Raw genomic sequence first — 57,379 nt, 5'->3', positions numbered from 1 at the left:
GAAGCGCTTGATCTCGCCGACGATGTAAGGGATGGCGAAGGAGGTGAACTCGACTTCGCGGGTGAGGTCGAACCGGTCGATGGCTTTGATGAGCCCGATGGTGCCGACCTGGACGACGTCCTCCAGCTCGTCCCGGCCGCGGCTGCGGAATCGAGCGGCGGCGAAGCGGACGAGGCTGGTGTTCATCTCGATGAGGGTGTTGCGTGCGTACTGGTACTCGGGTGTGCCCTCTTCGAGGACGGCGAGCTGGTCGAAGAACAGCTTGGACAGCTGCCGGGCGTCTTTGGGGGTGACCCGCGACGGGTCGGTGATCTCCGGCAGCGCCACGGCCGCTGTCTGTGTCTTCGTCGCCTCGGTCACCGTCATGTCAGGCCCCTTCGCAGTTCCAGCTCCGTGCCGCCGGCTGCTGGAGGCCGACAGGACCCGCATGCCCCCGACGGGGACGGTCATACCCGGCGATTCGAACGAACCTCCAAAAAAAGCACGCTTCTGAGCGTTCGCTGTCTGTGGGCCCCTCAGCACGACGTGTGCGGCGGCCCCTTGCCGGTCGGGTGCCCCCGGCGGAATGACGGCCAAGTCAGTACCCCTCCTTTCGCCGGCTAAGCCGGGGTTGTCGGGAGCCGGATATCACGGTCCTGGACCGGCCGGCAGATCACTCTGATGGCCTAGTGTTCCGGGCAGGCCGCCCGGCCTCCTGAAGAAGGATGTGCCCTATGGCTGGTGACGGTGTTTCAGATCGCCTGGTTGGTCTGCTGTCGGTTCGAGGCGAAGATCTCGGCGGCGACTGGGCGGACAGGGTGACCAGTTCCCTGGGCGGCCGGATCAGTCGCGCCGAGGTCCAGCGAGAGCTTCAGGAGATCTATACGGCGCTGGTGGCCGCGCTCGAAAGCGGCAGTCTGGACGGGCGCGGGGAGGCGTTCGGCGAGGTCCGTGCCCTGCTGACCGAACTGTCACGCAGCCGCGCCCACCAGGGCTTCGCTCCCACCGAGACCGCGGTGAGCGTGTTCGCGCTCAAGGAGGTCCTGGAGCCGGTCCTGTGCGGTGAGGACAGTGACCTGCAGGCGTACCTGAAGTTCGCCGCGCTGCTGGACACGCTGGGCCTGTTCACGATCGAGGTCTACACGCGGACCCGTGAGGAGCTGATATCGGCGCAGGCCGAGCAGTTGCTGGAGCTGTCCACGCCGGTCGTGAAGCTGTGGGACGGGGTGATCGGTGTTCCGCTGGTCGGCACCCTGGACTCGGCACGCACGATGGTGGTGATGGAGAAGATGCTCCAGGCGCTCATCGATACGGGTTCCGAGCAGGCCATCATCGACATCACCGGTGTGCCGGCGGTGGACACCGAGGTCGCCCAGCACCTGCTGAAGACCGTGGTGGCGGCCCGCCTCATGGGCGCTGAATGCACCATCTCCGGCATCCGCCCGCAGATCGCGCAGACCATCGTCGCGCTGGGCATCAACTTCGGTGACATCGTCACCAAGGCCACCCTGGCCGACGCGCTGCGGCACGCTTTGCGCCGCTCCGGTGTCTCGTTCTCCCGTACGGCGCCGCAGGTCGGTGCCCGGTGACCGAGCGGGTTCCGGTCCTGCGGATCGGGCAGGTGCTGCTGGTGTCGATCCAGACGGATCTGGACGACCAGTCGGTGATGCTGCTTCAGGACGACCTGGCGGCCAAGGTCGTCGAGACGGGTGCCCACGGGGTCGTCATCGACATCACCGCGGTGGACATCGTGGACTCCTTCGTGGGCCGGATGCTGTCGACCATCGCCTCCATCTCGCGTCTGCTGGACGCGCAGACCGTCGTGGTGGGCATGCGTCCGGCCGTCGCCATCACCCTGGTCGAACTGGGGCTCTCGCTGGGCGGCGTGCGGACCGCGCTGTCCCTGGACAAGGGCCTGCGTGTGCTGGAACAGGCCCGCGCCACGGCCCACGGGGAGTCCGAGCCCGACGATCCGGCCGGCTCCGGTGCCGGTGGCGTCGTGCCGGATGCTGCGGCAGGCCTGTGAACGGCACCTCCAGCGGAGCACAGACGCTGGAGATCACCGCCAACGCGGGGGTGGTACAGGCACGCCAACTGGTACGCACTCTGGCGCAGGAGTGCCGCTTCTCCCTGGTCGAGCAGACGAAACTGATCACCGCCGCGAGTGAGCTGGCCCGCAACACCCTCATCCACGGAGGGGGCGGCACCATGACGGCCGGCGTGGTGGAGGAACGCGGCCGACGCGGCGTGCGCCTGGCCTTCACCGACCGGGGGCCCGGCATCGCGGACGTGGACCTGGCGCTGACCGACGGCTGGACCTCCGGCGGCGGCATGGGCCTGGGACTGTCCGGCTCCAAACGGCTCGTCGACGACTTCGCCCTCAAGACCGCCCCAGGACAGGGAACCACCGTGACCATCACCAAGTGGAAGCGATGATGGCCACCGGCGCTCCCTCGTTGTGGGACTGCGAGGAGGTGGCCTGGTTCCGTGACCAGCCGGAAGCCGCCCGCGGCGCCGCCGCCGCTCTCGGGCGGCGTATCGGTCTGGGTGAGCAGCGCAGTTCCCAGCTCGTGCTCGCGGTGGCCGAACTGGCGGGCAACATGGCCAAGCACGCGGTCGACGGCTCCCTGCTCCTGCGTGTCCTGCGCAACCAGGAAACGGCCGGTGTGGAGGTAGTGGCCGTGGACAACGGGCCGGGGATGGTGGATGTGCAGGCGGCGCTGCGGGACGGCATGTCGACGACCGGCACCCTGGGCATCGGCCTGGGCGCGGTCCAGCGCCTGGCCGACTCCTTCCATATCCACTCCCAGCCCGGTGTCGGCACCGTGCAGGTCGCCCGGTTCTGGCCGCGCCCCGCACACCCCTCGGTGGCGGGGGAGCCGGTCGTGGGAGGTATCACCCGGCCGATCGGCGGTGAGCTGGTCTGCGGCGACGCCTGGGCCGCCCGCACGGACACCGGCGAGCAGCCACGTGCGGCGCACACCGAGAAGGCCACAAGCCCTTCTCCGTCCGGCGCCGTCAACTGGTCCGTACTGACCGGCACCAGCCGGCCCGCACCTCAGACCCCCATGGCTGCGCCACCGCAATCCTTCGCGCACCCCGGACGCATCGGCCGTCCGGCGGCGGTGCGCGCAGCCGTCGCCGGGCCGGGCACCGGCGTGCTGATCATGTCCTGTGACGGGCTGGGCCACGGCCCGATGGCCGCCAGGGCCGCGCAGGCGGCCGTCCACGCCTTCAGGACAGGCACGGCCCGCACCCCGGAGCAGGCGATGGAACAGGTGCACCGTGCCTTGCGCGGAACACGCGGCGCGGCGGTGGCCATCGCCCGCCTGGAGCCGGACGGCAGGCTGCTGTTCTGCGGCGTCGGGAACATCACCGCCGCTCTGGTCACCAGCACCGGCCGCAGCATGCTGCTGTCCCACCCGGGCATCACAGGCCATCAGATGCATCAACTGCGCACCTACGAACACCACTTGCCCGCCCACGCGATCCTGGTGATGCACTCCGACGGCCTCAGCGAGCGCTGGACCCACAACGACCTGACGGGCTTTCTCCACCATCCGCCCGCTCTGATCGCCGCCGCGCTGCTGCGACAGGCAGGAACCCGCCGCGATGACGCCAGCGCGGTGATCGCCAAGGCCGCCCGGTGAACGTACCCGCCCCCCGCACCCACCACCACACCGCCGGCGTCAGCGCCCTGCTGGTGGTGTCCCTCAGCACCGAGCACGACATCTTCGCCCTGCGCCGCCGCGCCAAGACCATCGCCTCGGCCGTGTGCCTGGACGACCGGGAGCAGGTACGCCTGGCGACCGCGGTGAGCGAACTGGGACGCGATCTGCTGCGCCCTTCCGCGATGACCGCCGTGTTCAGCCTGCAGCAGGAGCCGGCCGCGCTCCGCACGCTCCTGCAGTGGCGCGACGACCGAGCCCCCAGCGGCGAGTCGCTGACCGCGGTCACCCGTCTGCTGCCACAGACCCGCTACGAGGGGAGCCCGGACCGGACGGGCGGCCAGATAGAGATCGTCTGTCTCATTCCGGAGGTCGCGGCCCGGGATGTGAAGGTGGACCAGGTCCTGCCCCTCCTGGAATCGGACGGTCCCGCGAGTGCGATCGACGACCTGCAGGCGCAGTCCCGGGACTTGATCAACGCCCTCCAGGAAGCCCACGCCCAGCGTGATGAACTGGAACGGCTGAACGAGGAGCTGACCGAGACCAACGCCGGTGTGATGGCCCTCTACGCGGAGCTCACCGTCGAGCACAAGGACGTCGTGGAGCGCTTCGGGCAGGAACACGAACTCGCCCTGGCCCTGCAGCGGACCTTCCTGCCCAAGAGCCTGCCCAGGACTCCCGGGGCCGAGCTTGCCGTGCGCTACCTTCCCGCCGCGACCACGACCGAGATCGGCGGAGACTTCTACGAAGCCGTGCTCACGCAACGGGGCCTGCTTCTCGCCGTCGGCGACGTCGTCGGCCACTCACTTCAGGCGGCCATGGTCATGGGCGAACTCCGCCACGCCCTACGCGCCTACGCGGCCCAGAACCACCCCCCGCACATCCTGCTCCAGCACCTGGACCACCTGCTGGGCCTGCATCAGCCCGGATGGTCCGCCACTGTCTGCATCGTGCTGGTCGACCCCGGCAACACCCGCCTGCAGGTCGCCAACGCCGGCCACCTGCCGCCCCTGCTGCTGACGCCCGGCAGCGCGCCCCGCTACCTGAGGGAGCACGGCCCGCTCCTGGGCCTGGGCCTGCCGCAGCCCGAGGCCGTCAGCCATCCCGTCGAACCGGGCAGCCGGCTCATCATGATCACCGATGGGCTCATCGAGACCCGCGACAGTGACCTGCATGACCGCATGGAGTTGATGAGCACCACGGTGGCGGACGGCTCCGCGGATCCGGAGGCGTTGTGCACCAAGCTGGTAGAGACGTTCGGAACGGAAGCCGAAGACGACATCATCGTCTTCGCGGCCCGCTTCCATCCGCCCGAACCCCAGGAGAAGACGGGACCTGCCGGTCAAGGGGCGTCCTGAGGGCGCCGGTCCGGCCTGGCCGGTGCTGCACGAGAAACGGGCGGGTGAACGGAATCCTCCGTCCACCCGCCCGCCTGCCGTGCCGGCGCCGTGAGGTCAGATCGTGCGCAGGCCGGTGTAGTAGCCGCCGACCCGCTCGTGATAGTCGGCGTCGCCGGCGTGCTTGTCCTTCTCGAACTCGGGGGAGTCCTTGATCTGGTCCTTGGTGAGCGCGACGTAGACCTTCCGCTCGGCCTGGTCGACCGACTGCACGGTGCCGGCCGGGAGCAGAACGTGCTTGCCGAAGATCCATACGCCGGTGTCGACGACGAGGTACGAGGAGTCGACCTCGTCCGAGTGCTTGTCGACCTTCCCGATACTCCCGTCGGCGGCCTCGACCTTGTAGCCGATCAGGTCCGCGCCCGCGGTGTAGCCCGTGGTCGGCTGGTAGCCCCAGATGCTGTCGCTCATAAAAAACGCTCCCTCATCGAATTCACTGCATTGCCGCAGTAGAACGGTGAAACCGTTGAGGCGTCACCGAATTTGATGGTGCCTCGAAAGTCGAGTGCCCAGGAATTCTTCCCTCACGCTGAAAGTTTCGCCCGGCATTGACAGAGAGACCGAAAACGGGTGGGTCCCGGCGCCGCGGCGCCGGGACCCACCCGTCGAAATACGCTGCTCAGACCGCCTGCCAGCGGTACCAGCGGCCTCGGCTGCCACCACGTGCGCCGGGACGGATGACGAATCCGAGAGCCCAGACGATCAGCACGACGATGGCGGCCCGCCACAGGGCCTTCAGCGCGAAACCCGGAATCTGAGGCGGCACGAGAGCCACGCTATTTCGGCATCGAACCGTCCGCCGTAACTCACCGGTTGTCCCAGTCGAGGCGCAGTACGGCGAGGTCGTCGGTGTGACGGCCGGCATTCAATGCCTGGGTCTCCTTGATGAGGCCGTCGACGTGGGTGGCCGGGTCTGTCGGCGGCAGGTCGCGGATCAGTTCGAGGAGTCCTTCGACGCCGAGCCGCTCGGAGCTGGAGCCGTTGTGTCCTTCGGTGAGGCCGTCGGTGTAGAGGGTCAGGGCGCCGGCGGCCGGTAGCGGGACCACCGTGGCAGGCCAGGTACCGAGCTTCGGGGCGATTCCCAGGGCCATTCCGTGAGCGGCGATCAGTTCCCGGGTGCCTTCGGTGGTGGTGAGGAGGGGCTCGTGGTGGCCGGCCAGGTGGAGGGTGGCGGTGGCGGCCCTCCGGTCGAGGGTGAGCAGGGTGCAGGTGGCGAACAGGGGCTGGGGGCCGCGTTCGGCGATCAGGATGCGTTCCATGAGGTGCAGGAGGTCGGGGCCGTGATGTCCGCCGAGGACGAGGGAGCGCCAGGCGATGCGGAGGCAGACGCCGACCGCGGCGGCGTCCGAGCCGTGTCCGCTGACGTCGCCGACCACGGCGTGCAGGAGGCCGTCGTCGTTTTCGACGACATCGAGGAAGTCTCCCCCGAGCAGTGCTCTTTCGGCGCCGGGCAGGTAGCGGGTCGTCACCGTGACCGTGGAGGTGCCCAGGATGGGCTGGGGCAGCAGGCCCCGTTCCAGGCGGGCGTTCTCCTCGGCGTGCAGGCGGGCCTTCTGGGCCTCGGCGGTCGCGTGCTCGGTCTGGCTGCGGTAGACGGCGTAGCGGACGGTCCGGCGCAGCAGGTCGGCTTCGACCTTGCCTTTGACGAGGTAGTCCTGGGCACCGGCGGCCATCGCCTCGGCCCCGGCCTGCGTCTCGGACAGGCCGGTGAAGACGATCACGGCGGTGTGCGGGGCGAGTTCCCGGACGGCGGCGATGGTCTCGGTGCCGGACCCGTCGGGCAGGTGAAGGTCCAGGAGGACGCAGTCGATCGCACGGACGGCGAGCTCGGTGCGGGCTTCGGCGAGGGTGGTCCTCGTGGTGAGCTCGAAGCGCAGGCCCGTGTCCTGGAGGAGTTCCTCGACGAGCAGGGCATCCGCCTGGTCGTCCTCGATCAGGAGGATGCGGTAACCCGGTTCTGGCGTGGGTCTGCCAGGGGTGTCGGTGGCGGGCGCGGTCACGGTGCTGGTTCCGTATCGGCGCGGGTCACTTCCGGCATCGTGGAGGGGCCTATCGCTTTGGGGGGTTCGCCGGCGAGGGTGAAGGTGATGCGGGCGCCGTCTCGGTAGTCGGGGTCGACGGAGATGGCGCCACCGTGGAATTCGACGATCTTCTTGCACATGGCCAGGCCGATGCCGCTGCCCTTGTAGGCGTCCTTGGTGTGGAGCCGCTGGAAGATCACGAAGACTTTCTCGGCGTATTCGGGGGCGATGCCGATGCCGTTGTCGGTGATCGTGAACCGCCACAGCGGGTCTTCCCGCGCGGCGGTGATGTGGATCTCGGGGGAGTGGTCGGGCCGGTGGAATTTGATGGCGTTGCCGATCAGGTTCTGCCAGAGCATGCCCATCTGGGTGGGATCGGCGACCAGTGGCGGCAGCGGGTCGTGCGTGATCGAGGCGCCGGTCTCCTCGATGCTCACGCTGAGGGAGGACAGGGTTCGCTCCAGCACCGAGCCGAGGTCGACACTCTGGAGTTCGTGGTGGACGCGGCCCACGCGGGAGAAGTCGAGGAGGTCGTTGATGAGGGTCTGCATCCGGTTCGCGCCGTCGACCGCGTAGTCGATGTACTGGTCGGCCCGGGCGTCGAGCTGTCCGCCGTATCGCCGCTGCAGGAGCTGGGTGAAGCTGGAGACCTTGCGCAGCGGCTCCTGGAGGTCATGGGAGGCCACGTACGCGAACTGCTCCAGCTCGGCGTTCGAGCGCTGCAGGTTGGCGGCTTGCGCGTCGAGACGAAGGCGTGCCTCTTCGGTGAACGCCAGCTCGCGTACGAGGCGCCGGCGCATGAAGTCGATCTCGCCGCTGAGCAGACGCAGGTCCGCGGGCCCGGTGAGGGTGATCGGGCGGTCGAAGTCGCCGTCGGCGACGGCGCGGGCGTCCGCGCCGAGCTGGTCCAGGGGGACGGTGATGCCGCGGCGCAGCCCCTCGAAGACCGCCACCGTGAGGGCGGCGATGACGACCGCGATCGCGGTGAACAGCCAATTCCGCAGCACCATCGTGGCATCGAGGTCTTCCACCGCCTGCGCCCGCTCCGTCCGCAGCCGCTCCTGCTGACCGCTCAGGGCGACGCGGAGTGCGTCGAAGGCCTTCTTGCCCGCCGCGGCCCGTTCGGCAGCCACCGGAGAGGGTGTTCCGGCGGGGGAGGCGGCGATGGGTCGGGCGATCCTCGTCTGCCAGGTGTCCGCCGCGTCCTGCACGTTTCTCAGGTCCTTCAGGGCGGCCGCGTCACCGTGGAGGAGTTCCTTCAGGCGTGCCGTGTAGGTTGCCTGGTCGGTGAGCCCCTGCTGGTAGGGGGCGAGGAAGCCGGGGGCGCCGGTGACGCCGTAGCCGCGAATACCGGTCTCCTGGTTCAGCAGCGCCGACTCCAGGCGAAACGATGTACTCAGAGCGGGAGACTTCACGTTCACGAGGTTCTCGCTGATCGATTCCGTCCGCGCCAGCACCCACGCTCCCGTCCCCGCGAGGAGGGTGAGAACCGTCAGCGCGACGGCCGCCCCGACGCGCAGCCACCGGCGGGTCGTCCAGGTGGAAGACTCCCGCGTACGCGCTCTCGTATTCCCGCTCATGCCGTGTACCCCTCCACTGTGATGGCCGCCTGCAACATACGGGGCAGCGGCCACTGTAGAGGGCCTTCGACAACGACGGTTGTCGCGGGGGTCGGCTCGAGACTAAGGTGCCGCATATGCCTGGCAAGAATTTCGTTTTGCGAACCACCCCCGAGGAGACGGCGGTTGTCGCGGACGCCGCGGTGGGCCGGCTCGTGAGGCGCCTTGCTCTGCATCTACTGGAAGAAGACCCGTCCACGACGGAGGGGGATTCGGCGCGAGCCCTGGCCCTGCTCTACATGCTGGACCAGCTCCAGCAGGCGGCCGAGCGCCTCCAGCGGGAGGCGGCTGAGTCCGCCGCCCGCGCGGGAGCCGGATACCCGCAGATCGGTGCCGCCTGCGGCATGACCCGCCAGGGCGCCCGGCGTCGCTGGCCCGGGCTCTTCCACCACTCCCACGAAGCACCTATGGAGCATCCGATGATGACCACCCCCGCTCGGCCCTTCGACGTTCTTCTCGTCGAAGACGACATGGCCGATGCCCTGCTCATCGAGGAAGCCCTCTCCGAGCGCGGCGCCCGCAACCTGGTCCAGGTCACCGACGGAGTCGCCGCCCTGGAGCACCTGCGCGCGCCCGCCAGTGTGCGCCCGGACCTGATCGTCCTGGATCTGAACATGCCCCGGATGAACGGACGCGACCTCCTTCGCATCCTCAAGACGGATGAGGACCTCCAGACCATCCCCGTGGTCGTGCTCACCACGTCCACCGCTCCCGACGACGTCGCCGGCGCGTACAGCAGCCACGCGAACGCCTACGTGACCAAGCCGGTCAACCTGGCGGAGTTCGAGCAGGCCGTCCAGAGCATCGACGCCTTCTACCTCGACACCGCCACCCGTCCGCCCCGCACCTGACCGCCGCTGTCCACGCCCCACTCACCTCCGCACGGCTCGTACGAAGCGTTCGTGGTCCGCTCCCGCCGGCGCCCTTGGTGGCACCGGCGGGAGAGGGCTGTGCGGACGTCAGTGACAGGACGCGGAACACTCGGGAAGTCTCGCCTCGCCGCGTCGTTCATGGCGAGGGTGCCGTGTACGCCTGCGCGGCGGCGGTGGCGCCTGGCATGGGTTCCGGGCTGGCGCGCGGGTGTTCAGTCGGTGGTGAGCATGCCTTGGCGGAGTTTGGCGAGGGTGCGGTTGAGGAGCCGGGAGACGTGCATCTGGGAGACGCCGAGGTGTTCGCCGATCTGGGCCTGGGTGAGTTCGTCGACGAACCGCATGTGGATGATGCGCCGTTCGCGGTCGTCGAGCTCGGCGATGAGGGGGGCGAGGGCGTTGAAGTCCTCGACGAGTTCGAGAGCCAGGTCGTCGGTGCCGATGAAGTCGGCCAGTGCGGCTTCGCCGTCACTGTTCGAGCTGATGGTGGCGTCGAGGGAGGAGGAGGTGTAGCCGTTGGAGGCGAGGCGTGCTTCGTTGACCTCGTCCTCGGTGAGGACCATCAGCTGGGCGAGTTCCTTGACGGTGGGGGTGCGGCCGAGCCGGCCGCGGAGCTCCTCGGTGGCCTTGGCGAGCGCCACGCGTGCTTCCTGCAGACGGCGCGGAACGTGCACGGCCCACGTGGTGTCGCGGAAGAAGCGCTTGATCTCGCCGACGATGTAGGGGACGGCGAAGGAGGTGAACTCGACTTCGCGGGTGAGCTCGAAGCGGTCGATGGCCTTGATGAGGCCGATGGTGCCGACCTGGACGATGTCCTCCATCTCGTCCTGGCCGCGGCTGCGGAATCGCGCGGCGGCGAATCGGACCAGGGTGAGATTCATTTCGATGAGGGTGTTGCGCGCGTACTGGTACTCCGGCGTGCCCTCTTCGAGGACGGCGAGCCGGTCGAAGAACAGCTTCGACAGCATGCGGGCGTCCTTGGGAGCCACCCGCGAGGGGTCTGCGATCTCGGGCAGCAGCACCGTCTGCTCGGTGGTCACCTCGGTCACGGTCATGTCGGGCCCCTCCCCATGGTCCAGCCCCCGTGCAGTCGGCCGCTGGAACCGACAACACAGCGCCTACCCGCGGTCAGGGGATGCACACCGGGCTACGTCGGGCGAATTGGTCTGCGCTGTTCACGGCCTCTCGTGAAATACCGGCGAGATGGTCTGACTTGCGACGCTGCTGAGCTTCGCAGGGGAAGATCGGGGATTCCTGGAGAGAGATCGACACGGTCGCGCGCGCGGACCGGCTCGGGGAGCCCGCCCTGCTGGACCGCCACCCGGCGCCCGCGTCAGCCCGGGAAGAGGCGCCGCTCAGCTCAGTTCGCCGGGTGGCCCGGGGTGATGTCATGGGTGTCGTTCAGCGTCAGCAGGGGGGTGCGGCTGTCCGCGAGATTTTCCGCCGCCTCCGGAGCGAGCAGGAAACCGACGTGGTCGCCGCCGTCGATCCGGTTCTCCACGCGGCCGACGAACCAGGCGGGGGACTCGTCCAGGATCAGTGATCCGCCGGGTCCCGGGTGCCAGGGGACGTCGGTGAACTTGTCCGTACGGTCGCCGGTCTCGCCGCCGAAGAGCCGGGCCAGCCGGTGCTGGTCGCGGCGGAGCAGATGGACCGCGAGCCGTTCGGCGTGCTCGGCCACCCGGTACGTCCGGTTGGCTTTGGACAGCCAGACCATGAACCGGGCGGGCTGAATCGAGCACTGCGAGGCGAATCCGACCAGGCAGGCGGCTCTTTCCCCGTCGGCCTCCGCGGTCACGACGTACATCGGGTAGTCGAGCAGGTCGGTGAAGGGATCGAGTTCGGTCACGGTGGTGGGCTCCCGCCTCAAGAGATCGGATGCCGGCCAAGCGTTCACCATTTCGGTGGCCTGGTCAGCTCACGACGCGCGGGCGGGGCACGGACGCGGTACGAGCGGAGTCCCTGGGTAACCGGATCTGTGCCGCACGCGTATGGGACGTACTGCTCGTGGGCGGTGGCACAGGGCGAGAGGTACTCAGGAGCGTCCTGAGTGACACGCCCCGCGCCCCGTTCGAGGCAGTCGAGGAGAGGCGTCGATGTCTGCGCAGTCCGGGTCCGAGTCCGTTCGACAGGAGCACGGTGCGGTGGAAGGAACGGGCGTACACGGCTCCGGTCCCGACCCGGCGGACGCTGTGGAGACGTCTCGGGAGGCTCCCCAGGAGCCACCGCGTCGAGATCCGCGCCGCGGGCGCGGACGGTCGTGGGTGACGGTGGGGTTCGGTCTGGGCCTGGGCGCGAGTCTGGCGTGGCTCGCTGTTCAGACCGTTCTGCGGGTCAGCTCGATGCTGACCTTGCTGCTGCTGGCCGTGTTCATCGCCATCAGTCTGGAACCGCTCGTCGTGTGGTTCACGCGCAGAGGTCTGCGGCGCGGCTGGGCCGTCGCGATCGTGCTGACGGGGTTCATCGTGGTAATCGGCGGGTTCCTGGCTCTGGTCATTCCGCCGGTGGCCAAGGAGATGTCCTCAGTGGTCGACGCGGTGCCCGGCTGGTTGCAGCAGGTTCACGACCACCAGTCGGCGATCGGCCGTCTGGAGGACCGCTACCACCTGGTCGAGAAGGCCAAGCAGCAGATCGGCTCGGGAGACGGGGCGACCGGCCTGGCGGGAGGTGTCCTGGGCGCGGGCCAGATGGTCCTGAGTACCCTCACGTCCACGGCGATCGTGATCACGGTGACCCTGTACTGCATGGCGGCCCTGCCGGCCATCAAACAGTTCTGCTACCGCTTCGTGGCCGCGAGCCGGCGCGAACGCGTCGAGGGCGTGGCCGAAGAGATCATGAGCCGGATAGGGAAGTTCATGCTCGGCAACCTCGTCACCTCGGGGATCGCCGGCCTGGCGACCTTCGCCTGGTGCGCCGGCACCGGCGTCCCCTACGCCGCCGCCCTGGGCATCTTCACCGCCCTGATGGACCTGATCCCGATCGTCGGCTCCACTCTGGCCGGTATCGTCGTCAGCCTTGTCGCGCTGTCCGTGTCCCTGCCCATCGCGATCGCGACCGCGGTCTTCTACATCGTTTTCCGGGTCGCCGAGGACTACCTCATCGTGCCGAGGGCCATGAAGTTCGCGGTCGACGTCCACCCGCTGGTCACCGTCCTCGCGGTGCTGGTCGGTGGCGCGCTCCTCGGCATCATCGGCGCCCTCGTCGCCATCCCGGCGGCCGTCGCCGTCGGTCTGGTCCTCGACGAGTACGTGTTTCCCGCGAAGGAGCGGAAGTGAAGGCGCGCCCGCGTCTTCGCCGGCCTTGGGGGCACCCGTCGGCCCCGGGGCCCGGCCGATCAGCCCGGCCAGGACGGGCACGACGCGACGAGGAGTTCGGCGTCCTCGTAGCCGTATGTGCGGTGGCCAGAGCCAGGTACACCAACCGCTTGTGCCCCGACAGGGGACCGGAAGAGCCTCGCCTTGACCGTGGTGTGCTCGCAGTCGAGCCGCTTGCGAACCGGTGATACTGACACCGACGGGCCATAGTGGATGGGTGGGCCGTTTCCGCGAGGTTCTCCGATGGGGCTCGACGGACGATCGAGGCGCTCCACCGCTCCTCCTCGTCGCGTCCCGTCGTGCGGTGTGGACGAGGGGCACTGCCCGGCTGAGGCCCCGCCGTCTCGGTGTGTCCGGCCGATCGCACCGGCGGGATGCGACCGGCCGCGGCACCGTCGTGACACGGGGAGACCAGGTGTTGTCCGGAGGAAGGCGCTGATGAGCACACGTGCCGACGCCGCGGGCCGTCAGGGTGAGCCAGGTGCGGCTCATGGCGCCCGACTGGTGGTGGACGCCCACGGGGTCGTGGTCGAGTGGAGCCCACAGGCGCAGGCACTCCTTGGCTACACGGCCGAGGAGATGGTGGGACGCCAGGTGACACGCGTGGTGACCGGCGAACACGCCGACCCGGATGCTGCCGAGGGAACGAAGCCTGCCCGTGAACGCGCCGTTCGCCACCGGTCCGGGGACCGGCTCGACGTCCGCATCCAGGTGCAGCCCATGGCGGATGAAGACGGTGCCATGCGCTGGTCGGTGCTTCTGGCGCCGGCGGGTTTTGACCGGCCAGAGATTGACAGCGCGGTTCTGAGGGCGGTGCTGACCCAGTCCCCACTCGGTCTTCAGGTTCTTGATCCCGACCTGAGGGTCGTGAGGTTCAACACCGTCGCGCCCGGGCTGCGGGGCATGCCTGCCACCGAGGTCGTCGGCCGACTGGCACGCGAGGTGGCGCCGGGTCTGGTCGACGAATCGCTGGAGCGGATGCTGCGGAACGTCCTTGAGAGCGGCCGGCCTGTCATCGAAGCCGAGCATGTCGGGCGGCCCCCATCCGACCCCGATCATGAGCACGTCTACTCCGTCTCGCTCTTTCGCCTCCAAGACGGGACAGGAGGCACCCTCGGCGTGCTCGCCGCGTCGACCGACATCTCTGAGCGGCATCAGGCCCGCGCGGGCCTGAACCTCCTCCTCGACGCGAGCACACGCATCGGCACCACCCTGGACGTCATGACAACGTGCGGGGAACTGGCCGAGGCCTCCGTACCCCAGCTCGCCGACATCGCCGCCGTGGACATCCTCGACGACGTCCTGGAAGGTCAGAATCCGCCGTCCGGCCCAGTGAGCGCCGACGCCGTGCTGCGACGCGCGGCCTTCCAGTCCGTCGAAGGGGCGACCGCGGCCGTGGCCTACCAAGTGGGAGACGTCAACCTGTTCTATCCCCGCTCCTTCCGTGAATGCCTGGCCGACCTGCGGCCCCGCCTGACGCGGCACCTGGAGATCGACAACGACTGGGCCACCCACGACGCCCGCCGCGCCGAGCTGATCCGCCGGACCGGGGCCCACTCGCTCATCGTCGTACCGCTCACCGCCCGCGGAGCCGTCCTCGGGCTGGCCAGCTTCTACCGGAGCACGACACCCGACCCCTTCGACGAGGACAGCCTCGCCCTCGCGGCGGAACTCGGCACCCGAGCCGCCGTGTGTATCGACAACGCCCGCCGGTACACCCGTGAACGCACCGCCGCACTCATCCTGCAGTCCAGCCTGCTGCCACAGGTGCTCCCGGCCCACAACGCCGTCGACGTCGCCCTGCAGCACCTGTCCGCCACCGCCGCAGGAGACTGGTACGACGTGATCCCGCTGTCCGGCGCGCGCGTGGCCCTCGTCGTCGGACACGTGCCAGGACACGGCATGCACGCCGCCGCCGCCATGGGCCGACTACGCACCGCCATCACCACCCTGGCCGCCCAGGACCTGGCCCCCGACGAACTGCTCGCGGCCCTGGACGACCTGGTGACAGGCCCCGCCCGCGACGCCGCGCCCACCCCCGACACCCACCCGCCCCACGAACAGGCGATCGGCGCGACCTGCCTGTACGCCGTCTACGACCCGATCTCCCGGCACTGCACGCTGGCACGCGCAGGCCACCCCGCCCCCGTCATCGCATCCCCCCGCGGCACGGTGAACATCCCCGACATCCCCGCCGGACCGCCCCTGGGAAGCGGCCGGACACCCTACGAAACGACCGAGCTGGAACTCCCCGAGGGCAGCACGCTCGCTCTCTTCACCACCAGCCTCATCAACACCCAGGGCAGCGATCCGCAACACGGCCTGACCCAGCTGCGCCGTGTTCTCGCCAACCCCCTTCCCACACTCCAGGACACCTGCGACGCCGTCATCCGCGCCCAGAATCCGGCCACCACACCCGACGACGATGTCGTCCTGCTGCTGGCCCGCACCCGCGCCCTCGACACCGACCGGGTCGCTTCCTGGACCCTCCCCAACGACCCCGCCGTCGTCACCACCGCCCGCAGCCTCACCAGTCGCCAACTGAGTACCTGGGGCCTGCAGGACCTTGACTTCACCACCCAGCTGATCGTGAGCGAACTGGTCACCAACGCCATCCGCTACGCCACCGGACCCATCCAGCAACGCCTGATCCGGGACCGCGCCCTCATCTGCGAAGTCACCGACGACAGCAGCACCGCCCCCCACCTGCGCCACGCGGATCTCACCGACGAGGGCGGCCGCGGGCTCTATCTGGTCGCGCAGCTGACCAACCGGTGGGGCACTCGCTTTGCCGTACGAGGCAAGACCATCTGGGCGGAACAGGCCCTGCCGTAAGCACCCCGCCCTCCCCATCCGGGTCAAGGGGGAGGGCGGTGCTGGAGCGCGGTGGCCGGGGGCGGGTCAGCGGGTGACGGTGACCCGGTGCTCCTTGAAGGCGGCGCAGTTGGAGCCGGTCACCTGGACGTACACGTTGTTGATCTGGCCGCCCCAGTCGACGCAGTGGCCCTTGCCGTACACATAGGCCGGCCCCGCGTACGAGGTGTACCGCCCGTAGTCCTGGGCGCCCTCGTCGGTGTCGGGGACGTAGATCCATGTGGACATGTCCACGGCGGTGCCCGGGTTCTGGCGGATGGTCGCGACGCAGTTCTTTCCGTTCGCCGCGTTGTACGTCAGGTAGACGGTGCCCAGGGAGGCGACGGGAGCGGAGTTCACGGTCTTGTAGGCGCTTCCGCAGACCTTCTGCGGTGTGGTGTTGGGCGCGGCCGAGGCGGGCGCCGCCAGAGCGGTCGTGGCCCCCAGCGCCAGGGTGGCGAACGCGGCCGCCGTCAGAACGGAACGGTTGAATCGCATATTTCCCCCTTGTGATCTTTGGAGATGTTTGCTCCTGCCTTCTGTGACTCGCGGGGCGTCGGAACGGTTGTGCACCGGCCGCAAAAGATGTGCGGCCCGTACGTCCGGCCGCGCTCAGGCCCGCATCCACGGGAAGGGGCCCCGGCCGACGACGACTGGGACCCCGCGTCCTGACCGTCACCCGAACTCCGGGCCGAACGCGCCTGTTCGGCCCGGCGACGGGCGCATCACACCCGCCCCACGACGCCTGAGCTGCCACTTTTCGGCACGGTCGAATCTCGTGGACGGTCGTCGTGCTCACACGCACGCTTACTTCCATCACGACCACCACTCACCTCGGGAGAGACGTCATGCGCACCCATCGCTTCGCTGCTCTGTGCAGCACCGCCGTGCTCGCCGTCGCAGGCATGCTCGCCGGCGCCCCCTCCGCGAGCGCTTCGGCCGCCGAGAACAACTGCAACTACATCGCCGACTCCGCGCGGCCCACGGTCCACCCCGGCGACAACAGCACTGCCGTCAAGCAGGTGCAGTGCCTCATCGACTACTACAGCAAGTACGCGGACTGGCTCGACGTCGACGGGGACTACGGCCAGGCGACCCTGCGGGGCGTGTACTGGGTGCAGACGTGTAACGGCACCACCGGCGGTGCCGACGGCATCGTGGGCCCCAGCACGTGGTCCCGCCTCTACACGCCCAAGCCCGCCTGCGCCCTGTAACAGCGGCCTCGCGTTCCACCGCCCGCCCGCCCGCGCCTCCGCCTTCCGAGGCGCGGGCGGGCGGACCGCGAACACCCCACAGGAGGAATCACGCGATGACGGACCCGGACCCGCGGGCCGCAGACCCCCAGAGGGCGGACCCCAGGCCGTCCCCAGTACCCCGGCGCGTGTTCCTCGGCGCGCTCGGAGCCGCCGCCGCGTTGAGCGTGGTGGCCGGCCCGCCCTCGGCGGCCGCGGACTCCGCCGCGTACACGCTGCTGTCCCGAGCCGCATGGGGCGCGGACGAGACACTCCGCTACGCCGACGGTACGGAGATCTGGCCGCCCGAGTACTACCCGCTCCAGACCCTCACCGTGCACCACACCGACGACGGCAGCAGCGATCCCGACCCGGCCGCGGTGGTCCGGGCGATCTACCGCAACGACACGGTCGGCAAGGGCTACGGCGACATCGGCTACCACTTCCTGATCGACCGGAACGGCCTGGTGTACGAAGGGCGTTGGTCCGGCACCGACGGCACGGCCGCACACGACCCCGCGGGCCGGCTCGTGACCGGCGCGCACGTCCAGAGCTACAACACGGGCAACATCGGGATCGCCCTGCTGGGAACGCTGACGACCACACCCCCGTCGTCCGCCGCCCGCACCGCGCTCGTGCAGCTCCTGGCCGACCTGGCCGCACGGCACGCGCTCACCCCCACGGGCAAGGTGCTCTACCTCAACCCGGTCAGCGGGGTCAGCCGCGTCGCGCCGGTCATCGGCGGCCACCGCAACTGGGCGGACACCGACTGCCCCGGCACGGTCTTCACCGACCTGCCCGCCATACGCCGGGAGGTCGCCGCAATCGTCTCAGGATGACCGGTCCGGCCCACACGGCGTCAATTGAGCCGTACGTGACCCGAGTTGACCCGTTCCGGTCTTTGCCTTCACGGGGGCGGCGCGGCATTGTCGGCCGCATCGGGGAAAAACAGGCGTGGGGGGACCGTGCTGCGTATCCACTTCACCACGGAGGATCTCGCACGAACCCGCCTTGCCGCCAGACCCGACCCCTTGTGGGAGATCGCCGCCAGCCTGCACCGGTTGCAGTCGCAGCTGGGACGCTGGGCCCACGCCGCCTGGTACCGCGACGCCCGCGACGCCATCGCCACCCAGCAACTGGGCGCCGAGGTACGCAAACTGCTCTTCCCGCTGTTCCCCCGCGCGACCTACTTCCCCGACTTCCTCACCCCGGCCGAGGCGAGTCGCGGACTGGACAGCGGACTCGACGCGATCCTCGACACCCCGCCGGCCAGGGTCCATCACGAGATCGGTCTGCTCGCCCAGGTCAGGAACGTCCCCGCGGACATGTACCGGCTGGCCGACAACGACGTACGCGCGGACCTGGTCGCGGTGCTGCGCAAGTACCACAACGCCGTCATCGCCCCGTACGTCGACCGCATGCAGGCCCGCGTCGACGCCGAGTGCGCCCGCCGGGGACGCGACCTGCTGCACGGCGGAGCCGAGGCGCTGCTCGGCGCGCTGAGGCCCGCCATGCGGTGGAAGGCCCCCGTCCTGGAGGTCGAGTACGGGGGAGGCCTGGACCGGGACCTGTACCTGGACGGCCGCGGACTGCTCCTGATCCCCTCCTACTTCTGCTGGCAGAAGCCGGTCTCCTTCGCCGACCCGGACCTGCCGCCCGTCCTGCTCTATCCGCCGGTGCCGTCCGGTCCCGCGCCCCAGACCCGCCCGGCCGAGGCATCGTTGTCGGCCCTGCTCGGACGCACCCGCGCGGCGATACTGCGCACGGTGACGCACGGCGCGACCAACTCCGAGATAGCCCGTGCCGTTTCGGTGTCCACGGCCAACGCCAGCCACCACACCACGGTCCTGCGCGACTCGGGACTCATCACCAGCCACCGGCACGCGAACACCGTCCTGCACACCCTGACCCCCGTCGGCGCGGCACTCCTGCGCCTACCCGACCAGGACCGCCGCGGCACCTTGCAGAACAGCTGACGGCCCGAAGGGCACCGGTCGGACGGGGTGAGCTGCGCGGTCCGTCACCGCACGGCAGTGGCCCGGGGATCGACCTCACAGCGCTCGATCTCGTCCACGGGCACGCTGACAACGGCCACCCGGAGCTTCGCTCTGCCCTTCGCGGGCACCAGCACCTGATCGTAGGTCTCACTCATGGTGAAGCCGGACGCGTCCTTGTAGCCGATCTTCACGCCGAAGAGGCCCTCGCGCCCGTTCGGATTCCTGACCACGACGATCGCGTCCGGATCGTCCGCGTCCGCGCAGTGTGTGAGCACGGCGGTGCCGTCCTTCAGGGGCCGGGCGGGAGCGACGGAGGGCGACGCCGTGGGGGTGGAACTCCCGGTCGGCCGCGAACCCTTCGTGCCGCCGCTTTCACCGGCACTCGGCTCGGAGCCGGTACCGGCGGCGCTGCCGGACCTTGCGCTCGACGCAGGCTTCGGAGCGGACTCCGCTGTGCCCGGCTTCGTAGCACCGCATCCGGACAACGCTATGACTGCCGCCAAAACCACTCCGGCGGTCATGTGCACCCGCTTGATCACGTCACTCTTTCGAAGAACGAAGCCGCAGGATCGATTCCAGGACGGCCGCGCTGGTCAGCGCGTGCAGAGGCTACCAGCGGGCGCGGATCCGGAACCGGCCGCGTGAAGCGACAACATGATCATCACGGCCTCGGCCGAGCCCTACGGAACTGCCCGAACGGAACTGCCCGTGCAGCCTGTCGACGTGGCGCCGCTCAGGACATTTGTAGGGCTCCTTGTGTGACACCCGTACTGCGGTATGTGTGCCTCTTGACCCTGCACCATGCCTGTCGGCCTCCGTAGCCTTGCGGCATGTTCACATCTCACAAACCAGGACCGGACGACGCCTGGGAAGGCATCGTCGAGGACAAGTCGCGGGGCATGCTCGACGGCGCGAACATGTACCACTTCGTCACGGTGAGGCGTGCGGACGGCCAGTCCATGAAGGTGCGCATCGACCGCCGGCTGTGGAAGTCGATCGAGGTCGGTGACCGCATCGTCAAGGAGCCGGGAAGCGGCCCGGCCAAGGCCTGACCCCGCGAGATGGGCATCGAGCCGGCATGGAGTACGAACGCGCCGCCGAGGAGATGACCCCGGGCACCTGGCCGCCGTCACCGACGACGCCCGCGGCGCACCTGTGCACCACGCACCGGAACACCGCGCGAGGCGAATCGATTCGACATGATCTATTCGGCAGATTTGCGTGAAAGTCGCACAAGTATGGTGCCTGGAGGGCAATATGGCCTGATCTTCCCTGAACCACGCATCAGAGGCCGAGCCATGACCAGACCGCAGTCCCCGCCTGATCCCTACGCGAGGCCGCAGCGCCCGGTCCCCGGCGACTCCCACCGCAGCGCACTCGTCGTGGCCCTGATCGGCGCCGCGGCCACGATCGTCGCGGCCCTGATCGGACTGTTCGTGCAGCTGAGCGGCGATGTGGAACAACGCGCCTCCGGTCCGTCGCTCGGCGGCGCGGCACCCGCCTCCGAGACGGCCGGCGTACCCGACACCTCCGCGGCTCCCCGCAGCTCGCTTCCGCCGAGCACACCCGCGGCGCCCGCCGGAGCCGACGGAACCCCGGCCGCCCCGACCCCCACCACGGCGACACCCGTCGGCCTGCCGGAGGAGTTCCTCGGACGCTGGCAGGGCTACGCCGAGGAGACCGACGCCGCCAGAACCGACCACTACCGCGTCACCGTCGAGCTCGACCAGGGCACCCTGCGAGGGAAGGTCGGCAGCGTCCACTACGCGATGGAGTCCTCCGACTGCTACGGCACCGTGACCCTGACCGCGGTCGGCGGCACGGACCAGGTCACCCTCGGGGAGAGCATCCAGTCAGGCAACTGCGTCACGAACGGCCGCATCACCCTGACACTGCGCCCCGGTGACACGGTGGATTTCGCCTACGAGTCGACCAAACGGGACGGCACCCGGCAGTCGGTGAGGGCGGGTCTGGAACGCGTCGCCTGACCCGGCGGGGACGGGTACGCCTGAGCGCTCCAAGGGGGCCGGGGGTGAGGGCCGGGGTGCGCGGCGTCTCCGCGAGGCACCGTGCGGCGGTCCGCCGTGACAAGCTGTGCTTCCCACTGCCCGTACCAGGAGGTCACCATGGCTGCAGAGTCTCCCTTGCCCGAAGAGCCGGCGGACGACGAGAACGCTTCCCTCTCGCCCGACGACGATGCCCAGGACGACCTGAAGCGCAAGTTCCGGGAGGCTCTGGCGCGCAAGCGTGGCGTGCAGGCGGACGCCGCCGTCACCGCGAGCACCAACACGTCGAAGGTCCACGGCGCGCACGGCCCGGCAGCGAGTCAGCGCTCGTTCCGTCGAAAGAGCGGCGGCTGAGTCGTAACGGCCTCACGACGGGACTCGACAGCGTCAGGCGAATTCTGGCGCTGTCCCGTTGAGCCGCGACCGACGACGACATCGAGCGGTCCGCCCCTGGGCAACGACGCTGAACCGGCCGACTCGGCCGGAAACCTGGCTGAACGACGAGCCGGCGAGTCGGTCTGCGGCAAAACTTCGCGGCATAGCGGCACGATCCGCCCCCCGAAACGTACCTGCCGGGGGTCGACGGCCGTCCCTTTGTCAGCCTGCGGGCCTCCGGCGGCGTACAGGGCGCGGGCCTATCAGGCCGTGCCGTCGGCTTGAGCCTCCTTCTTCGAGGCCCGCAGGCTGGTGAAGGTCGTCACCGCGAGGACCAGGAAGATGAAGGCGAGCGAGAAGGGGATGCCGATCTCCGGGACCGGTACCCCGGACTCGTGCAGGGCGTGCAGCACGAGTTTGACGCCGATGAAGCCGAGGATGATCGCCAGCCCGTACGTGAGGTGGACGAGCCTCTTGAGCAGGCCGCCGATGAGGAAGTACAGCTGGCGCAGGCCCATCAGGGCGAACGCGTTGGCGGTGAAGACGATGTACGGCTCCTCGGTCAGTCCGTAGATGGCCGGGATGGAGTCCAGTGCGAACAGCAGGTCCGTGGAGCCGATCGCGAGCATGACCACCAGCATCGGGGTCATCACGCGTCTGCCGTTCTGCCGGACCCACAGCTTGGTGCCGTGGTAGCGGTCGGCCACCCCGAAGTGCCGTTCGACGGCCTTGAGCAGCTTGCTCTCCTCGTACTCCTCGACGGCGTGGCCCGTGCGGGCGTCCTGGAGCAGCTTCCACGCGGTCCAGATCAGGAAGGCCCCGAAGACGTAGAAGACCCAGGAGAACGTAGAGATCATCGCGGCGCCGAGCGCGATGAAGATCGCGCGCAGGACCAGCGCCACGAGCACACCGACCATCAGGACGCGCTGCTGATAGAGGGAGGGCACGGCGAATTTCGCCATGATCAGGACGAACACGAAGAGGTTGTCGACGCTGAGGGACTTCTCCGTGATGTACCCGGCGAAGAATTCCCCCGCAGGACCGGTCCCCGAGAAGACCAGCAGCCCGATGCCGAACACCGTGGCCAGGGCGACCCAGACCAGGCTCCAGATGCCGGCTTCCTTGAAGGAGACGTCGTGCGGTTTGCGTCCGATGAAGAAGTCCGCGCCGATGAGAACGCACAGGGCCGCGATGGTCAGCGCCCACACGTCAAAGGAGACGTCCATGGTTCCTCCGGGCCGGGTCACAGGAGTCAGGAGCCCCGGCGAACGGGACCACTGTGCGCAACCTAGACCGAGGACCGGGAACGCACGTGTGCACCGCACCGGGCAGGCCGGGTCCGGTACCCGGCCGGACGGGAATCCTGAGGCGCTCCACGCGCGGCACGGGTCTTCCGCAACATCGCGCCGGTCGGCCGGCGCTGTCCGGACGTGATGGCGGCTGTCGCCGTCGAGGGTGTCGGGAGCGTTCTCCTCCGGGACGGTCCCTTCCCCGGAAGCGGCAAGGGAGCGGTTATCCCTGGCCGTGTCGTGCTGACCCGGTTCGGCACCGGCCGCGTATCCGGTCAGGTGATGGGCCGTCGAGTTCCCGACCGATTCCGGTTCGGAGACAGCGCCCTCTACTCGTCGGTCGCCGTATGCGAGGCGGGCGGCCAGAGAGTGAGCAGGCGACACAGGTACTCGTCAGCCGCCCAGCTCCTGAGACGATGGTGACAAAGCAGGTGCACCCCCTGGTCGGCGGCCCACCGCGTGTCCTCGTCGGTGAACTCCTCGACACTGATCACCAGTCGGGCTGTGGGTCCATGGCCGAACTGCACCGCATGCCACTGGGGAGCCGCGTCCCCCAGCGAGGTGGGGCCTGTATGCACGGCGATCTCGAGCGTTTCCTGACCAGGGGGCCAGGCGAACACCCGAGGTCTGCCCTCCCGGGTCTCGGAGATGACGCGCCAGAACCCCTCCCGCAGCAATATCCTTTCTGCCGCCTTCGCGAGCCCCCATTCGTCCAACCTCGTGAGTTCCCTCGGCTTGTAGACGCCGTCGCGCCGGCGGAGATGCCGCATGAACGGCACCGACAAAGCGACGAACGGCAGGACGAAGAGCATGGAGGCCGGGTGGCCGAACCGGGCATCGATGTCGTGGAAGAGCCCCGTCGGGACGACAAGGGCGAAGGCCACGATGAAGGCCCCGCCGAGGAATTTCCCCACATCCCGCAAGGTGAGCCGGCTGGTCCCTTTCAGCCGCGTCTCCAGCCGCTCTTGCTGACGGACAGCCCGACGTGTCCCCGGCACAGGAGGGCGCAGCCGTCTCAGCACTGTCTTGTTCACCCGCACCACCGCTCAGTCCGCACAGCAGGTCCTGGGGCGCTGGGCGGTCGTGAAGAGCGGTCGTGAAGAGAACGCCGTTGTTCACCCGGAGCGCGCCTGTGGCGAGAACGACTCGCCACTGAATTCCCCCAGGTCCGATCTCAGCAGCAGGCCGTTCACCGCAGTCGCACAGTGTGGCAGCGGTCCGGGCATCCGGGTTCAGGATGAAACGAATGTGACCGATAGTTCCAACTCGCTTGGACCATCAGCCCTTTTTTGGGGCTACGGATGATCTGTTTCGCCGGCCGTCCGGGCACTGGTAGGCACGGACCGAATTTCGCACGCCGGAACCGACCTCATCCGATTTCTGAGGAGGGGATCCAGGTCGGGTGGGGTCAGGGCGGAGGCTGCGGCCCGGGTCGGCACAGTGGAGACGGGCGTGCCACGACCCGCCGGTGAGCGGGCTCCGCGGTTGCCTCGTTGAGCGTCGTCGGAGCGCATCCGACCAGTGAACCGGTGTGATGGTCCCGCGACCAGCGAGCCCACCACGGTCGTGTCAGAGCCCCTTCGCCTTCGTCCGACAGCGCGGCAAGAGCATCGACCTGAGCGCCGGTCAGGTTCACGTCCGGGTGATCAGCCATTCCACGATGTCCCGTGAGGTCCGGCGGATCGGCCGCCGGTCTGTGGTCCGCGGAAACCGCAGGTCGCGCCGCTAAGCTGCTTCGGTGCGCACGGTTGAGGTCTTGTTGGACGAGGCGGCAGATCTCGCGGTCCGGGCGGCTTGGCGGCGGCTCGCGGACGCGGGTCTGCCCAGTCAGGCACGCCATCGCTCACCGACCAACAGCCCGCACCTCACGCTGGCTTCCTGTCCCGAGCTGACCGCTCCGATCCGCTGGGAGCTCGGCGAGGTGGCCGCCGCGCTGCCCCTGGACGTGCGGGTTTCCGGTGTGGTCCGTTTCGAGCGGCCCACCTCGGTGCTGGCCTGGGCCCTTGATGTCGATTCCGCCTTGGCCGGCCTGCACGGCCGGGTGTGGGACGCGGTCGCCTCGGACAGCCCACCCGAGACCCTCAACCCCCTCCACGACCCCACACACTGGAGCCCGCACATCACCCTCGGCCGTTCCCGGCGGGCGGGCGTGTTCACCGACCGGCGGATCCCCGCTCTGCTGCCGGCGCCGCCGTTGTCGGTCCGGCTCACCACTCTGCGCAGTTACGACACCGAGACGGGTGCTGTGGAGGTGCTGGAACCCCGTTCCTGAGGCGGCTGTGCCCCTCGGTGATCGGTGTACGCCGATGGGGTGGCCCGAGTCGACGTTGTCGGTGGACGACCGGGCGGGAGGCGTCGGTTCGCGCGGACAGGGCGGCGTGACCATCGAGCAGACCGACCTACGGCCCGGGAACGTCGTGTTCGGATTTCGGAGGTACGCATCGCCATGCGAGGCCGGCGGCGGTCAGGTAGGCGAGTGCGCCGATGGCCATGCTGACGCGGATTCCCTGGCCGTAGGTGGTGGCGGTGGCGAGGAGGGTGCCGCCGAGGGCGACGCCTGTGGCGCTGCCCACCTGGCGGGCGGTGTTGAAGAAGGCGGAAGCCGTCCCTGAGTAGTCCGGTGGTGCGGCGCCCATGACGGTGGAGGTTGTGCCGGTGAGTGCGAAGGAGGTGCCGAATCCCGCTGCCATCATGGGGAGGATGAGCAGGGCATAGGCGGGTTCGGCTCCTGCTGCGGTCCAGCTCGCCAGGCCAGCGGAGGCCACCAGCATCCCGGTGATCACCAGGGGCCGGTCTCCGGTGCGGCGAGCGAGTCGGGCCGACACGACGGAGGCGAACATCGTCATGGCGACCGCGGGGAGCAGCGCCACCCCGGTTTCGAGCGCGCTGAAGCCGCGCTGGTGCTGGAAGTACAGGCTGGCGGTGAACACCATGGCGTAGAAGCCGAAGTTGAACAGCAGGCCGATGGCGGCACCGCCGCCCAGTGCGCGGGAACACAGCAGGTCCAGCGGGACGGCGGGAGATCGCGCGAGCCGCTCGCGAACGACGAAGGCGGCGGCTGCCAGGACGGACAGGCCGGCCGCGGCGAGGACGGCCGGTGCGGTCCAGCCGCGTCGTCCCGCCTCGTTGAGTGCGGCCGTCAGGAAGGCCACGGCGGTCACCACCGCACACTGCGCGGGCCAGTCGATGGCGCGCGAGACCAGTCGGGGGGAGTTCTCCACATGGCGCAGCGTCAGCACCAGGCAGACGACGCCGACGGGCAGATTGATCAGGAACACCCATCGCCAGCCCACTGTGGAGACGAGGAGTCCGCCCAGCAGCGGTCCGGCCGAGGCCGCGATGCCAGCCATGGATCCCCACAGGCCGAAGGCTCTCGAACGAGCCGCCGGAGCGTGATACGCCTGCCGGAGCAGCGCCAGTGACCCGGGCACGATCAATGCCGCGCCCAGTCCCTCCACCAGACGGGCCGTGGTGAGGAAGGGAGCGTTGGGAGCGAGGGCGCAGGCGGCGGAGGACAGCGTGAACACGGCCACGCCCGTGCAGAAGATCCGGCGGTTTCCCCATCGGTCACCCATTGCGCCGCCCAGCAGCAGAAAGCCGGCGAACACCAGGGTGTATCCGTCGGTGATCCACTGGATGCCCGTGACGGAAGCCGACATCTCCCGGCCGATCACCGGCGCCGCGACGCTGACGACGGTGACGTCGAGGATCACCATGAAATACCCGGCGCACACAGCGAGCAGTGGGGCCAAGGACTGCTCATTGTCGCGCCTGCCGGGTCGGCCGGGGGAGGTGGAGGCTCCCTCGTCGACCGGTTCTGCGAACGCCATACGCTCGGCCCCATCCTGTACAGAATTGGATGAAGGCCACAATAATTGGGAGACAGTGACATATCCCGTTCCGCGCGTGTGGCGCACGGTGTTGGTGGGGCGTAGCACGGTGCAGGGCTTGACGGGTGAGGTCTGATGTCGTGTCATCGCGAGAGGAGCAACAGCGAGGGGTGAGATGGTGGTTACCGAGGGGAACGAAGGGCGTGACGCCGAGTCCACGCGCGACAACGCGCGCCCACAGCCCAAGGCTCCGAAACGTCCACGGGATCAAGGCGGTTGGGCTGCGGACAACGTACCGGTGATCGTCTTGGCTCTCATCGTCCTGGTGCTGGGGATCGCGGGCATGGCGTCCAACGACAGCGTCACCTGCCCCGGCGGAGCCACGAGCTGCGGCATTCCCTGAACCGCGCCACCGCATCCCCACGCCGGCCGCCTGATGGTCAGGGTGAGGGCGCGCGCCGGTAGAAGCGCGCTGGACGGCAAAAGGAGCTTGAGGTTCCCTCACTTCTCCGTGATAAAGCCCACCGCGTGCCATTCATGCTCATAGTGGAGCAAAACACTCACTCGGTGATGTGTGCACACCAGGCAGACAGTAGTTTTGCGACTTCTTGATCATTCTCTGACCATCTGACCAAGGGTCGAATGCACACCATGCACATACCACCGCCCGTTCCGGGGGAACGGGTCACCTCGCGCGCGCTCAGACGTCTGCCCCGCACCACTGCGTTGCTCGCCCTCTCCTTGACTCTGCTGAGCGGGGCGGTCCTGGCGACGCCCCGGCCGGCCGTCGCGGCACCACCCGCCGTGGACGGCTCGGCCGGGAAACTCTCCGCTCCCGACGTTCCGTCCGCCCTCGCCGAGGCGAAGCGCTCCGGCAAACGGGTGGAGGCACTGTCCGAGCGCACCGAGACGTCCACCACCTGGGCCGGCCAGAACGGCTCCCTGACGAGTGAACTCACCGCCGGCCCCGTACGGTTCGAGCGGAACGGCAGCTGGGTCACCGTCGACACCGATCTCACCGAACGCCGTGACGGCACCGTGGCGGCCAAGGCACACCCCGCCTCGCTCACCCTCGCGGGCAAGGGCGGGACACCCGCCTCCTCCCTCGGCGCCGCACGCACCGCAGGCGCGCGCGACCTCGTCATCCTCGGCGAGGGCGAGCAGCAGGTCACCCTCCAGTGGAGGGGCGGCCTGCCGCAGCCCGAACTGGACGGCAACCGCGCCACCTACCCCGATGCCGTCCCGGGTGCCGACGTCGTCGTGGAAGCCACCCGTACGGGATTCGAGCAGTACGTCGAGATCAAGCGGCGCCCGTCCACGAAGGACTACGGGTACACCCTCTCGCTGCGTGCGGAAGGGCTGCGTGCCGAGCAACAGCCGGACTCCAGCGTGCTGTTCACGGACCGAGAGACCGGCCAGGAGCGGGCCGTCATGCCCGCCCCGGTGATGTGGGACGCGACCGTCGACGAACGCTCCGGCGAGCACATCCGCCGCGTGCCGGTGGCGATGCAGGTGAAGCAGCGAGACTCCTCGATCGACCTCGTGGTCACGCCGGACCCCGCGTTCCTGGCCGACCCCACGACGCGGTACCCGGTCACCGTCGACCCCTCGACCTCCGTCCTCGGCAACGTCTTCGACACCTACGTCCAGCAGGGCGAAGCCCGGGACTGGTCCACCGACACCGAGCTGGACTTCGGCAACCCGGGCACGAAGAACGCCAACGGCACCCCGCGCACCGCACGGTCCTTCATCACCTGGGGAACGGCCCCCCTCGCGGACGCCCTGGTGACAAGCGCCGAGCTCAGCCTGTGGAACTTCCACTCGGGCGACACCGACTGCAAGCCCCAGCCCTGGACGGTCTGGTCGGCCGACAAAGCCTCGGTCTCGAGCCGCTGGACGGCCCAGCCCGTCCTGCACACCCAGCACGCCACGTCCACCGAGACCAGGGGCAACCCGAAGTGCGGCGCGGGCGGCTGGATCAACGCCGATGTGACCTCACTCGTACAGACGTGGGCCTCCTCCAAGGCACCACAGGCCGGCATGGGACTGAGAGCCGCGGACGAGTCCGTCGTCGGGCAGTGGAAGCGGGTCAACTCCGCCAACGCCACCAGCAACCCGCCCAAGCTGACGGTCACTTACAACTTCCGCCCGCGGTCGGGCAACAACCGCCAGGCCGGCCCTCCCTTCGCCAAGGACGCCTCGGACACCTGGCAGGTCGACACCACGACGCCGACACTGCGGGACACCTTCTCCGACAAGGACGGCGACCGCGTCAACGGCACCTTCGAGATCGTCGACGCGGTCACCGGCAAGCAGGTGGGAGACCACCTCGTCTCGCCGCGAGTCGACTCCGGACGCGCCGCGGCCGTGACCGTCCCCGACGGCACGCTCAAGGACGGTGCGACCTACCGGTTCCGCACCAGCCCCTACGACGGCACGCACTACAACCTCGCCTGGTCCGACTGGGCCACCTTCACGGTCGGCACCGGGCGCCGTCCCGGCAATCTGCCGGACATGCCGGGGGCACTGGAGTCCGGAGCCACGCAGTCCCTCACCCCCCTGCTGTCCGGGCTGGTGTCCAGCCCCGAACAGGGCCGCGTACGAGCCGAGTTCGCCCTGCGTGACGCCGACGGAAAGCAACTCTCCGGGGTGAGCCTCCCGGAGACCTGGGTGGACAGCGGTCAGCGCGCCGCGGCACGCGTCCCCGAAGGCGCACTGCACGCGGGCACGACGTACCTCTGGGCGATGCGCGCCTGCACCGACCGGGGCTGCTCGGCCTGGTCCTACGAGCAGGAGTTCACCGCCACCGACGCGGGCGACCCGAAGGCACCCGACACCACGTCCGTCACCCTCACGGGCCCCTCCCTCGACGACGCCACGGTGCCGGTCGGCACCAAGGCCTGTGCGGACGGCGGCTGCCCCGCCGTCACCGACGGCCGGCTGACGCTGGACGCCGGCACCGGCGGCGAGCGGGCCGCCTGGTTCAGGCCGGACCTCGGCAAGGTGCCGGAAGGCGCCCGGGTGACCCGGGCCCGGCTCGTGCTGACGCCGGCCGAATGCGGCACCGGCACCTGTGCGCAGCGGCCCGTCGAGATGTACCAGCTGCACGAACCCTGGGCCGCCCCGCGCACCGGAACCGGCCTGCTGGACGTGCTGGACGACGCCCCGTTCACCGAAGCCGCGCCCGCCGGCACCCAGGACCTCGCGCCACTGGTGCAGTCCTGGATCGACGAGCAGGCGGGCGAGGGGTTCGCGGTGCGGCTCCCCGCCGCCGACACCGCGTCGCCCGTCTCGTACCACTCAAGCCGCGGCACGGACCAGGCGAAGCGGCCGCAGCTCGTCATCACCTACGTGGCACCGACCGCGCCCGGAGCCCCGCAGGACCTGCGCGTGAGTGCCGGTGACGGAGGGCTGCTGGCCACCTGGAACCCGCCGCTGGACCCGGGTTCGGCGACGGACGAGACGGAGTACACCGCCGTCGTCACGAAGACCGACGGCGGCGAGGTCACCAGGGCCACCACCCACGACACGCACATCGTCGTGGACGGACTGACGAACGGCACCGCCCACCGGGTGACCGTGACGGCGCGCACCGCGCACGGCACCGGTCCCGGCACGGCGTCGCAGGCGCTCACCCCCGTGGCCGTACCGGGTGGCGCGGCCACGTACCGGGAGATCGTGCAGCAGTACGCCGATGCCCGCGGCGCCATCCTCACCGACAAGCATCCGACCGCGGCGGCGGCGCTGGCCGCGAGCTCGCGCGGGACCGCGTTCCAGGACCTGCTCGGCGCCCAGGCCACGGACCTCGCCGAGGCCAGGGACGTACTGGCCCGGCGCGGTCAGCGCTACACCGCGATGACGACGACACTGTCCGACGTCCTGGTCGGTGTCGACGACAACGGCACCGTGTTCCTGCGCGCGGTCCTCGAGGACTCGGCCGTACTGACGGGCGGGAACCCGGCGCAGGAGGGCGACCCGGCCGGTGAACCCGAGGAAGGACGGCGGGAGCAGCGCTTCACCTTCAGCACCAACAGCGGCGCCCCGATCCTCCACGTCGAGGCGGACGCTCCCGCGGCGGAAACGGTGCTCTCGGCGTCGGCCTCGGCCGCCAACGCTCTGGAGACCACCGACGACTCGCTGGGCCCCGTCAGCGAGGTGCCCGACGAGCCGATCGCGCTCGACGCGGACGGCCTGCCGGTCGAGGAACCCGCTCCGGCCGTTCCGGCGCCGGCACCGCGCGTCAAGCGCGCCGCCGCGCAGGTGTCCGGCTCCGGAACGCTCAAGTGGGCCTCCCGGCACGTCGCTACGCGCTGGGAGTACGGCCAGGACTGCACCAACTTCGTGTCGAAGGCGCTGTACTACGGCGGCAACATGAAGACCCGTCAGGGCGGGCGCAAGCACGACCGCGCCTGGTGGCAGCAGTACTACCTTTTCGGCAGTATCAAGAACAAGAGCTACACCTGGGCCGCCGCCGAGAACTTCCGCCGGCACATGATCCGCTACCGCGGGGCCAAGTACGTCACGGCCCTCTCCGCCAAGCCGGGAGATCTCGTGCTCTTCAAGTGGAAGAAGGAACGGGGCTACAACCACGTGGCCATCGTCGAGCGCAAGCGGCACGGGCTCCAGCTGATCCAGCACGGCAGCTCGAACAGGACCAGCCTCGCGGCTGCCATCCTGCGGTACCGCGGCAAGCCCAACTACATCGAGCGGGTCATCATCCTCCGCCCGAAGGCGAGGTCCTGACCATGACACGCACGACAAGACTCACCCGCATCGCACTGGCCGCCGTCGCCGCGGGCGGACTCCTGACGGGCTGCACTTCGGACGACGAGTCCCTGACGTATCAGACGGACTACAGCAATCACCGACCCCTGCGGGTCGTCGGCTACCCCTCCACGGGAAGCCTCGAGACGGTACAGAAGGCGGTGTGGCGGCTCGCCGACGGCGACGCCGACGCACTGGCCGCGCTCGCCGTCGACGACACGGACGCCGACGCCACGGCCCGCAACTGGGTCAAGGCCTTCGGCACCGCCGCCAAGTCGGACGTGACGGCGGACTTCTACGACGAAGGCTCCGTACGGCAGGTCGTGGTCCTCTACTTCGCCAAGAGCGGCCAGATCAAGGAGATCGAGGCCCGCATGGGAGAGGACGACGCCTGGGGACTCACCCTCGCAGAACCCGACCCGGCCGAGGCGACAGCCAAACCCACATGGGCCCCATCGAAGCCGGGCCACTCCGGCTCCCGCACCTCCGGCGCCGAATCCGCGAACTAGAGGTCACCTGCCCCGCGGCACTCCTTGAGGCCCGCACCCCGGACAACCGGGGTGCGGGCCTCCGCACTCACGTCAACGATCGCGATCTTCACCGGAGCCTGCGATTTCCCAGGTCCTGGCTGTACGAGCCACTAGGTTGGTATGCGTGAGGTGCTGAGCGCCGGTGAGATGAGCTTTCGCGAGGAATCCGGGCGGTGGGTGGTCGAGGAGGTCAGCAACCAGTCGACCGGCTACTGCCCGGACGTCAGCTCATGGCCGGCCGTGGCCGAGGCACTGGATCGGATCGGGATCCATCATCCGTCCGGGTTCACGCACGAGGTGGTCTTCCGCCGATGTCGCCCCTGCCAGGAGCTCGGCATCGTGCGGGAGGAGGACTTCGTCTGCGTCTTCTGCGGCGAGGATCTGCCGCGCAAGTGGAACGTCGGGGAGCCCTGGTGACTGGTCAGACAGCGAAGATCGCATCGCGTTGCGAATGCGGCGGCATGGCGGTGCGACAGGTGAACCAGTTCATCCTTCACGACGCGTTGTGGTGGGACTCGGAGTTCTCTTGCGGGTCCTGTGGCACCTACCTGTGCGAACACGCTGGTCCGGGACCAGCGCCTGATGACGTTCGGGAGGCTCTGCTCGCAGCGCACGGGTCCGTCACGCTGCGGTTGGTCGGTTCGGTTCCCAGTCTCGTCCCAGCCTTGAAGGTCTTTCGGGAAGTGTCAGCGGCCTCGTTGGCGCGGGCTCGTGAGCTGGTCGGGGAACTGAGCCACGACGGCCTGGTGGGGACGTTGTCGGAGATGGAGTTCCTGAAGGCCCTGCTGCAGTTGCGCGGAGTTCCTGTCGACGTCGATCGGTAGCTGTTCGCGTCAGGCGTCGAGGAGCCGTCGATGTCTCAGCGTCCGTTCGTGATCCGCGCCTCCGGCGACATATACCGCCTGCCTGTACGCCCTGTGGACGACGACCGGGCGACACCCTGGGGCTTATATGACCATTTATGCTCAATGAGAAATGAATTTACCTTCCATGAGAGTCCGGTGTTCTGTGCCGATTTGATCCAGCCCGAGAGTGAGGATCAGTGCGTGCCCGGCCGAACGGTCCGGGTGGTGCCGGGGCGTCAACTCCGGTACGTACGGAAAGGTCTGAACATGATCAACGGGTTGAAGAGGGTCGCGGCCCTGGGGGCGGCGACAGTGGCCCTGGCCGCGGGCGCGGTCGTCGGAACGGTCGGAACCGCGTCGGCCGCCCCGCAGGACCACCACCGGCCGTCGGCGGCGCCGCACCACTGCGTGAGGGTGGCGGGCCACTGGGCGCGCCAGTGGCACCCGGCCTACCGGGACCGGCACCACCACTGGCACCCCGGCCACTCGACCCGCGTCTGGGTCCCCGCCCACAAGGAGTGCCGCCGCTGACCCCGTAGCCGACACCGGCATCCGCCCCCGGAAGCGGATGTGATCCAAAGCGGAACCGGCCCCGACGTGCCCTTCGAAGGCGCGCCGGGGCCGCTTCCGTCAGGTCGCGGCCGCACTTCGGGAACGGCCGTGCGTGTGCTGTGTTCCGCCTTCCGGCCCGGGAGTTCAGCCGGGAAAGCGTTCGCGGCGAAGCGGGACGACGAGTCCGGTGCCGGATGGCCGCCGTCAGCGATCGCGAGTGTCTTGCCGGCGGCGGCCTCGGCTCCGGAATCGCGAGCGAGTACGAGAACGCCTCTGGCCGACCGGCTGTCCGGGCAGCCGATCCTCTACCCGGTTCTCGACGAGGAGTACGCGGGCTCGGGGCCGACAGGGCGCCACAGGACCGTCGTTGCTCGCCGGCTGGTCATCAGTATCGCCGCTGCGCGTGATCACGATCCTGGGCATCGGGGCGGCCCAGGTCGCCCTGGTCTGTGTATGGCGGCTGGTCACGATGGTGCGACGCGGAACCGTGTTCGAGGTGATCTGATGCCGATCGCCGTCGACATCGACGTGATGCTGGCCAGGCGGAAGATGTCCGTGGGCGAACTCGCGGATCGCGTAGGGATCACGCCCGCCAACCTGGCGGTACTCAAGAACGGCCGCGCCTAAGCGGTGCGCTTCACGACGCTCGCCGCGCTCTGCGAGGTACTCGGATGCCAGCCGGGCGACCTGCTGCGCTGGGAGCCCGAGGACACCACGGGCGAATGAACGCGCCGGCCGTGACACGGGCACGGCCGGATGGCCGGCCGCAACCATGGTCGGCTGTGCGGCGTGTGATCCGGTGGGACGGCTTTTCTCTGTTCCCGACCGGAATGTGAGGGGGCCCGATGACGCAGGAGCAGACCGGGGACACGACGTCGCGGACGCGACTGGGCACGAGGCGACCCAAGACCGTGCGAGGCCATGCACCGCGCTGGGTGTTCCGCCTGGTCATGACCGCCCTGATCCTGCTGCTCGCCCTGCGCACCTATGAGGAGACAGGCGTCGCGCACGCACAGTCGAACGGGACGCTGCACACGGCCGGCGCCACCATCACGGAGCTGACGTCCCACACGCGGAGCGGGAGAGACGGCGGAGGCCAGGACGGAGGGAGCGGCGACCGGACCGTCTCCACCACGTACACGATCGAGCTGCGCATCGGCGACGGGACGAAGACGGTGAACGGCGTCCCGGACGATTCCGCGAACGGCCTCCAGGAAGGGCAGCGGGTCCGGGCGGGTCTGTGGCACGGGCGGGTCGTGGAGATCGACGGGCGTGACGTGTGGCGCGGCTGGCATCCCGGGGGATGGGACATGGCACTGTTCGTGCTCTACCCGCTGATCATGGGTTATCTGATCGCCCTCGTCCTGGCCGCCGCCGCGTACTGGGCCGGCCGCCACGGCGGGGTACGGCTGGAGCGGCGGGAGCGGGCCCCGTCCTGGGCGTTCGGGTTCCTCGTCGGGATGACGGCGAGCTTCGTGCTCATGGGGTGCGCGGCTTTCGGGCACACCATCCCGTACTGGCCTCTTGTTCCGGCCGGAGCCGGGACTGCCACCGCAGTGGCGGGACTGAGCCGAGCGCTCCGGAAGGCCCGGGCCACACGTGCCGAGGACTCACCCGACGGGAGCGCACCGGCCCAGGCCTGATGCCCGGGGCCCGACCGCCCGGAGGACAGGTTCCACCGAGGCGGCGCCCGTCCAGCGTCCAGCGCACTGCGCCGGGCACGAAGCAGACCAGGGAAGCGCACGCCCTGAGCAGGTCTCCGGCCACGCGGCAGCGCAGAAGGCCTGCTTTCGATGCACGAGGGGCCCGAGGTCCGGCGACAGGACATACGTCCAGCTGTCACACGTGGTGCAGTGGGCCATCGTCGACCGGATGAAGCAGCGCCCGTCGTAGACCTTCCGGGGCGATGCCTGCCCCGAGGGCGACCGAACCATCGGCCGGCTCCGGCCGACGGGTTCCAGAGCCGCCGACCGGAGCGGCCTGTGGTGCAAGCCCCTTCAGCCCGGTCGCCCTGGCGTGTCGGCGACGCTGGGCGTGTCATCCCAATGGGGCGATGTGCGGCACGGCGGATCAGGCAAGACTCTCGCGAAGCCCAACTTCGCCCCGGAGGTTCCATGTCGAAAAGCGGTGCGCCTCGCATCGACGTTCCGCGGGAGGCCCCGGCGCGGGCGTCGCTCGTTCTGGCGTCCCTGATCGTTGTTGCCGCGGTGGCCAACCTGAACCTGTCGGTGGCCAACGTGGCACTGCCCGCGATCGGGAAGGCCTTCGACTCCTCCCAGAGCACGCTGAACCTGATCGCAGTGGGGTACTCCCTCGGCCTGGCCGCATCAGTGCTCTATCTGGGTGCGATCGGCGACCGTCACGGCCGCAAGCTGCTGCTGCTTCTCGGCATCACCGTGTCCATCCCCGCCTGCCTGCTCGCCGCGTACGCGCCGAACGACACCGTCCTCGTGGCGGCCCGGATCCTCGGCGGGCTCTCGGCCGGCATGGCCTACCCGACCACCCTGGCGCTGATCACCGCCCTGTGGACGGGGCCGGGGCGGACGAAGTCGATCGCGCTGTGGTCGGCCCTGGGCGGCGGCATCTCCATGCTCGGACCGGTGATCGCGGGTGCCCTGCTCGAACGCTTCTACTGGGGATCGGTGTTCCTGGTCACCCTGCCCCTCGCCGGGGTCGCGCTGTTCATGGCTCTGCTGTTCGTCCCTGCGCACGCCAACGAGTCGGCCGAACCGGTGGACAACCTCGGCGGCATCCTGTCCGTCCTCCTGGTCGCGGGACTGGTGCTGGCGATCAATTTCGCCGTCGTCCCCGGCCAGCGGGCGCTGGTCGTCGGCCTCGTCGTGATCGCCCTGGCTGCCGGAGCAGCCTTCCTCTGGCGTCAGCGCCGGGCTCCCAACCCGTTGTACGACCTCCACATCGCCGGCCGGCGCACGTTCTGGGTCGCCGCATGCGCGGGAGTCATCGTGTTCGGCTCCATGATGGGGTCGGCGTTCATCAGCCAGCAGTACCTGCAGAACGTGCTCGAGTACAACCCCGTCGAAGCCGGCGCCGCCATCCTCCCCCTTGCCGTGATGATGGTGCTCGTGGCGCCACGGTCCGCGAAGCTGGTCGAGACACGCGGCGCCCGCACGACCCTGCTGATCGGTTACGCGTTCCTCTTCCTCGCCTTCGCCTGGATGCTGATGTTCTGGGGTGAGGACAGCAGCTATGGGCAGATCGGCTTCGCCTACGTGCTCGTCGGTATCGGCGCCGGCCTCGCCGGGACGCCCGCATCCCACTCGCTGACCGGATCGGTGCCCGTGCGACGGGCCGGCATGGCCTCAGGCACCGCCGACCTGCAACGGGACCTCGGCGGGGCCATCATGCAGTCCGTCATGGGAGCGCTCCTCACCGCCGGCTATGCCTCGGCCTTCAGCGCGGCGATCGCCGCTTCCCCCGAGAGCAAGGACGTGTCGGACCAGGTCCAGAGCGAGCTGACGAAGTCGTTCGCCTCCGCCGGGCAGGTCGCCCAGCAGCACCCCCGGTACGCCGACCAGATCGTCGCGGCAGCACGCCAGTCGTTCCTCCACGGTGACGACTGGGCGTACACCGTCGGCCTGGCCGCGGTCGCCCTGGGTGCGCTGCTGATCTTCTTCATGTTCCCGCACCGGGACGCCGAGCAGGAACTCCTACGGCGCTACTGCACCCAGGACTCCGCCTCCGCCGCCACCGTGAGGCCGAGCGGACCGGGAGCCCGAGGCCGGCCCTGCTGACGCACCAGGAAGCACACGACCTGCTCCCAACTCCTGCCGACGATCGCACAGGACGGCCATCCCTCTCGCCGCAAGCCAACCGCCTCGCACGGGAGATCGCCGCACGGATCCCGTCAGAGAACCGACCACCACGCCGCCGCGCCGGGCTCGGTGCACGGGGCGCCCCAGTCCGGGATCGAGCCGGTCGGTCGCCCGGTTACGGGCGAACCCGGAGAACGCGAGTGGAGGCCGAACTGCTTCCTGCTGAACCCAGGCGTTTCGTCTGGATCGGGGAGCGGCGTCCGGTCAGCCGAGGGCGAGAGTCAGCACCTTGCCGTCCGGTCAGCAGAGGACGATGGTCAGCACCTCGCCGGGCGCGGAGCCCGACTGCGCCACCAGCGAACCGCCCGGGGACCACACCCCGGAGCCGCCGGACGTCTCCTGGTAATCCCCGCTGGGTCCCGCCGCAGTCGACAGCACCACCCACACGCCGTGCGCCCGCGCCCGCTCCCGCATGTGCGTGTCCCGGCGGGCGGACTGTTCGCGGCCCTCGCCATAGAGCGTGCCGGCGACGTACGCGTCGATGCCCAGCTCCGCGGTCTGCGCCGCGTGTTCCGGCACCGCGGCGTCCCGGCACACGGCGAGCCCCAGCCGCCGGCCGTCCACCTCGAACACCACCGGCTTCTCACCCGGGGTGAAGCGGAGCCCTTCGGCGCCGTGCAGGTGCATCTTGGCGTACACGGCCTCGGCGCCCTCGCCCGTGACGGCCAGCGTCGCGATGTACTCGCGTCCGTCCGCGTCCCGCCAGGGGGCGCCGGCCAGCGCGGTCGACCCCGTACTGCCACAGGCCTCGATCAAAGGGGCGAGGCGGGGATCGTCCACCGCCACGGCCGGCGCGGCGAGGTCGTATCCGGTGAGCGACAACTCGGGGAAGACGACCACGCGGGCCCCTGCGCCCCGCACCGCCTCGGCGTGCAGCACGGCGTTGGCGGCGACGTCCCGGCCCGCGCAACGGGGCTGGGCGACGGCGACGATCAGAGGTTCGGGCACAGCGGCACTCCGGTCAGGTGAGGGAAACACCGGTCACTCTAAGCCTGACGGGCCCCACCCCTGGCTCGGTCGACCTGCCGCCGCACGTGGTCTGGTCAGGACGCCGCTCCTACGACGTGGAGCAGCCGCGCTCGCGGATGAGCCTCTACCGCACCGTCCTGGCCGAAGGCAGCGCCAGGACCTGGTCGCCTTCCTGGACCAGGATCTCCTGCTCGGGCAGTGGCCAGTGCCACGTACTTGATCAGCCGCCCGCTGAGGGACGCCTGGGAAGCCGCCTTCCCCGAGCTGACCGGCCTCGATCGCCGTGATCGTCCCCGAGCCGGCCCGGTCGACGCCGTCGACCGGGCACACATGGTCGGGCGCGGCCGGAGCGTCTCGCCCCCTACGCATCTCGTATATAGCCTATGTAGAGTACGAGTATGGGTAGTCCACGTATGACCCTGCAGACCCAACTGGTGCTGCGGGCTTTGCTGGAGGATCCCGCCAAGCAGCGCTACGGCCTTGAGCTGTGCGAGCTGGTGGGACTGCCGTCGGGCACGATCTATCCGATCCTGGCCCGGCTCGAACAGGTCGGCTGGGTGGACAGCACCTGGGAGGACCCGGCCGTCCACGAGGAGGCCGGCCGACCGCGCCGCCGCTTCTACCGGATCACGAAGGGCGGTGCCGAACAGGCTCGCCTGGCTCTCGCGCATGCCTACCGCGCCCGCAAGCAGCCGCTGCCTGGCTGGGCGGCCACGCATCCGGTCGGTGAGGGGGAGTGTCATGAAGACACGGCGCCGGTGAGCCGCCCGGCCGGGTAGGCGCTATGTCTCCCCTCCAGTTCGCCTGGCTGCAGGTGAACTGGATCGGTCGTGATTCACCTCAGAGCCCGCCGGGGTCGGGCTGTGTTGCCGGAAGCGTGATCACGCGGCGTCCCTCGCCAGGACCGGTGCACCCGGGGCACGTCACAGCGCGAACACCGGGACCCCGGGGGTACGGGTCACACCGCACACCCCCCGTGCCCGCGAGGGCGCCGCCGGCGTCGGCGCGAGGGCCGGCCCGATCAGCGGCATGACGGCCGCCAGCATCTCCGCCTCGCTCGCGGTCCCGTCCACGACCAGATCGGCTGCTGCCCGGGAGGGCGCGACATGGGCTGCGTGGCGGTCCCTGCCGGACTGCAGATAGTTGCGCAGGGACAGCCGGGGGTCCTGCCGCTGCGCCTCGATCTTCCGGAGGATCTTGCGGGCCAGGCGTATGTCGTCAGGGGTGTCGACGTACACCCGCCACGCCGCCCGCCGGACCACGGACGGCAGGGACAGCGCGAACAGGCCCTCGACCACGACCAGCAGCACGCCGGGGCGCAGGAGTGCCGCGTCGATGGCGTGTGCCACCGCTGTCTCGTCGATCGACCCCGGATGGTTCCAGTCGAGGACGGCATGCCCGTCGGCACTGACCGTCCACACACCCCTCAGGGGGTCGTGCGCGGACACGTAATAGTCGTCCAGATGGATCAGCGCCACGCTCTCGGGACACTGCAGCGACAGGGCTTCGGCAAGGGTGGACTTGCCGGATGCGGTGCCGCCTGCGACCGCCATTACACCCGTCATACGGGCGCTCCTCATGTGCTCAAGGGGGATAGACGAAGCGGCCGGACAAGCCGGGTGCAGGGAATGTACGGCGGCGTGATCGCCTCTGGCAAGCACGGAAACGCGGCCCGGTTCAGCGGAGGCCCGGGGCTGCGACCTCGGTCGGCCTGCGCGCCGGTCTCGGCGGTGCCGCGGACCTTCAGCGTGGCGTAACGGCCCTTGCACGCGGGCGTGACGTCGACGCGCGGGAACGAGTAGCCATGCGTCCGACTCTTACGTCTGCTCACCACGGCGGCCGCCGTCGCCCCCGTGCTCGCGACCGCCCTGTCCGCTGTTCCGCCGACCGCTTCCGCACCGTGCACGTCGACCTGGCGAGGCCGATGGTCCAGGTCGTGCGTGGGGTTCGGCGGCGGTGGTGTGGTCAGCGGCACATCCGGGGCGGACGGGCATCGTGGCAGGGGGTGAAGAGCCGCTTCGGTGCTGCCTGTTGGGTCCCGCGGGGGACACCAGGAAGAGCCGCGACGTGGTTCGACCGCGGCTCGACAGGCGTGCGGCGGGTCCGTGGACGTCCGTGGTGGACAAGAGGGTGCCGTGAGGCCCGTACACTCGGCAACCGCCTCCGTGTCCGGCGCGAGGCCCCGACAGGAAGGACGCGGTGTCCGTGTTCCAGGAAGCCCCGATCTACCGCCAGCTCGTCGCGGAGCGCGGTGACGTCCCCGCGCAGGTCCGAGGTGAGGCCGAGCGGATTCGCAGCGACCTGCAGCGAGTGATGCCGCCCCTGCGTCCCTCGGCGCCCGCCGCGCCCGAGCACACCTGGTCCGGCGCGCCCGCCGGCCTGGCGCTCCCGCCGGGGACGCAGCGGGGCTGACCCGCCGTACACGGCCCGTCCGCGCGCCTGTCCGACTCGACCGCCCGGTAGCCGACGGCTTCCGGGCGGCTGCTGTGACGGCCGGGGTGGTCGCGCCTGTTGGCCTCCGGGCCGGCGATCCGTACGCGTCGACGGCCTCGAACGACGACTTCGTGGCACCGGTGACGGACGAACAGGATGATTCGGGTGAACCGGACGTCGTGTGCCCGCGGCCTCCGGGTCAGCGCACGGGGAAGCCGAAGGTGTGGCCCTGCTCCTTCAGCCGGGGGAGGATCCGGCGCAGGGCCTCGACGGTCTGGGAGCGGTCACCGCCCGCGTCGTGGAAGAGGATCGTCGGCCCGTTGGGCAGTTCCCGCTCGACCGTGGCGACGACGGCGTCCGTGCCCGGCCGCTCGAAGTCCTTGGAGTCCACGTTCCAGCCCAGCGGCCGCATGCCCCGGGAGGCGGCCAGCTTGCGGCTGTACGGGGTGAAGGCCCCGCCAGGCGCCCGGTAGTACATCGGCCGTACGCCCCCGGACGCCTTGGTGATCATGCGTTCGGCGTCGAGTATCTGCTGAGACTGGTACGCCTGGGACTTGGTGTCCATGGTGGTGTCGTGCGACACCGAGTGGTCGCACAGCCGGTGTCCGGCCGCGACCACCTTCTTCACGAGGTCCGGATGGGCCTGCGCCTGGGTCCCCACCATGCAGAAGGTGGCCTTCACCCCGTACTCGCGCAGCACGTCCAGCACTTGAGGGGTCCACGCGGGGTCGGGACCGTCGTCGATGGTGATGTTGACCCCCCGCGCGCCCTTGTCCGAGGCGTGCACGATGGTCACCGCCACCGGCTTGACCTTGTCCCGCTCGGCCGAAGCCGCGGGGCGGGGCGCCGCGCCGCCCACGCCACCGGCCTGCGCGGTCCACACCGATGCGCCGGCGGCCAGCAACGTCACCCCGAGTGCCGCCCCGGCCACCTTGCCGTACCAGCCCCGCCTGCTGCCGTGCCGTGCCATGTCCGCCCCGCTCTCCCGCAGTTCCTCGGTCGCCTTCCGACCACCTGGCAGGACGAGCGGCGACGGCCCGGGGATGCGTCTGTTACGGATCACGGACAATTCCGGGAGGAAATGGGGACACAGCCTGGCGAGTTCGCCCTGCCGTCGCCTCAACGTGGCCGTTCCCGGCCAGACTTGGGTCACCGAATCGCCCTGTTACGGTGTGCCGATGTCATCCGTCAAGCAGTTCCAGGTCACCTTCGACTGTGAGCAGCCCGAGCGCGTCGCCCGTTTCTGGTGCGAGGTGCTGGGCTACGTCGTACCCCCGCCGCCGGCGGGGTTCGCCACGTGGGAGGACTACGGTCGCTCGCGGCCACCCGAGGATCAGGGCTCATGGTTCGCGTGCGCCGATCCCTCGGGCGTCGGCCCGCGCCTGTACTTCCAGCGCGTTCCCGAAGGCAGGGTCGTCAAGAACCGGGTGCATCTTGATGTGCGGGTCGGCACCGGCCTCGTGGGTGATGAGCGCCTGGCCGTCCTCGAGGCCGAATGCGCCCGACTGGTCGCGCTCGGCGCGGTACACGTACGAACCCTGATCGCCGATGACGAGAACGAGTCGTGCATCGGGATGCAGGACATCGAGGGCAACGAGTTCTGCCTCGACTGAGCACCCACCGGGACGGGGAGGCGGGTGACTCTCCCACCGCTGTCCCCGGCCTGGACCCGCGAAAGGTTCCAGACAGGTGGACTCGGCGTCCCCGCCCGTGATCGGACGGGGACGCCGGGACCGGGAGGACGGCGCGGTGACCCGTCCGGCGAGCGTCGGAGCGAAATCGTGATCCGCGCCGGTGACCTGGGTGAGGTGACGTTCGGACGGGCGGCGCGGGCCGCCCAGGGGGCGTCCGCTCCAAGGAAGTACGAGCGCTGGGCCGATGACTCCCAGGCCCAGGGCGGGAGTTCGGATCTTCGTATCGCTCCCGGCGGAACCCCTCGGCCGAGCGGCCCGGCGATACCGCGCCGTCCGGACCTGTCCGAGCCCCGCGGTTCCGGAGAAATTCCTGCTCACAGGCCTTCCGTGCGACCTTCGGACTGCCCTATGTTCTCCATCCATGCTCCTTGCCGATGATCAGCGCGGCGGCCGTCTGCTCGCCCGCGCCGCGTCCCTCACCACCGCGGTCGTCCTCGTGGTGCTCTGTGCCGCCCTCGGCCATGCCGACGGGACCGGACTGTTCGCTCCGGAGAACTGGCCGGACGCGGGTTTCGTACCCGGCGACGCCACGAGCCCTGCCTGGGCCACCGTGGTGTTCCTGCCCCTGCTGATCGGCGGCAGCGCGCTGGCCGTCCACCGGTTGGTGCGCGCCGCGGCGCCCGGAGCGAGGGCACGCTGGGTCTTCGGCGCCGTCTGGTCGAGTCTGATCCTGGTGGCGTTCCTCGCCAAACTGGCTTACAGCGTGCTGCTGCTGGCGATCGCCGGACCGGCCGGGCTGCACATCTTCCCGACGGCCGGTGCACTGCTCGCCGAGTGCGGGCTGACCGGCGCGAAGTACGCCGTGTTCGGGCCGCTGGTCGCGGGCCTGGTGGCATCGGCGTACCGGATCGGCGTGTGGCGCCTGCGCCGCAAGGACGCTGAGACCACCAAGAGCACCAAGAGCACCAAGAGCACCGGGAGCACCACCGAGAGCACCGAGAGCGGTAAGGGCGCCGAGGGTGGTGAGCGTGCCGTACCGGATTCGGATGCCGGCGTGGACCCCCTCGCCGGGGTCGCGTGGCTGCCGGCCGGGGCCGCCGTCGCGCTCCAGGCGGGGACCGGCGCGTTCGCCTGGGCCGCCGGCCCGATACCCGGCGGCCGCGCGGCGGCGACGCTGGTCACCGGCATCGCGGCGGTGTTCGCCGGTGTCGCGCTCTGGCGCCGCGTGGTGGCACCCGGCCTGACCCGCGCCCGTACCGGGGCGACGCTCTGGTCGCTCGCGACGACCCTCACCGTGGCGGGCGTTCTCGGGTTCGCGCCCCTGTGGATTCTCGACGGCTGCCTGAACGGTTTCGGCGGTGAGCTGTTCCCGGTCGCGTCCGTGCTCGTACGGGTCGCGGAGGGTGTGACCGCGGGCGTGTGCGCGGGCGTCGTGTGCGTGCCCTGGGTCGCGGAACTGGCGTGGCGGCGCCGGACGGAGCCCTCGGCCGAGCGCGGCGGCCTCGCCTGGGCCGTCCGGTGGGCGCCCCCCGTCGCGGTGGCCGCCGTGCTGGCGCTCGCCGCGGGCACCCTGGCACCGGGACCGGCTGTGGCCCCCGTCGGCGCGCAGACGGAGACCGCGGGCCGCGACCGCAACGAGCTGCTGCCGCTGACCGTGCTGCGCCGCGACGGACAGGCCCCGGTGATCGGCGACAGCGAGGGACGGCAGGTGCTGCTCCGCGGGGTGAACGTCAATCAGCTCATCGACTACGGACAGCCCGACCCGGCCAAGCCCACGGTGTGGCCGCTGGAGGACGCCGACTACGCCCGGATGGAACGGTACGGGTTCGACGTCCAGCGTCTCGCCCTGTCCTGGTCGGCCCTGGAGCCGAAGCGGGGCGTCTTCGACGAGGCCTATCTGGCACGGGTGCGCACCGCGGTCGACCAGGCCGCCGACCACGGCATCCACACCGTCCTCGACATCCACCAGGACACCTTCTCGAAGTACGTCAGCGCGGCGCCGGGAACGCGGTGCAGGGCCAACGCGTCACCGGAGTTCGGCAACGACGGCGCCCCGAAGTGGGCGACCCTCACCGGCGGCGCCAAGGCCTGCGGCTTCCTCGGACGCGACCTCGCGCCCAATGTGCAGCGGGCGTTCACCAACCTCTACGACGACACCGACGGCATCGGCACCGAGTTCGCCCGCGTGTGGGGCCGACTCGCCAAGACCTTCGCGGACGACCCCGCGGTCGCCGGCTACGACCTCCTCAACGAGCCGGGCCCCGGTGACGCCCCGGGCGTGACCTCCTCGATCCTGCTCGGACGCCTCTACCAGCAGGCGATCACCTCGATCCGGGCCGCGGAGTCGAAGGTGTCCGGCGGCTTCCACCACCTGGTGTTCTTCGAGCCCTCGATCCTCTGGTCGGGGCTCGGCTTCGACACCACCCCGCCGGTCGGTTTCGCCGACGACCCGCGGCTCGTCTTCTCGCCGCACCTGTACAGCGAGTCGATCACCATGGACCAGGGCCTGGGCATCACCCTGACCTCGATCGAGCAGGGCTACGCCACCGCCGAGCGCACCGCCCGGGCGTACGGGGCGCCGCTGTGGTCGGGCGAGTGGGGATGGTTCGAGGAGCCCGGTGACTTCCGCCCCCGGTTCGAACGGTTCCTGGAACGGCAGAACACCGGAATGCTGGGCTCGGCGATCTGGGTGTGGAAGAAGGCCTGCGGCGATCCGCAGAACGACCCCGAGGCCACCGCCTCGGGCGGCGGCGTCGTCCTGTACACCTGCCCCGACGGCAAGCCGCTGCCCGGCCCGGCCTTCGAGACCACCGCGCTGTCCCAGGCCTACCCGCGCAGCGCTCCCGGTCGCCTGAGCTCCCTGCGCTCCTCCCTCACCGAGCGGGACCTGCGGCTGACCGGCTCCGGCGAGGGCACGCTGGACGTGTGGGTCCCCGGCCCGGGCCGCCCCGAGGCCAAGGGCAGCGGTCTCACCGGTATCCGGCTGGCGGAACGGGCGGGCGGCTGGCGGCTCACCGCGCACACCTCCGGTCGGTACACCCTCCACGTGGCGTAGCGGCAGCCGTCGGCCGGTCCGCCTCGGGGGCGGCCGGCCGACGGCGCCGGGGCACGCGCGTACGTCGCTCGCGGGTCGTGTCAGCCCGTGGTCCAGCGACGGAGCTTCTCGGGGTTGCGCACGACCCAGATGCGGGTGATCCGGTCGCCCGCGACCTCGAACGCGAACACCGTCACGGTGACGCCGTTCTGCTGGGCCACCAGGCCCGGCTGACCGTTGACGGTACGTTCCAGGAGCGTCATGTCGGCGGGCCTGCGGCGGGCGAGTTCGGTCCAGGCGCGCGCGATCCGCTCGCCGCCCTCGATGGGGTGCAGGAAGGTCGTGGCGAGGCCGCCGCCGTCGGCGACCGCCGTGGCGTCCGGGTCGAGCAGGCCGATGAGGGCGTCGATGTCCTGGGCCTCCCACGCCTCCTTGAAGGCGCTGACGACGCCGGTGCGCCGCGGCGCCGCGGTCGCCGAAGGCCGCGCGGCCCGGACACGGCGGCGGGCCGAGGAGGCCAGCTGGCGGCAAGCGGCCGGCGTACGGCCGACGATCTCGGCCACTTCGGCGAACGAGTGGCAGAAGACATCGTGCAGGACGAACGCCACGCGCTCGGCCGGGGTCATCGCTTCGAGAACGACCAGGAACGCCAGGCCGACCGACTCGTCCAGGGTGACCCGATCGGCCGGGTCGACGGCCGCGCCCCCCGGCCGCCCGCTGATCCACTCCGCGCGCCCCGGCACCGGCTCGGGAATCCACTCACCCACGTACGTCTCCCGCCGGGCCCGTGCCGAGCCGAGCACGTTCAGACAGATGCGACTGGCCACCGTGGTCAGCCAGGCACCGGGGGACTCGATGGCGTCCTGCTCCTGCCGGGACATGGCGTACCAACGGGTGTACGTCTCCTGGACGGCGTCCTCGGCCTCGGTCAGGGAGCCCAGCAGCCGGTAGGCGAGATTGATCAGGTGACGCCGCTCGCTCATGATCGCGTCCAGGCCCGGATCGGGCCCGCCGTGTCCTGGCTCGGATCGGGTGGTCATGGTGTCGACAACTCCCTTGCTCGCATCGGCTTTCACCGGGTCGCAGCCGCTCTCACCTGTACGACAGAACAGCGCACCGGCATGTGAGGCCGGAGCGGCGCGGGCAACCTCACATGCCGGGCGCCTCACATTCCGCGGGGCTGTCTTGTCGAAGCGGTGAGACCGACCCATCATCCAGCGGACAGGAAGGCCGGAGACATCATGACTGCCTCGACCCCGAAGATCCCGGAGACCCCCGGAAGCCCGTTCACCGCCCCGGCGACCGACGAGCGACTGGAGCGGGTGGCCGCCGCGCTGAAGGAGAAGAACGTCGACGTCGAGATCCTCGACGACGCCGCCGCGGCACGGGCCCGCGTCAAGGAACTGGTTCCCGAGGGTGCCGCGGTGTTCACCGTGGCCAGCGAGACCCTCCGCCTGTCCGGCATCGACGAGGACATCAACGACAGCGGGCGGTACGACTCCGTCAAAGCACGGGGAACGGCCATGGACCGCGCGACGCAGATGGCGGAGATCTGGCGGATGCTCGCCTGCCCCGACGTCGTGGTGGGCAGCGTGTCCGCCGTCACCGAGACCGGCTCCCTCGTGGCCGCCTCGGCCAGCGGAAGCCAACTGCCCGCCTACGCGGGCGCCGCACCCCGGGTGATCCTGGTGGTCGGCGCGCAGAAGGTGGTGCCCGACCTGGACACCGCGCTGCGCCGCATCGACGAGCACTGCGTCCCGCTGGAGGACGAGCGCGCCAGGAAGGTGTACGGGGTACCGAGCGCTCTCAACCGCCTTCTCGTCCTCAACGCGGAACCCCACCCGGGGCGCTGCACCGTCCTGCTGCTCCGCGAGGCCATCGGATTCTGAACCGCCGGGGCCCCGCACATCCGTGCCGTGACCGTTCGGGTGTGCGGGGGGCGGTTCGCCGGGCGATCACGACCGGCCGCTCGCCCCGGCGACACCCGTGCGCTCCGCCCACTCCGCCTCCGGCGACCAGAGCCGGGCGCCGCCGGCCGCGACCGGCCGGTCGTCCCGGGCGGTGAGCCGGAACCCGACCGTGTAGGTGCGGGTGACCGAACCGTTGGCCGAGGTCACCCGGACCGTGCGGCTGGTGAACCGGGATGCGGCCGACGAGAGGACCGAACCGCCGACGGTGAGCCTCACCCGCGCGCCGGGCCCGGCCGGTACGGCGGAGACGGCCGGGATCCTCTTGTTCCCCGGCCAGTCGACCACGTACGTGGACACCTCAGGATCGAAGCCGTCGATCGGGACGCCCTCCACCGTGATCGCCCGGGCGTCGGCGACACTCGCCCTGGTGGCGTCGGAGGAGCTCGTCACGGTGGCCGACCCGTCGGCGCCCACGGCCACGTGCGCCGCCATCGCGGCCGCCAGGTTGATCCGCTGCCAGCTCGCCGCGCCGTCCGCGGTGAGGTCGAGCGGGTACCCAGAGTCCGTCGCGGTCTGTTCCAGGACCTGGGTGCGCTGCTCGGCGGTCAGGTCCGGGAGGGCCGTGATGAGCAGGGCCGCCGCGTCGGCCGGCGTCCTGAGCGGCTGCCCCGGCTTCCCCACCTGGGAGAACCCGTAGGTGAGGCGCCGTGTGTACAGGTCGACTTCCTGCGTCGCGCTCAGACCGGAGTAGGGGTCGCCCGCGCAGGCCGCGAGCGTGTTCCCGTAGCCCTCCGTCTCGCACTGCGCGAGCAGCACGTTCTCGATCTCGGTGTGGGCCTGCATCAGCAGCTTCTGGAATTCGGGGTCCGCCCACCGGTGTGCGACGGTGGCCTGTCCGGTGATGCGGCCGCCCATGACGTCCAGTGGGTAGTGGAACCCGAGGACCACGCGGTTGTCCCCGTACTCCGAGGTGCGCGCGAGGATCGACGGTGCCAGTTCCGGCAGGAGCGTGGCGAGGACGGTCCCGGCTTCGTAGCCGCCGTACGTGTGGCCGCTGGGGTACGAGCCGCTGGTGGCGAGGCCGCTGTAGGAACCGTCCTGCGACTCGTAGATCTCACCGCCGTCGCCGACGAACCCGAGCCGCACGTACGGGCGTTGGTAGCCGTAGTGGTTCTTCGCCGCGTCGACCTCGTCGAGCCCCTTCGTGACCCGGGAGAACAGTGCGCTGGTCTTGGGCAGTCGGCCACCGCTCAGGGCGTCGCCGTAGATACGGCCGAGCCGGGAGCCGAGTCCGTCGGCCAGCGTGACGGTGGCACTGTGCGTCGCGTCCGCCTCGGCGCGGTCCACCTCCTTCTGTGTGGCCGCGTTGTTGATGGCCACGGCGGTCCTGTCGTTCTCCGCGGTGGGTGAAGTGCCTTTCGGCACCCGGGTGTTGGCGCCGAGGATGTCCGTGCGCAGATTGTCGGCACCGCTGAGCAGGCCGTCGAAGTAGTCGCTCCCGTCGTCGGTCACCGGCCAACTGTCGGACGGATAGGCCGCGTTCAGCGTGTCGTCAGGGAAGGGGGACGACACATGGGCGGCGCCGGATGCGTCCGCGGGCGTTTCCGAGGCGGGCGCGGCACTGCCGGCGGAGGTTCCGGCCAGGGTGACCGCGGTGACGGTCGCCGTGTGTGCCCCCGCCTTGCCGGCGGCCGTGAGCAGCGTGCTGGCCGTGGTGGCGGGAACGTGTGCGGTGGTTCCGTCGTCGAGGGCCACCGTGTAGCCGATGACCGGGAATCCGCCGTCGCCGCCCGCCCGCCAGGTCACGCGGACCTGCCGGCCGTCGGTGATCACTCCCGTCACGGCCGGCGTCTGCGGCTCGCCGCCGCCGGTCACCACGGGAGCCGTGGCCGGGCTGGGGCGCGAGGCGCCGACGGCGTTCACCGCGCGGACGCGCGCCGTGTACGACCTGCCCGCCCGCAGCCGGGTGAACGTCGTGCCCCGGCTGTCCGGATCGTGGATCTCGACCTGATGGTCTTCGTCGAGGGTGACCTGGTAACCGGTGACCGGTGAACCGCCGGTGTCCCCGGGGACGGACCAGGCGACGGTCACGCTCGTGCCGGACGAGCAGGCCGACACGGCGTCAGGCGCGGCCGGTACCGCCCTGGGCTTCGTGGTGAGCGCGGCCCGGGCGTGGTCGAGCGTGCCGTACCGCGCGGTGAGCGTCTCGTCCGTGGCGGCGGTGTCCGCGACCGCGGTCCTCGCCTCCGCGAGCGCCTCGGTGAACGCGGTCCACGACGTGTCCGTGTAGCGCGCGTCGTCGAGGGCCGACACGGTCGCGACCAAGGCCTCCAGTCTCAGCCTCGGGAGCGGGATGAGCTGCTTGGCGGCGAGGGTGAGGCCGCGGGTCTCGGTGTCGACTTCGAGCTGGGTCACGCCGTCGGCGTCGGCGAGGGTGCGCGCGGCGGCGAGTTCGCGCCGGTACACCCCGAAGTCGATCGTGTCGTAGCGCTCCGCGTCGCCGGAGAGCCCCGCGTACCGGTCGATCGCCTTCCGCAGGGCGGACCGGTCCGTGACGGCGGGCGTCTCGACGTGGGTGAAGGTGACCCGGCCCAGGTTCGCGACGTACGGGTGCGAGGAGTCCGGGGTCGTCACCAACCGCAGGTGGACGCCGTGCGTGCCGGTGATCGCCCCGGGCAGCGTCAGACTCGTCGTCCCTCCCGAGGACCACGCGGCCCCCGTGACGGGCAGGGGTACGGTCGCGTACGGCGTCCCGGGGTTGTCCGCGTCGAAGGAGTCCAGGTAGAGCTGGACGGCCGAACCGGTGCCGCAGCGGGCGGAGTTGTTGACGTAGGTGATCGTGACGGTGCTCTTCGGGGAGCCGCCGAAGCCGATGTCCCCGTAGTCGAGCCAGGCCCCGTCGTAGGTGCCGCCGAGGTCGGTGGTGGACCCCGAACCGTTCCAGCCGACCGGCTCGCTCTTGAGCCCGCCACCGCTGTGCGAGCGGAACGCGGTGGCGTCGAACGCGACGGGTGCGCCTGCTTCCTGAGTCAGCGTCAGGGAGTAGACGTTGGCCACGTAGGGCTGGGAGGTCGTCTGGGTGCTGGAGACGAACGCGGCGTACACGTCCTGGATGCCGCTGAAGACGCCCGGATCGAGCGGGACGGTCGTGGTGGCGACGGTTCCCCAGCCCGATCCGCCGTAGTCGAGCGGGATGTCGACACTCTTCGGTCCGTCCCTCGACCCCAGGCGCAGTTCGAGGTGCGAGTCCGACGCCGCACGCGACCGGGGCTTGTCATAGGTGACCGTGACCGTGTCGGCGCCGTCGCGGAGGCCGGTGTCCCTCCACTCGGCCCACGCCCCGTTCGTCGTGTTCTCGAAGATGCCGTTCGCGAGGTCGAGCGGGAGTGAACCGCCGCCGGTCGCACTGCTGTTGGCCGCGGTCAGCGTGGCGAGCGTGGTCGAGGGGGACGCGGACTCCTCGTACGGAGAGAACTGGTACCGGTCGAAGTTCGCCACCCACTGCTGGCCGGCCGGGGCGCGGAAGACGAACGTCGCGCTCGACGCGCCCAGCAGGGCGTCCGGGTCGCTGACGGTCGCCCGCACCGTGCTGTAGAACTGCCATCCGCCGGTTCCGGGGAGCTGGACGGTGGCGACTACGGGGCCGTCGGCGGCGCCGGCGTGGATGTCGACGCTGCTCGGCTTCGCGTTCGCCGCCTGCGAGTTCGCGTAGCGGACCGAGACGGCCCGCGGGGCGACCCCGCCGAAGTCCAGCTCGGTGAACCGCTCCCACGATCCCTCGGTGACGCCACCGAGGTTGCCGTCGGAGTTGTTCCGCTCGCTGACGAGGCTGGGGCCCTCCTTCTGGTCGGGGTCCTCGGCCTGGAGGACGGCGAAGCCGCCCTCGTCGATGGTCAGCCCGTCGATGGCGGTCTGGAGCGCGTCCTGCGCGGCCATGATCGTGCCCGTGGCGGAACCGGTGTCCGCGAGGACGGTCCGCGCGCGGTCGAGGGCCGACCGGAACAGGGTCCAGGAGCCGTCGGAGTAGTGGGCGCCGCGCGCCAGGGACGCCTGGTCGACGAGTGCGCCGAGCGCCTCGCGGTGCACCGCGGCAGCGGAGACGAGGAGCGGGTCGGTCGGGGACACCCCGGTGCCGTGCACCGTCGAGGCGCGTACGCCGTGGGCGAAGGCCGCGTCCTGGAAGGTGATACCGAAGCGCACGTCGACCCGCGTGCCGCCGGTGAGCGAGAGCGTCGCCGTACGCGAGCCGCTGACGCGCAGGTCCGCCGTGACACCGCCCGGCAGGCCGGTCACGGTCGCCGCCCCGGACTTGGTGAGGCTGGTCCCCTTACGGGCGTCGAAGGCCGCCGGTCCGGACAGGGTGAGTTTCACGCTGTCGTGGACGGTGCCGTCCTCGGCGGTGTCGACGGTGCCCGGGTGGGCGGAGACGACGGTGTCGCCCGTGTGCGTGCCCGTTCCGGCGTCACCCGTGTCGCCCGCGTCGGTGTTCAGCGAGTACGCGGGCTCGGTGCGGGCGCCCCACCGGGAGGGCTGGGAACCCATGGTGAAGTCCAGGGTCCCGCCGGAGATGATCTGGGAGTAGTCGAGCCACGTGTTGGTGAACCGTTTGCCGTTGAGGGTCGCGCTCTGCACGTAGTAGTCGCTCGGCGACACGCCGCCGGCCTTCACCGTGAACCGGGCGCCGTCGGCGTAGCGGATCGTCGTGGAGTCGAAGAACGGACTGCCGATCTGGAACTGGCTGGAACCGGCGGTCACCGGGAACAGGCCCAGGGCGGCGCCGACGAACATCGTCGACATGGTGCCGGCGTCATTGTCCATCGTCGGCAGGAAGCCCCTGGGGGAGAGCTTGTAGACCTGGGTCCTGACCGGCGGGCGGAACTCGCCGCCGGAGCTGGGGGCTTCGTTCGAGGAGCCCGTCGCGAGGTAGCGGTTCCAGGTCGTGCCCGTGTAGATGGCCCGTACCCACTTCTGCGTCAGGCTCGGCTCACCGACGTAGTTGAAGAGGTACGGGGCCTGGAGGTCGATCTCGTTGGCGTTGGAATGCAGCATGCCCGAGCCGTCGTCGGCGCCGGAGTCCTCGCCGAACATGTGCTTCACAGCGGCCTTGCCCGCTCTCGCGCCGCCCATGGCCTCGATGAGACCGCCCATGTCGTACGCGTCGTACCAGTGGTACTGCCACAGGGTGCCCTGGTAGAGGCCGGCCGCCTCGAACTTCTCGTAGTCCGCGCTCTGCCAGTCACCGCTCGCGGCGCGCGGGGTGAGCAGTCCGACCTCGGTGCCGTCGGCGGCCGTCCAGGCGCCGGACTTCACGAGGTTGTCGATCGCCATGGTCGCCTGCGTCCGCAGCTTTCGCGCGTCCGCCTTCTCGCCGAGCGCGTCGGCGATGACGGAGAGCGCCCACTGGTCGTAGCCGCGCTGGACGGTCGTACCGGGATCCCCGGTGACATAACCCTGCCGCAACTGCGCCCCCGTGTAGTACCCGGAGTACGACATCAGCGCGGGGTAGGCCTCGTCGAGCCGGTCGAAGTCCTTGTAGCCCTTGGACAGCGCGTCGGCGACCAGGACGGCCGAGCGCTCCCAGCGCACGGTCGGGACCGAGTGGGTGAGGCTGCCGGGGCTCTTGCCTGCGGTGTGCGCGTCGGCGAAGAGCTCGATGAGCGACTGCACCATGTCCCGGTAGGTGGCCGGGTCGATGTACGCCTCGACGGAGAACTTGCGGAAGTCGTCCCAGGTGGACCAACCGTCGTAGTACGTATAGCCGTTGGCCTTGTGCACCGCTCCGTCCACGCCGCGGTACGTCCCGCTGGTGCTGGTGGCGTTCACCGGCAGCGCGTACATGCGGTACAGGTGCGTGTAGAACTCCCGGGTGAGCGTCGACCCGGGGTCGGACGTCGCGGAGGCGTGTACGTCGACGGCGCCGAGCGCCCGGTTCCAGTCCGCCCGGGTCCGCGCGCGGGCCTGGTCGAAGGTGAGGTCGCCGACCTCGTTCCGCTGGTCGGTCGCGGCCTGTTCGGCGCTGATCGGCGACAGCGTGACGCGCAGTTCGATGTCGTCACCGGCGGACCGGTCGAAGCCGAGGACGGCGCCGGTGTCGGCCCCGTCCTGCGTGGTCGCGTCGCTCAGCGTGCCGTCGTCGCCCCAGCTCTTCAGGGACGTCACGGGGGCGTTGGTGGTGGCGGTGTAATACAGCTTGTACGAGGCCCCGTTGAACGACCCGGCGATGAGCCCGCTGATCGACGTGGTCCCGTCCGGGAGTGTCGTCGCCTTCAGGGTCGAACGGGTGCGGCTGGTGAAGTTGTTCGCCAGGTCGAGGACGAGCTCGGGGTCCGACCCGGAGGGAAAGCGGTACCGTTCCAGCGCCGTGCGCGTCGTCGCGGTCACCTCTGCCTGGACGGTGCCGGTGTCCCGCGTCACCGATGAAGCGGTTCCGGAGACGGCGCCGAGCCCCACCTGGTAGGACCCGGGCGTCGCGGTCTCGTCGTCGTGGTCGTACGTGTGGGCGTAGGTGCCGGGAGAGGGACGCTTGTCGTACCGGACGGAGGTCGGGACGACGAGCAGGTCGCCACCGCCTCCCGAGCCGCCGACGCCGTCGAGGTCCGTGGCGGTGAACCCGGCTATGTGGTCCTCGTCGTAGTCGTATCCGGAGTGGTTGCGGCCCGGCGTGGTCATCGGGTTGACCTTGGCCAGACCGTGCGGCGCCTGGGCGCCCGGCAGGTCGTTGCCGTCGTCGCCGGCCGTCGACACGAACGGGTCGACGAGCTTCGTGTAGTCCGTCTCCCCGGATGGTCCGCCTGATGTCGCGTCGGACGTTCCGCCTGATGTCCCGACCGACGCGGCGGACGTGGTGGGGAAGGGCAGTGCCGCGGCCGTGCCGGCGCCGGCCGGCGCGGCCAGGGCGAGCGCTCCGGCGAGCAGCGCGACGACGGTCGCGCGTAATGGCCGGTGGCCGCGCCGGGCCGGCCCGGGAGGCAGGGCGCGAAAGACGGGGGGACGGGATCTGATCGGCACGTAACCTCTCCAGCGTCGCTCATACGCACACACGGTCCGGCTCCCCGGAAGACAACGTTGTCAGCTCGGGGTGCCAGGGGTACAACTCGGAGTGAGACGGAAGTCGACAGACAGGATGGCACCCCCGCACCGGATTGCACCCCTCCGTGTTCACGACCGTCCGCCATGAGACACGGAGAAGGCGTACAGCGGGCGAACGACGCGCGTACGACGGGCGCGTACAGGACGCCGTGACGACGACGTACGAGGCCTCGAAGGCTCGCCGGGAACCCCGGCACGGGAGGCCACTTCCGGCGTGGCAGAGTGTGCGTGTGCCCACCACTGATTCCCCCCGTGCCACCGATGTCTCCCGCGCCGTGAACGCGTCCGATGCCGCCCCCGGTGAGCCCGGGCGGCTCATCGATCTGCGCAGCGACACCGTCACCCGCCCCGGCGAGGCGATGCGCCGGGCGATGGCCGAGGCCGAGGTCGGTGACGACGTCTTCGGTGACGATCCCACCGTCAACGCGCTCCAGGAGCGGATCGCCGGGCTGCTCGGATTCGAGTCCGCGCTGTTCGTCTCCTCGGGGACACAGAGCAACCTGTGCGCCCTGCTGACCCATTGTGGCCGCGGGGACGAGTACATCGCCGGGCAGATGGCCCACATGTACCGGTGGGAGGGCGGTGGCGCCGCCGTGCTCGGAGGCATTCAGCCCCAGCCGCTGCCGCACCGGGCGGACGGGACGCTGGACCCGCTGGACATCGCGGCGGCCGTCAAACCGGACGACGCGCACTTCGCGCGCACGCGGTTGCTCTGCCTGGAGAACACCATCGGTGGCCGAGTCGTGTCGATGGACTACCTGAAGACAGCCACGCATGTGGCCCGCGACCACGGACTCGCCACGCACCTGGACGGGGCACGGCTGTTCAACGCCGCGGTGGCCGGTGGCGGCGATCCGTACGAGCAGGCGCGGCTGATCGCCGGGCACTTCGACAGCGTGTCGGTCTGCTTCAGCAAGGGCCTGGGGGCGCCGGTCGGCTCGGCGCTCGTGGGTTCACGGGAGTTCGTGGCCGAGGCGCGGCGCTGGCGCAAGGTCCTGGGCGGCGGCATGCGGCAGGCCGGCGTCCTGGCCGCCGCGGCCCTTCACGCGCTCGACCACCAGGTGTCGCGCCTCGCCGACGACCACGCGCACGCCGCGCTGTTCGCCGAGAGCCTGAAGGACGTGCCGGGCCTGACGATGGAACCCAGCGGGACCAACATGGTCTTCGCGCGTTCCGCCCCCGGTCTTGAGACCGACGAGGTGCGCGACCGGCTGGCGCGCCGTGGGCTGCTGTGCGCGGGATATCCGGGCCAGTTGCGCTTCGTGTTCCACCTGGACGTGACGCGCGCCGACACCGAACGCGCGGTGCGGATCGTGCGCGAGACCTTGGCCGAGACGGCAACAGGCTGATCCCGTAGGTCTGTTGGCCAGCGCGTCCCGGGGGAAAGGCCGAAGCCGGTCCTCGGAACGCGCGCGCCCGGCCGGGGTCAGTCCACCGGCCAGGTGTGGACCGGTGCGTTGAGGTGCATGTAGTCGATGTACTGCCGGGTCATGCGGCGCAGGGCCTCGTGACGGCCGCAGTGGTCCGACGCTTCGAAGCGGTGCAGCATCTCCTTCTGCCAGACGGCTCCGTTGCGCGCGGTGACGCACCGCTGCTCGATGATGCCGAGCAGCGGCTCCCGCCAGGCCGCGTCCATGCCCGAGCGCTCCAGGCCCCGGTGCGCCAGCGGCAGCAGTCGCCGCAGGACGAGTTCGGGAACCGGCACCTCACCCACTCCCGGCCAGTACAGCCGGGCGTCGATGCCGTGCCGGGCCGCGGCGTGCAGGTTGTCCTCGGCGGCCGAGAAGGACATCCGTGACCACACCGGCCGGTCCTCCTCCACCAGGGCGCGGGTCAGACCGTAGTAGAAGGCGCCGTTGGCGAGGGTGTCGGCGACCGTCGGGCCCGCGGGCAGCACGCGGTTCTCCACGCGCAGGTGCGGTCGGCCCTCCGCGACGGCGTAGACCGGACGGTTCCACCGGTAGATCGTCCCGTTGTGCAGGGTGAGTTCGGACAGCTCCGGCGTGTCCCCGCGCTCCAGCGTCTGCGTGGGGTCCTGGTCCTCGCACAGGGGCAGCAGCGCGGGAAAGTAGCGCAGGTTCTCCTCGAAGAGATCGAAGACGCTGGTGATCCACCGCTCCCCGAACCAGACCCGGGGCCGGACGCCCTGCGCCTTGATCTCCTGAGGGCGGGTGTCCGTCGCCTGCTCGAACAGCGGGATACGGGTCTCGTGCGCCAGCTCCTTGCCGAACAGGAAGGGCGAGTTGGCCGCCAGCGCGACCTGGACTCCGGCGATCGCCTGCGCCGCGTTCCAGTAGTCGGCGAACTCCTCAGGTGAGACCTGGAGATGGAACTGCGTGCTCGTGCACGCGGCCTCCGGCGTGATGGTGTCCGCGTAGGTCCGCAGCCGGTCGATACCGTCCACCTCGATGAGCAGATCCTCGCCGCGAGCCGCGAAGACCTGCTCGTTGATCAGCTGATAGCGGGCGTTCTCCGACAGCGCGTCCGGTCCGACGTCCGTCTCCCGCAGGGTGGGCAGGATGCCGATCATGATCAGATGGACGCCGATCGTCCGGGCGCGCTCGTCCGCGTGGTTCAGGGCGGCGCGGATCTCCTCCTCCCAGGCGTCCGGGCCGCCCGCGATCAGCCGCCGGGGCGGAACGTTGATCTCCAGGTTGAACCGGCCCAGCTCGGTGTCCCAGGCGGGGTCCGCGATGGCCGCCAGCACGTCGGCGTTCCGCATCGTCGGCTCGCCCTCGGTGTCGGTCAGGTTCAGCTCGATCTCCAGGCCCACCCGGGGCCGCTCCACGTCGAAGCGTGACTCCCGCAGCATCTGCGCGAAGGCGTCGAGACACTCCTGCATCTTGATCCGGTACCGGCGACGGTCCTCGCGGGTGAAGACCTGTGCCGGAACGTCGCGTCCCATCGGCCCTCCCGGGTGCCCCACGGATACCTTTTCCCTCCAGCGTCGCACCATGGGGCGGGTCTGACCATGCGGGACGCCCCTCCCCGCCGGGCCGGAGCCGAGGACGGCGGTCACACGCGGTGGCCGTTGCGCTTCGGAAGGTGCCGAAGCCGTGGTGGCGGGTCCGCTCCGGACGGTTCTCGGTCAGAGGGTGATGACGACCTTCGAGCGCGCGTGCTCCCCTTCGAGGTACCGGATGGCCTCGGGAGCTTCGCTCAGGGAGTAGGTGCGGTCGATGACAGGGGTGAGTTTCCCGGAGTCGGCGAGGTCCCTCAGGGCCGCCAGGTTCTCCCTGCTCGGTGTCGCCGTGAGGACGTGCAGCCGGTGCCGGGCGAAGCGAGACATCACCTGCCCCCTGATGAGGAGACCCATCGGCCCGATGACGCTCCCGCC

At 70.2% G+C, this 57,379-nt stretch carries 46 protein-coding genes and 5 pseudogenes (2 of these 51 running past the window's edge); 32 read left to right on the top strand and 19 right to left on the bottom strand.

Features of this window, described 5'->3' with window-relative positions; translation table 11 throughout:
- On the bottom strand, positions 1-366 hold the beginning of the coding sequence (locus tag ACF07B_RS10120) for an RNA polymerase sigma factor SigF (RefSeq protein ID WP_392178523.1). 480 nt of this gene lie to the left of the window's left edge; the window shows 366 of its 846 coding nt (coding positions 1-366); the start codon lies at positions 364-366; its stop codon lies off the left edge, out of view.
- Positions 367-713: 347 nt separating this feature from the next.
- Between ACF07B_RS10120 and ACF07B_RS10115 the strand changes: the two genes are divergently transcribed.
- Genes ACF07B_RS10115 through ACF07B_RS10095 form a run of 5 tightly spaced genes read left to right on the top strand, consistent with a single transcriptional unit; the run spans position 714 to position 5,005 of the window.
- On the top strand, positions 714-1,568 hold the full coding sequence (locus ACF07B_RS10115) for an STAS domain-containing protein (protein WP_392178522.1): 855 nt from the start codon (positions 714-716) through the stop codon (positions 1,566-1,568).
- Entirely contained in the window at positions 1,565-2,005 is a 441-nt protein-coding gene (locus ACF07B_RS10110; RefSeq protein ID WP_392178521.1) for an STAS domain-containing protein, read from the top strand. Before ACF07B_RS10115 ends, ACF07B_RS10110 begins: the two co-directional genes overlap by 4 nt.
- Positions 2,002-2,415, top strand: coding sequence for an anti-sigma regulatory factor (locus ACF07B_RS10105; RefSeq protein WP_362397529.1), 414 nt, complete (start codon positions 2,002-2,004; stop codon positions 2,413-2,415). Before ACF07B_RS10110 ends, ACF07B_RS10105 begins: the two co-directional genes overlap by 4 nt.
- Positions 2,412-3,629 carry an ATP-binding protein gene (locus tag ACF07B_RS10100; RefSeq protein WP_392178756.1) on the top strand — a complete coding sequence of 406 codons (1,218 nt, stop codon included), beginning with the start codon at positions 2,412-2,414 and terminating at the stop codon, positions 3,627-3,629. The genes ACF07B_RS10105 and ACF07B_RS10100 overlap by 4 nt, the downstream gene beginning before the upstream one ends.
- Positions 3,626-5,005 (top strand): PP2C family protein-serine/threonine phosphatase, encoded by a 1,380-nt coding sequence (locus ACF07B_RS10095; protein WP_392178520.1) that lies wholly within the window; start codon positions 3,626-3,628, stop codon positions 5,003-5,005. The genes ACF07B_RS10100 and ACF07B_RS10095 overlap by 4 nt, the downstream gene beginning before the upstream one ends.
- 96 nt (positions 5,006-5,101) lie before the next feature.
- Here the strand turns inward: ACF07B_RS10095 and ACF07B_RS10090 are convergent, their stop codons facing one another.
- The 4 genes from ACF07B_RS10090 to ACF07B_RS10075 form a co-directional block, all read right to left on the bottom strand.
- A complete protein-coding gene (locus ACF07B_RS10090; protein ID WP_369479972.1) occupies positions 5,102-5,455 on the bottom strand; it encodes a PRC-barrel domain-containing protein in 354 nt (117 codons plus the stop codon).
- 208 nt (positions 5,456-5,663) lie between these two features.
- Positions 5,664-5,819: a hydrophobic protein gene (locus ACF07B_RS10085; RefSeq protein ID WP_392178519.1), complete on the bottom strand. Its 156-nt coding sequence runs from the start codon at positions 5,817-5,819 to the stop codon at positions 5,664-5,666.
- A gap of 31 nt (positions 5,820-5,850) precedes the next feature.
- Positions 5,851-7,044: a PP2C family protein-serine/threonine phosphatase gene (locus tag ACF07B_RS10080; RefSeq protein ID WP_392178518.1), complete on the bottom strand. Its 1,194-nt coding sequence runs from the start codon at positions 7,042-7,044 to the stop codon at positions 5,851-5,853.
- Positions 7,041-8,645 (bottom strand): CHASE3 domain-containing protein, encoded by a 1,605-nt coding sequence (locus ACF07B_RS10075; RefSeq protein WP_392178517.1) that lies wholly within the window; start codon positions 8,643-8,645, stop codon positions 7,041-7,043. Before ACF07B_RS10075 ends, ACF07B_RS10080 begins: the two co-directional genes overlap by 4 nt.
- A 116-nt stretch (positions 8,646-8,761) precedes the next feature.
- Here ACF07B_RS10075 and ACF07B_RS10070 point away from each other — a divergent pair, with 116 nt between their 5' ends.
- A complete protein-coding gene (locus tag ACF07B_RS10070) occupies positions 8,762-9,535 on the top strand; it encodes a response regulator (protein ID WP_369479968.1) in 774 nt (257 codons plus the stop codon).
- Positions 9,536-9,768: 233 nt separating this feature from the next.
- On the opposite strand, the gene ACF07B_RS10065 is transcribed toward ACF07B_RS10070, so the two are convergent.
- Together ACF07B_RS10065 and ACF07B_RS10060 are read right to left on the bottom strand one after the other, a co-directional pair.
- Positions 9,769-10,608, bottom strand: coding sequence for an RNA polymerase sigma factor SigF (locus tag ACF07B_RS10065; protein ID WP_392178516.1), 840 nt, complete (start codon positions 10,606-10,608; stop codon positions 9,769-9,771).
- A 305-nt stretch (positions 10,609-10,913) separates the two neighbouring features.
- Positions 10,914-11,402 (bottom strand): flavin reductase family protein, encoded by a 489-nt coding sequence (locus tag ACF07B_RS10060; protein ID WP_392178515.1) that lies wholly within the window; start codon positions 11,400-11,402, stop codon positions 10,914-10,916.
- A 415-nt stretch (positions 11,403-11,817) separates the two neighbouring features.
- Here ACF07B_RS10060 and ACF07B_RS10055 point away from each other — a divergent pair, with 415 nt between their 5' ends.
- Together ACF07B_RS10055 and ACF07B_RS10050 are read left to right on the top strand one after the other, a co-directional pair.
- Positions 11,818-12,828 carry an AI-2E family transporter gene (locus ACF07B_RS10055; RefSeq protein ID WP_392178514.1) on the top strand — a complete coding sequence of 337 codons (1,011 nt, stop codon included), beginning with the start codon at positions 11,818-11,820 and terminating at the stop codon, positions 12,826-12,828.
- A 477-nt stretch (positions 12,829-13,305) separates the two neighbouring features.
- Positions 13,306-15,702, top strand: a complete 2,397-nt coding sequence (locus tag ACF07B_RS10050; protein ID WP_392178513.1) for a SpoIIE family protein phosphatase — start codon at positions 13,306-13,308, stop codon at positions 15,700-15,702.
- A gap of 66 nt (positions 15,703-15,768) precedes the next feature.
- Here ACF07B_RS10050 and ACF07B_RS10045 read toward each other — a convergent pair whose 3' ends face one another.
- A complete protein-coding gene (locus tag ACF07B_RS10045) occupies positions 15,769-16,218 on the bottom strand; it encodes a spore-associated protein (RefSeq protein WP_369479963.1) in 450 nt (149 codons plus the stop codon).
- 350 nt (positions 16,219-16,568) lie between these two features.
- Between ACF07B_RS10045 and ACF07B_RS10040 the strand changes: the two genes are divergently transcribed.
- From ACF07B_RS10040 to ACF07B_RS10030, 3 genes are all read left to right on the top strand, one after another.
- Entirely contained in the window at positions 16,569-16,934 is a 366-nt protein-coding gene (locus ACF07B_RS10040) for a peptidoglycan-binding protein (protein ID WP_384236805.1), read from the top strand.
- Positions 16,935-17,029: 95 nt separating this feature from the next.
- Entirely contained in the window at positions 17,030-17,791 is a 762-nt protein-coding gene (locus tag ACF07B_RS10035; protein WP_392178512.1) for a peptidoglycan recognition family protein, read from the top strand.
- Between the two features lie 126 nt (positions 17,792-17,917).
- The gene (locus tag ACF07B_RS10030; RefSeq protein ID WP_392178511.1) at positions 17,918-18,928 is read left to right on the top strand and encodes an ArsR/SmtB family transcription factor; all 1,011 of its coding nucleotides are present in this window, start codon (positions 17,918-17,920) and stop codon (positions 18,926-18,928) included.
- A 44-nt stretch (positions 18,929-18,972) separates the two neighbouring features.
- On the opposite strand, the gene ACF07B_RS10025 is transcribed toward ACF07B_RS10030, so the two are convergent.
- Entirely contained in the window at positions 18,973-19,224 is a 252-nt protein-coding gene (locus ACF07B_RS10025) for a hypothetical protein (RefSeq protein WP_392178510.1), read from the bottom strand.
- A gap of 555 nt (positions 19,225-19,779) precedes the next feature.
- On the opposite strand from ACF07B_RS10025, the gene ACF07B_RS10020 reads away from it, so the two are divergent.
- The 3 genes from ACF07B_RS10020 (at position 19,780) to ACF07B_RS10010 (ending at position 21,309) form a co-directional block, all read left to right on the top strand.
- Complete coding sequence (locus ACF07B_RS10020; RefSeq protein ID WP_392178509.1) at positions 19,780-20,001, top strand: hypothetical protein; 222 nt, start codon at positions 19,780-19,782, stop codon at positions 19,999-20,001.
- Positions 20,002-20,247: 246 nt separating this feature from the next.
- Complete coding sequence (locus tag ACF07B_RS10015) at positions 20,248-20,937, top strand: hypothetical protein (protein ID WP_392178508.1); 690 nt, start codon at positions 20,248-20,250, stop codon at positions 20,935-20,937.
- 138 nt (positions 20,938-21,075) lie between these two features.
- A complete protein-coding gene (locus ACF07B_RS10010) occupies positions 21,076-21,309 on the top strand; it encodes a DUF5302 domain-containing protein (RefSeq protein WP_392178507.1) in 234 nt (77 codons plus the stop codon).
- A 284-nt stretch (positions 21,310-21,593) separates the two neighbouring features.
- On the opposite strand, the gene ACF07B_RS10005 is transcribed toward ACF07B_RS10010, so the two are convergent.
- Complete coding sequence (locus tag ACF07B_RS10005) at positions 21,594-22,556, bottom strand: TerC family protein (protein WP_392178506.1); 963 nt, start codon at positions 22,554-22,556, stop codon at positions 21,594-21,596.
- Between the two features lie 392 nt (positions 22,557-22,948).
- Positions 22,949-23,653 (bottom strand): hypothetical protein, encoded by a 705-nt coding sequence (locus ACF07B_RS10000; protein WP_392178505.1) that lies wholly within the window; start codon positions 23,651-23,653, stop codon positions 22,949-22,951.
- Between the two features lie 704 nt (positions 23,654-24,357).
- On the opposite strand from ACF07B_RS10000, the gene ACF07B_RS09995 reads away from it, so the two are divergent.
- Positions 24,358-24,891, top strand: a complete 534-nt coding sequence (locus ACF07B_RS09995) for a 2'-5' RNA ligase family protein (protein WP_392178504.1) — start codon at positions 24,358-24,360, stop codon at positions 24,889-24,891.
- Between the two features lie 127 nt (positions 24,892-25,018).
- Here the strand turns inward: ACF07B_RS09995 and ACF07B_RS09990 are convergent, their stop codons facing one another.
- Positions 25,019-26,449, bottom strand: a complete 1,431-nt coding sequence (locus tag ACF07B_RS09990) for an MFS transporter (RefSeq protein WP_392178503.1) — start codon at positions 26,447-26,449, stop codon at positions 25,019-25,021.
- 651 nt (positions 26,450-27,100) lie between these two features.
- On the opposite strand from ACF07B_RS09990, the pseudogene ACF07B_RS09985 reads away from it, so the two are divergent.
- The 11 genes and pseudogenes from ACF07B_RS09985 to ACF07B_RS09935 all read left to right on the top strand — a co-directional run.
- A pseudogene (locus ACF07B_RS09985) lies at positions 27,101-28,936 on the top strand (DNRLRE domain-containing protein); the annotation flags it as partial.
- Positions 28,937-28,963: 27 nt separating this feature from the next.
- The gene (locus ACF07B_RS09980) at positions 28,964-31,192 is read left to right on the top strand and encodes an amidase domain-containing protein (protein ID WP_392178755.1); all 2,229 of its coding nucleotides are present in this window, start codon (positions 28,964-28,966) and stop codon (positions 31,190-31,192) included.
- Positions 31,193-31,194: 2 nt separating this feature from the next.
- Positions 31,195-31,722 carry a hypothetical protein gene (locus tag ACF07B_RS09975; RefSeq protein WP_392178502.1) on the top strand — a complete coding sequence of 176 codons (528 nt, stop codon included), beginning with the start codon at positions 31,195-31,197 and terminating at the stop codon, positions 31,720-31,722.
- A gap of 150 nt (positions 31,723-31,872) precedes the next feature.
- Positions 31,873-32,160, top strand: a pseudogene (locus ACF07B_RS09970) (hypothetical protein); the annotation flags it as partial.
- Positions 32,161-32,426: 266 nt separating this feature from the next.
- Positions 32,427-32,567: a hypothetical protein gene (locus ACF07B_RS09965; RefSeq protein ID WP_392178501.1), complete on the top strand. Its 141-nt coding sequence runs from the start codon at positions 32,427-32,429 to the stop codon at positions 32,565-32,567.
- A gap of 288 nt (positions 32,568-32,855) precedes the next feature.
- Entirely contained in the window at positions 32,856-33,119 is a 264-nt protein-coding gene (locus ACF07B_RS09960; RefSeq protein ID WP_369479952.1) for a hypothetical protein, read from the top strand.
- A 409-nt stretch (positions 33,120-33,528) separates the two neighbouring features.
- A pseudogene (locus ACF07B_RS09955) lies at positions 33,529-33,633 on the top strand (DUF2975 domain-containing protein); the annotation flags it as partial.
- A gap of 11 nt (positions 33,634-33,644) precedes the next feature.
- Positions 33,645-33,866 (top strand): annotated as a pseudogene (locus tag ACF07B_RS09950) (helix-turn-helix domain-containing protein).
- A gap of 119 nt (positions 33,867-33,985) precedes the next feature.
- The gene (locus tag ACF07B_RS09945) at positions 33,986-34,783 is read left to right on the top strand and encodes a hypothetical protein (protein ID WP_392178500.1); all 798 of its coding nucleotides are present in this window, start codon (positions 33,986-33,988) and stop codon (positions 34,781-34,783) included.
- A gap of 471 nt (positions 34,784-35,254) precedes the next feature.
- Complete coding sequence (locus tag ACF07B_RS09940; RefSeq protein WP_392178499.1) at positions 35,255-36,892, top strand: MFS transporter; 1,638 nt, start codon at positions 35,255-35,257, stop codon at positions 36,890-36,892.
- Positions 36,886-36,954, top strand: a pseudogene (locus tag ACF07B_RS09935) (hypothetical protein); the annotation flags it as partial. The gene ACF07B_RS09940 and the pseudogene ACF07B_RS09935, both read left to right, overlap by 7 nt.
- A gap of 259 nt (positions 36,955-37,213) precedes the next feature.
- On the opposite strand, the gene ACF07B_RS09930 reads toward ACF07B_RS09935, so the two are convergent.
- Positions 37,214-37,921 carry a carbon-nitrogen hydrolase family protein gene (locus tag ACF07B_RS09930; RefSeq protein WP_392178498.1) on the bottom strand — a complete coding sequence of 236 codons (708 nt, stop codon included), beginning with the start codon at positions 37,919-37,921 and terminating at the stop codon, positions 37,214-37,216.
- 419 nt (positions 37,922-38,340) lie between these two features.
- Here ACF07B_RS09930 and ACF07B_RS09925 point away from each other — a divergent pair, with 419 nt between their 5' ends.
- A complete protein-coding gene (locus ACF07B_RS09925; RefSeq protein ID WP_392178497.1) occupies positions 38,341-38,721 on the top strand; it encodes a PadR family transcriptional regulator in 381 nt (126 codons plus the stop codon).
- A 144-nt stretch (positions 38,722-38,865) separates the two neighbouring features.
- Here the strand turns inward: ACF07B_RS09925 and ACF07B_RS09920 are convergent, their stop codons facing one another.
- Complete coding sequence (locus tag ACF07B_RS09920) at positions 38,866-39,507, bottom strand: uridine kinase (protein ID WP_392178496.1); 642 nt, start codon at positions 39,505-39,507, stop codon at positions 38,866-38,868.
- Positions 39,508-40,147: 640 nt separating this feature from the next.
- Here ACF07B_RS09920 and ACF07B_RS09915 point away from each other — a divergent pair.
- Positions 40,148-40,354 carry a hypothetical protein gene (locus ACF07B_RS09915; RefSeq protein WP_369479943.1) on the top strand — a complete coding sequence of 69 codons (207 nt, stop codon included), beginning with the start codon at positions 40,148-40,150 and terminating at the stop codon, positions 40,352-40,354.
- Positions 40,355-40,574: 220 nt separating this feature from the next.
- Here the strand turns inward: ACF07B_RS09915 and ACF07B_RS09910 are convergent, their stop codons facing one another.
- Positions 40,575-41,345, bottom strand: coding sequence for a polysaccharide deacetylase family protein (locus tag ACF07B_RS09910; RefSeq protein ID WP_384240200.1), 771 nt, complete (start codon positions 41,343-41,345; stop codon positions 40,575-40,577).
- 208 nt (positions 41,346-41,553) lie between these two features.
- Here ACF07B_RS09910 and ACF07B_RS09905 point away from each other — a divergent pair, with 208 nt between their 5' ends.
- Together ACF07B_RS09905 and ACF07B_RS09900 are read left to right on the top strand one after the other, a co-directional pair.
- Positions 41,554-41,988 (top strand): VOC family protein, encoded by a 435-nt coding sequence (locus ACF07B_RS09905; RefSeq protein ID WP_392178495.1) that lies wholly within the window; start codon positions 41,554-41,556, stop codon positions 41,986-41,988.
- 442 nt (positions 41,989-42,430) lie between these two features.
- Positions 42,431-45,064 (top strand): glycoside hydrolase family 5 protein, encoded by a 2,634-nt coding sequence (locus tag ACF07B_RS09900; RefSeq protein ID WP_392178494.1) that lies wholly within the window; start codon positions 42,431-42,433, stop codon positions 45,062-45,064.
- 80 nt (positions 45,065-45,144) lie between these two features.
- Here ACF07B_RS09900 and sigJ read toward each other — a convergent pair whose 3' ends face one another.
- Positions 45,145-46,083 (bottom strand): RNA polymerase sigma factor SigJ, encoded by a 939-nt coding sequence (gene sigJ, locus ACF07B_RS09895; RefSeq protein WP_392178493.1) that lies wholly within the window; start codon positions 46,081-46,083, stop codon positions 45,145-45,147.
- A gap of 201 nt (positions 46,084-46,284) precedes the next feature.
- On the opposite strand from sigJ, the gene ACF07B_RS09890 reads away from it, so the two are divergent.
- Positions 46,285-46,932 (top strand): LUD domain-containing protein, encoded by a 648-nt coding sequence (locus ACF07B_RS09890; protein WP_392178492.1) that lies wholly within the window; start codon positions 46,285-46,287, stop codon positions 46,930-46,932.
- 66 nt (positions 46,933-46,998) lie between these two features.
- On the opposite strand, the gene ACF07B_RS09885 is transcribed toward ACF07B_RS09890, so the two are convergent.
- Entirely contained in the window at positions 46,999-53,961 is a 6,963-nt protein-coding gene (locus tag ACF07B_RS09885; RefSeq protein ID WP_392178491.1) for a glycoside hydrolase domain-containing protein, read from the bottom strand.
- Positions 53,962-54,272: 311 nt separating this feature from the next.
- Here ACF07B_RS09885 and ltaE point away from each other — a divergent pair, with 311 nt between their 5' ends.
- Positions 54,273-55,391: a low-specificity L-threonine aldolase gene (gene ltaE / locus ACF07B_RS09880; RefSeq protein WP_392178490.1), complete on the top strand. Its 1,119-nt coding sequence runs from the start codon at positions 54,273-54,275 to the stop codon at positions 55,389-55,391.
- A gap of 77 nt (positions 55,392-55,468) precedes the next feature.
- On the opposite strand, the gene ACF07B_RS09875 is transcribed toward ltaE, so the two are convergent.
- Together ACF07B_RS09875 and ACF07B_RS09870 are read right to left on the bottom strand one after the other, a co-directional pair.
- Complete coding sequence (locus tag ACF07B_RS09875; RefSeq protein ID WP_392178489.1) at positions 55,469-56,947, bottom strand: glutamate-cysteine ligase family protein; 1,479 nt, start codon at positions 56,945-56,947, stop codon at positions 55,469-55,471.
- Positions 56,948-57,130: 183 nt separating this feature from the next.
- On the bottom strand, positions 57,131-57,379 hold the 3' end of the coding sequence (locus ACF07B_RS09870) for an NAD(P)-dependent alcohol dehydrogenase (RefSeq protein WP_392178488.1). The gene runs 726 nt beyond the window's last position; 249 of the gene's 975 nt are visible here — the last part of the coding sequence; the start codon falls outside the window, past its right edge — the gene reads right to left on this strand; the stop codon is at positions 57,131-57,133.

The sequence above is a fragment of the Streptomyces sp. NPDC015532 genome (genome assembly GCF_043078065.1).
Lineage (GTDB): Bacteria > Actinomycetota > Actinomycetes > Streptomycetales > Streptomycetaceae > Streptomyces.
This window is presented reverse-complemented; position numbering and strand designations above follow the sequence as displayed.

What these genes read in the sequence shown, in the direction of transcription:
- ACF07B_RS10115 (WP_392178522.1), top strand. Translation starts at nt 714, where the DNA reads ATGGCTGGTGACGGTGTTTCAGATCGCCTGGTTGGTCTGCTGTCGGTT.
- ACF07B_RS10100 (WP_392178756.1), top strand. Translation starts at nt 2,412, where the DNA reads ATGATGGCCACCGGCGCTCCCTCGTTGTGGGACTGCGAGGAGGTGGCC.
- ACF07B_RS10090 (WP_369479972.1), bottom strand. Translation starts at nt 5,455, where the DNA reads ATGAGCGACAGCATCTGGGGCTACCAGCCGACCACGGGCTACACCGCG.
- ACF07B_RS10075 (WP_392178517.1), bottom strand. Translation starts at nt 8,645, where the DNA reads ATGAGCGGGAATACGAGAGCGCGTACGCGGGAGTCTTCCACCTGGACG.
- ACF07B_RS10070 (WP_369479968.1), top strand. Translation starts at nt 8,762, where the DNA reads ATGCCTGGCAAGAATTTCGTTTTGCGAACCACCCCCGAGGAGACGGCG.
- ACF07B_RS10065 (WP_392178516.1), bottom strand. Translation starts at nt 10,608, where the DNA reads ATGACCGTGACCGAGGTGACCACCGAGCAGACGGTGCTGCTGCCCGAG.
- ACF07B_RS10050 (WP_392178513.1), top strand. Translation starts at nt 13,306, where the DNA reads ATGAGCACACGTGCCGACGCCGCGGGCCGTCAGGGTGAGCCAGGTGCG.
- ACF07B_RS10045 (WP_369479963.1), bottom strand. Translation starts at nt 16,218, where the DNA reads ATGCGATTCAACCGTTCCGTTCTGACGGCGGCCGCGTTCGCCACCCTG.
- ACF07B_RS10040 (WP_384236805.1), top strand. Translation starts at nt 16,569, where the DNA reads ATGCGCACCCATCGCTTCGCTGCTCTGTGCAGCACCGCCGTGCTCGCC.
- ACF07B_RS10035 (WP_392178512.1), top strand. Translation starts at nt 17,030, where the DNA reads ATGACGGACCCGGACCCGCGGGCCGCAGACCCCCAGAGGGCGGACCCC.
- ACF07B_RS10020 (WP_392178509.1), top strand. Translation starts at nt 19,780, where the DNA reads ATGTTCACATCTCACAAACCAGGACCGGACGACGCCTGGGAAGGCATC.
- ACF07B_RS10015 (WP_392178508.1), top strand. Translation starts at nt 20,248, where the DNA reads ATGACCAGACCGCAGTCCCCGCCTGATCCCTACGCGAGGCCGCAGCGC.
- ACF07B_RS10010 (WP_392178507.1), top strand. Translation starts at nt 21,076, where the DNA reads ATGGCTGCAGAGTCTCCCTTGCCCGAAGAGCCGGCGGACGACGAGAAC.
- ACF07B_RS10005 (WP_392178506.1), bottom strand. Translation starts at nt 22,556, where the DNA reads ATGGACGTCTCCTTTGACGTGTGGGCGCTGACCATCGCGGCCCTGTGC.
- ACF07B_RS09990 (WP_392178503.1), bottom strand. Translation starts at nt 26,449, where the DNA reads ATGGCGTTCGCAGAACCGGTCGACGAGGGAGCCTCCACCTCCCCCGGC.
- ACF07B_RS09980 (WP_392178755.1), top strand. Translation starts at nt 28,964, where the DNA reads ATGCCGGGGGCACTGGAGTCCGGAGCCACGCAGTCCCTCACCCCCCTG.
- ACF07B_RS09975 (WP_392178502.1), top strand. Translation starts at nt 31,195, where the DNA reads ATGACACGCACGACAAGACTCACCCGCATCGCACTGGCCGCCGTCGCC.
- ACF07B_RS09960 (WP_369479952.1), top strand. Translation starts at nt 32,856, where the DNA reads ATGATCAACGGGTTGAAGAGGGTCGCGGCCCTGGGGGCGGCGACAGTG.
- ACF07B_RS09945 (WP_392178500.1), top strand. Translation starts at nt 33,986, where the DNA reads ATGACGCAGGAGCAGACCGGGGACACGACGTCGCGGACGCGACTGGGC.
- ACF07B_RS09940 (WP_392178499.1), top strand. Translation starts at nt 35,255, where the DNA reads ATGTCGAAAAGCGGTGCGCCTCGCATCGACGTTCCGCGGGAGGCCCCG.
- ACF07B_RS09925 (WP_392178497.1), top strand. Translation starts at nt 38,341, where the DNA reads ATGGGTAGTCCACGTATGACCCTGCAGACCCAACTGGTGCTGCGGGCT.
- ACF07B_RS09920 (WP_392178496.1), bottom strand. Translation starts at nt 39,507, where the DNA reads ATGACGGGTGTAATGGCGGTCGCAGGCGGCACCGCATCCGGCAAGTCC.
- ACF07B_RS09910 (WP_384240200.1), bottom strand. Translation starts at nt 41,345, where the DNA reads ATGGCACGGCACGGCAGCAGGCGGGGCTGGTACGGCAAGGTGGCCGGG.
- ACF07B_RS09905 (WP_392178495.1), top strand. Translation starts at nt 41,554, where the DNA reads ATGTCATCCGTCAAGCAGTTCCAGGTCACCTTCGACTGTGAGCAGCCC.
- ACF07B_RS09900 (WP_392178494.1), top strand. Translation starts at nt 42,431, where the DNA reads ATGCTCCTTGCCGATGATCAGCGCGGCGGCCGTCTGCTCGCCCGCGCC.
- sigJ (WP_392178493.1), bottom strand. Translation starts at nt 46,083, where the DNA reads ATGACCACCCGATCCGAGCCAGGACACGGCGGGCCCGATCCGGGCCTG.
- ACF07B_RS09890 (WP_392178492.1), top strand. Translation starts at nt 46,285, where the DNA reads ATGACTGCCTCGACCCCGAAGATCCCGGAGACCCCCGGAAGCCCGTTC.
- ACF07B_RS09875 (WP_392178489.1), bottom strand. Translation starts at nt 56,947, where the DNA reads ATGGGACGCGACGTTCCGGCACAGGTCTTCACCCGCGAGGACCGTCGC.